A 57,671-nucleotide genomic window follows, 5' to 3' on the forward strand; every position below is an offset into this window, starting at 1 on the left:
TTTTCTGCCCCCATTTTTCTGTCAGCCAGCTTGGGAGTCAGTTACTCCTTGCCCCACACCCCGCCCCCCGGCGTTCGGGTGCTACTGTCTTGAGAGATCCGTAGCATGAGCATGAGGCTGAGGGGCGTTTGATGGAATCCATTCTTCGCGCTCACCATGCCCCGCCCCCTCGTCCTCGCCGCTGTCGCCTTTCTCGTCTCCACCGCCGGAGCCGCGCCGCCGCTGCCGGAGGTGGAGACCATCACGGCACCGGCGGACTGGCGGGAGTGGCCGTTGGACCCTTCCGACCGGCCTGATCGGGCCGATCCGCGCAATCGCATCGACCCGGCGACGGTGCCGGCAAATCCCGCCTTCCCCGGAGCGGAGGGGCATGGCGCACTGGCCACCGGTGGACGCGGCGGACGTGTGATCAAGGTGACCACCCTCGCGGCGAAAGGGCCGGGCAGTCTCGACGAGGCCTTGAATGCGAAAGGGCCGCGCATCGTGGTCTTTGACGTGAGCGGGGTCATTCGTGGGAACTTCGTCATCAACGAGCCGGACCTCACCGTCGCCGGACAGACCGCGCCGGGCGCGGGCATCACGATCGAGGGCACGCTCTACACGCGCTTTGCGAAGACGGCGAACGTCGGCAATGTCATCCTGCGTTTTCTCCGCGTGCGCGTGCCGCCCATCCCGGCGATGAGCAGCGAGACGCTCGACGGCGTGCGCATTCTCGGCGCGAACCGCGCCATCGTGGACCACGTGTCCGCCTCGTGGGCTGCGGATGAAGTCACCGGCAGTCCGGAATCCGTGAACGTCACCTATCAGTGGTGCTCCGTCGAGGAATCCGCCATCCAGGGGCATCGTGAGGGCCTGCACAATTATGGCATGAAGGGCGCGGGCTATCCGTGGGGCTTCATCCATCACAACCTCATGGCGCATCACTCGAACCGCACGCCGAGCGCCACCGCGCACGTGATCAACAACGTGGCCTATGACATCCGTCGCGGTTTTGTCATGGACCAGCCACCACCGCCGCCGGATCTCTTTTATGCGAGCAACCTCATCGGCAACTACTACAAGGCCGGCCCGAGCGAGCCGAACATGATGCCGATCCTGCTGAAAAAGAACACGGCCTACTTCGCCGCCGACAACTTCATCCACGGCGTCGGCATCATCGGTGACCTGTGGCGCGATGCGCACCTTTATCCCGGTCTCAGGCTCAATGTCGGCATCGGCAAGCGCCTCACCCAGCCGCGCCCCTATCCGTACTTCCCCATCACCATTCATTCCTCGCAGCGCGCCTACGAACTCGTGCTCGCCCACGCCGGCTGCCTGCCGCGCGATCGCGTGAGCCGGCGCACCATCGAGGAAGTGAAAACCGGCACCGGCAAGTGGGGCCGCAACGCCCCAGACACGCTGACTGACGAATGGTTCCTCGAAGGCCTCCAGCCCGGCTCCCCGCCCCCCGACGCCGATGCCGACGGCATGCCCGATGCCTGGGAGACCTCCCACAGCCTCAATCCACAAGACGCCACCGATGCGAGCAAGGTCGTCCCTCGCGGCGCCTCCACCAACGACCGCCACGCCGGCTACACTTTCCTCGAATACCACATCAACGACCTCGCCGACCGCCTCGTGTGGAAGGCGATGCAGGACGCAAAGGTGAAGCCCGAGCTGCCAGGTCAGATGCCATGAGGCACGGACGCCCCTGGGAAACGGGGACAGTGGGGGCGCAGTGTGCAAAAATCTGACCGACCCTTCACCTCAATCGTCCCTGCCTCCGAGGCTGCGGAGCCTGAATCGAACCGCGAAAGCCTTTCTCTCGCTCGGGCATGCCTTTTCATTCAATCGGCCTGTTGGCAGGCTGGTACTGGAGCATGGCCAAGCCGGTTTGGCCGTGAGCTGGAGGTTCCCGCGTAGTGACGGTTCCCCGTGGACCCAGGCCGGATCTGCCCACGAGCGTTGCGCGGAGATGACCGCCAGCGACCAGTGAAACGGGGGGGATGAGCCCCCTCTCTTACTACGCCAAACGGCGAAGGACGAAACGCCTCCCTGCCGTCCCGCCGGTAATCACCTCGCGCGTTTGGCGCGGAGAACCTCCCCCACCTCCTCGAGGGGCAGGCAGTTGAGGATGTCTTTGCGGGTGAGCCAGCCTTTGCGGGCGGATTTGATGCCGAAGATGACGTCCTGGAGTCCCCGGGTGCTGTGGGCGTCGGGATTGATGCTGCATTTGACGCCTTTCTCCTTCGCGAGCTTCCACCAGCGCCAGTCCATGTCGAGACGCCAGGCGCTGGCGTTGAGCTCGATGATGGTGCCGGTTTCCGCGGCGGCATCGATCACGGCGGCGACGTTGACCTGGTAGGCGGGACGCTGGAGCAGCAGGCGGCCGGTGAGATGACCGAGCATGGTGACGTGCGGGTTTTCAATGGCGCGGATGATGCGCTTCGTCATCTCGGCCTCGGGCAGATTGAAGACGTTGTGCACGGAGGCGACGACGTAGTCGAGCTGGGCGAGGATTTCGTCGCTGAAGTCGAGGCTGCCGTCTTTGAGGATGTCCACCTCGCTGCCGGTGAAGAGGCGGAAGCCTTCTTCGGCGTATTCCTCGTTCAGCTTTTTAATTTCCTCGATCTGGGCCAGGAGGCGCTTCTCATCGAGGCCGTTGGCCTGGAAGGAGGATTTGCTGTGATCGGCGATGCCGAGGTATTGCAGGCCGAGATCGTGCGCGGCCTCGGCCATCTGGCGCAAGGTGGCGCCGCCGTCGCTGGCAGTGGTGTGGTTGTGGAAGACGCCACGGAGGTTTTCGAGCTGCACGAGGCGTGGCAGCCGGCCGTCTTCCGCAGCGTCGATCTCGCCAGTGTTCTCACGCAGTTCAGGATCGATGAAATCGAGGCCCAAGGCGCGATACAGATCCGCCTCGTCGTGAACCGGCGGGATGACGGGCACGTCCGCATGATCCGGCACGGGTGTGAAGGCATACTCGTTCAGCGACCAGCCACGGGCGAGCGCACGCTGGCGGATGGCAACGTTGTGCTCCTTGCTGCCGGTGAAGTACATGAGCGCGAAGGGGAACTCCTTGCCCGAAACGGCCCGCAAATCGCACTGGATGCCGTGTGTGGCATGGATGCTGGCCTTGGTGGGGCCTTTGGCGATCACATCGACGACGACGGGCAGTTTGACGAAGTCCTCGATGACCTGCGCAGGCTGCTTGGTGGAGACGAGGAAGTCGAGATCGTGCACGGTTTCCTTCCCGCGACGGAAACTGCCGCAAATCTCCGCCTGGGAGACGTCAGGATGGCCGCGCAGGGCCTCCAGGATCTCCTGCACGAGGCCATGGACCTGGTCCTGGCGGAACTCGGAGGCGTGTTCCTCGCGGAAGGCGATGCTGTCGAGGATCTTCTGCACCACCTTGGCGCCGAAGCCGGAGAGTTTCGCCGCCTCGCCGCATTCACAGGCACGTTTGAGGTCAGCGATGGAAGAAACGCCGAGCTCCGCATGCAACGCGGCGATTTTCTTCGGTCCGAGGCCCTGGACATTGAACAGCTCGAAGATCGTGTCGGGAAACTGGGCCTTGAGCTTCTCATAGAACTCCAGGCGGCCAGTGGTGGCCATCTCGTGCAGCTTGTCACGCAGCGCCTCGCCGAGGCCTTTGATGCCGGCGAGCTGATTGTCGGCGGCCAGTTTCATGATGTCGCCGCTGAAGCTTTCGACCAGCTCGGCCCCGGTGCGATAAGCCCGCACCTTGAAGGGGTTTTCTCCCTGCATTTCGAGCAGGATGGCGATGCGTTCAAAGATGGTGGCGGCGTCCTCGCGGGTCATGCGCGCATCATGGCGCGGGAAGGCGGGCGATCAAATCCAGCCGCGCAGCTTGTAGCCCCACCAGCCGATGACCTCGTGCATCCACATCTCAAACAGCAGCAGATGGGTGGCGTTCGGCAGGCTGAACCAGGTGATCTTGCGGCCGCGCATGGGCGCGCTTTCATAATCGCACGGCACGGCGATGACGGGAGCTCCTGCCTTGCTGAAAACCGCGTGCGTGCGGCGCATGTGGGCGGCAGAGGTGACCAGAGCGATGTTCTTCCAGCCATTTTGCTTCGCGAGAGCCGCCACTTTGACGGCCTCGTCGTGCGTGTCGGCACAGCCGCCGAGGCTCTGCACCGGCACGGTGGTCAGCGACCATTGCGTGAACCAATCGCGGACGCTGTCGGCCTCGTAGAGCTCGCGTCCGTCGTCGGTTTTGACACGACCGCCGCCGACGATGATCTGCCTGCCCTTCCCCGTGCGGGCGAGGGTCAGGGCGGTGAAGAGGCGGTCCGATCCGCCGAAGAAATGAATGCCGGCGGGTTCCTTTGACGAAGGTTCCGAGACGCCACCGAGCACCATGATGGCATCGCATTCCGGCAGCGTGGCCAGATCGACCGGCGGCCATTCCTTTTCGAGCGATGCCATGAGGTAATGCGGCACGGGAAGGGCTGCGGTGAGCGTGAGCAGCAGCCAGGCGGAGCCGGTGACCCAGAGCGGACGCCAGCGCCGACGGCGGATGTGCCAGGCGCTTTGGAGCAGCAGCACCAGCCAGATGAACGCGGGCGGCTCAAGGAGATCGACACAGGATTTGAGGAGCGAGATCATGCGCGGCGTTGGAGTCGGAAGCTGAGGGCGGCCAGGAGAAAGGTGCTGGCGATGAGCAGGGTGCTCAGCGCATTGATCACGGGCAGGCTGCGGCTGGTTTTCATCATGCTGGCGACCCGCAGCGGCAGCGTGGTCGTCCCCGGACCCGAAACGAAGAAGGTGATGACATAGTCATCGATGGAGAGCGTGAAGGCGAGCAACCCGCCGGCCAGCACGCCCGGGAGCAGCAGCGGCAGCAGCACCTTGATCACTGCCTGCTTCCGCGTGGCCCCCAGATCGCGGGCGGCATCGATCAAGGTGAAATCGAAGTCCTGCAGGCGGCCGAGCACGACCATGGTCACAAAGCTCAAGCAGAAGGTGACGTGGGCGATCCAGATGGTCAGCAGGCCGGTTTCGATGCCGCTGAGAATGAACAAGGCCAGCAGCGACATGCCCATCAGGATGTCCGGCATCACCAGCGGCAGCGTGATGAGCACGGAATGCACGCTTTGCAGCCAGGAGCGGAAGCGATGCAGCGCATACGCGGCCAGAGTGCCCAGAGCCATCGAGGCGAGCGAGGCGGACAACGCGATCTTCAGCGTGACCCAGACCGATTCCCAGACTTCGTCAGCGGCCCAGAGCTTCTCATACCAGTTCCAGGTGAATCCCTCCCACTCACCGCCGAAACGCGAGGCATTGAACGAATTCGTGACGAGAACGACCAGCGGCGCGAACAGGAAGGCGATCACGACCGCCGTGAGCAGCGCTGGAAACCACGAGCGCCTCATGACGCGGCCTCCTTCCGGCCAAATCGCTGCCACATGGTGACGATGAGCATCGGCACCAGCACGGCGAGCATCAGGGCGGCCGCCAAGGCGCTGGCGTGGGGCAGATTGCGGTCGGAAAAGACGCGCTGCGCGATCTTGCTGCCGAGCATCTCATCCGAAGCACCGCCGATCATCTGCGGGATCACATACTGGCCGAGCGAACTGACGAAAACCATCACCGCCGCTGAAATGAGGCCGCGACGAACGCCCGGGACGAAGACCTTGGAGAAGGAGCGCCATGGACCAGCGCCGAGATCACGCGCCGCATCGAGCAGGCTGAAGTCGAACTTCTCCGCGGCGGCGTAAAGCGGGAGAATCGCAAACGGAAGCTGCGTGTAGATCAGCACCAGCAGCACCGCGCCGAGGTTGTTCAGCAGCATGGCGTCCTCCGAAACGAGATGCAGGGCGATGAGCAGCTTTGTGAGCGGGCCTTCGGGGTGCAGCAGCGATTTCCAGGCGAAGACGCGGATCAAAAAGTTCGAGAGAAACGGAATGACGACGAGCAGCAGCAGAAACTGCCGCATGCGTGTGCCCACGCGTGCGATCTGGAAGGAAACGGGCAGTGCGAGCGCCAGACACACCAGCGTGGTGAGACCGCTGAGCCATGCAGTGCGCCAGACGATCGGCAGGTAGGCCGGATCACGCAGCACCTGGAGCGTTTCGGTGGTCCAGCCGCTGCCGACGCCGCCTTGCAAATCTGGCGGCCGGAAGGCGGTGACGACGATCAAGACGGCCGGAATGACGAAAAACACGCCCAGCCAGGCCAGCGACGGCAATGTGATCAGCCATTGCTTCGAAACGCCGCGTGGGGAGGTCATGCGGCGTCCTCCAGGCGCACGACCCGGGCCTCGTCGGGATGAAAACTCATCCACACATCGGCTCCTCGCGGAGGTTCGATCCCGCCGCCGCTGAAACGGCTGCGCTGGAGCTGGGCGATCACGCGATGTTCGCCGATGCGGACCCGATAGCGCGTGTGGGAGCCGAAGTAGGCGATGTCTTCGACCGTGCCGGGAAAAGCGTTCACGCGCTCGCCGCTGGGCGGCCGGTTCAACGTCAGGCTGATCTTCTCCGGCCGCACCATGAGCTTCAGTGTCTGGTTTGAACCGACGGCGCCATTGCTGAGCACCAGCGGGCTGCCGAGTCCGTCCACCATCACGCGCACATAGCCCTCGTGCTGATGCTCCACGGCGGTGCCGGTGAAGAAGTTCGCATCGCCGATGAAAGTCGCCACGAAGCTGCTGCGCGGCGTTTCATACAAGGCCTCCGGCCCGTCCACCTGCTCCACCTTGCCCGCGTTCATGACGGCGATGCGGTCGCTCAGGCTCATGGCCTCGCCCTGGTCATGCGTGACGTAGATGAAGGTGGTGCCGACTTGCTCATGGAGGGTGTTCAGTTCCATGAGCATGTGCTGGCGCAGCTTCAAATCGAGCGCCGCCAGCGGCTCATCGAGCAGCAGCACCTGGGGCCGGTTCACCAGCGCACGGGCGATGGCGACACGCTGTTTTTGACCGCCGCTGAGCTGCGCGGGGCGCTTTTTCGCATGTTCGGAAAGACGAACGAGCTCCAGCATGCGGTCCACGCCGCCACGGATCTCGTCACGCGGCCGGCCGCTCATGCGCAGACCGAAGGCGATGTTCTCCCACACGCTGAGATGCGGGAAGAGCGCGTAGTTTTGAAACACGGTGTTCACCGGGCGCTGCTCCGGCGGCAGATGGCTGATGTCCTGCCCGGCGACGAGGATGCGGCCGCTGTCAGGCCGCTCAAAGCCGGCGATCATGCGCAGCAGCGTGGTTTTTCCGCAGCCGCTCGGCCCCAGCAGCGAGAAGGCCTCCCCCGGCCCCACCTCCAGGCAGACATCGTCCACGGCACGCAGGGAGCCGAAGGATTTCGAGACATGATCGATGACGAGGAAACCGCCCATGAAGGTTGGAAAGGAACTCTAGTCCGCAAACACGGACCGTGGCAAGAAGCTTGCAGGATTTGGCATCACGGACGAGCTTTTCTGAATGGCATCGAATTTTGAGATCCTGCGCACCCTGGATGAGGACACCTCCAGCACGCTGCATCTCGTCCGCGACAAGAAACGCGGACGGGAGTCGTGCATGCGCCGCTTCAAGGCAACGAAGCCGGAGGACGTGGCCGGGTTGAAGGAGCTCCACATGCAGATCTCGCAGATCGACACGCCGAACCTCCAGCCCCTGGTCGAGTTCGGCACGGACAGGGAAGGCTTCTTTTACATCACCGAAGGTCCGCCACCGGGCGAGTCGCTGAGCGAGGTGCTGGAGCGCGGTCCGCTGACGGAGAAGGAGTTCGAAACGGTGGCCGTGCAGCTCCTCACGGTGCTGGATGTGCTGCATGAGCAGGCCATCGTGCATGGCAGCCTGCGGCCGGACTTTGTGCGGGTCGAAGGCAAGTCCGCAGACACCTGGCGTGTGACGCTGCATGGCTTCGGCCAGGGCTTCTCCGCCCGTGGCGAAAGCAAGGAGGAGCAGATCCGCGCCTACCGTTGCACAGCCCCCGAGCAATGGCAGGACGGCACCACCCGGCGGCGCACGGATGTGTATGCGCTGGGTTGCGTATTGTATGAGGCGCTGGCCGCACGCCCGCCCTTCGATGCCAAGGCGCTGAAGGAACTGCGCCTGAAGCATGTCAGTCATGACCTGGCCCCGCTGCAAAAGCTGGCCTCCCACGTGCCGGCCTGGATGTGCGCCTGGGTCATGCATCTGCTGGCGGCCGATCCGGAGCAGCGCCCGCGCAAGGCCGCCGTGGCCCGCGACTTGTTCCTGCGCCGCGAGGCCCCGCCGCTGCCCGAGCTGCCGCCACGATCGGAGACGCCGGCGCAGATGGCCCCTCTGACGCCGCCGGTCAGCCTGAATCCGCAACCGCCTTCATCCCCCGTGGTCCTGCCGGTGGCGCAGCAAAACATGCGCTACCAGGCCACTTCGAGCACGATCCCCATCGCCGCCGGGCCGCATGTGGCCGCCGCTGCCGCGGCAAAGAAGCGCCCCACCACCGTGGTGCAGCAGCAGCCTGCACGCCGCACCTACACGGCGCCGCGCAAGCCGCCGCAGGGCGGGCAGAAGAATTTGAAGCTCATGATCATCGCGGGCGCCTCCGTGCTGCTGCTGGTGCTGGTCTTCGCGCTGACACGCTGCGGCCAGACACCGCCGCCTCCGGCGGCCAAAGCGCAGCAGAAGAAGCCGGTGAAAAAGTGAAGCAGGCATCGCTGCCTGCCTCACCCATTCCCACACGCGCGACGCTCCTCAGATCGTCGCCAGAAAATCGAGCAGTTGCTGCATCTGCTGCTGGTTCAGCTTCAGGTAGCGCTCCTTCGCGGCCTTCGCCTCGCCATCGTGCGCACGGATCGCCTCGTCCACCGTCTGCGCACGGCCATCATGCAGATACGGGGCGCTGGCTCGCAGGCCCCAGAGAGGAGCGGTCTTCATCTCCCGCACATCCGCCGGTCCCTGGGCGATGCCGTCTCCCAGGGAGCCCATGTCATGCAGCAGCAGGTCGGAGAACAGCCACACCTCCTTGTTCCGCAACGCGGGCGAACGATGCGGCCCCGTGATCATCACCGGCACATGGCAGATCGCGCAGCCGGTGTTTTGAAACACATTGCGTCCTGCCGCCGCGGAAGGTGTCGGCGTCAGCCTCGGCGGCGGTGCCAGCCAGCGCATGTAGGCCTCCACGCGGTCGATGTCCGCCACGCCGTTCGCATCGGGCACGTCCTCGGGATCAGCCACAGTGTCATACTGGCTGAGAAGCTGCGCATCGCCATTGGGAGCGTTTTCCACCGGGAAAAGCCGGTTGGTGATGCCCATCTCATTGAGATAGGCGTCTCCGGCAAAGGACAGCAGCGTGGCCTGCTGAGCCTTCCAGCCAAAACGGCCGATCAGCGTCCTGCCCGTGGCCGCATCCGCCACGCGCGCCACTTTTCCCATCACACCATCGACAGGACGCCGCCGCTCGTTGCGCAGGATCTGCGCATCCGGGATCGCCTCGATCAATCCCAGGCCGAACAACGGCGTGGAGTTGCGCTGCGCCACGACATTGGCCTCCGGCGGCACCACCTCATGCAGCACGGCGTTGATCTCATGATCCTGCTGCAATGAACCGCCGAGTGAGGCGAGCGGATTGAAAACACCGTTCTCGATGCGGCCGAAACGCGTCACATTGATCTCGCTGCCACCACCCGTGACGGGCGCTGAGTGGCAGGTGGCGCAGGATTCGCGGTTGAAGATCGGGCCGAGGCCGGCTTCCTCCGTCTCGCTGTCCTCGAAGTCCTCCTTGCCGTCGAGGAACTCCTCAAGCTCACGCCGGTTCAGTCCGGGCAGCGGATCGCCTAGCTTCGGCCGCATCGCATTGGGCGGATGCTTCATGGGAGGCGGCGCATGCTGGGGACGATGCGCCGGATGCTTGTTCGGAGCCTGCGCCGCCGCCTGCGGCCCGAAGGCCGCTGCGAGCGCAAGTGTGATGACGGGTGCCAGGTGTGTCGCTTTCATATCATGTTGGATCTGGTTTGCGACCACGCCCGTGCGCATGATCGGATTACGCCGGGAAAGGCTTTCCGCCGCGATTCGTTACCCAGTTTCTGCAATCCTCCGCCACTCATGACCTTCAAAATCATCATCAAATACCTTCTCAGCGCCGGCATCATCACGCTGGTGAGCGAAACCGTGAAGCGCAGCGACAAGGCGGGCGCGCTGCTGGCCGCGCTGCCGTTTGTCAGCATCATCACGCTGTTCTGGGTGCACTTTGAGAGCGCTCCGGACGTGCGGGCGCAGAAGACCGCCGACCACATGTGGTACATCTTCTGGTATGTGCTGCCCACGCTGCCGATGTTCCTGCTCTTCCCCGCCTTCCAGCGCTGGTGGGGCTTCTACGGCGCCCTCGGCGCCAGCGCCGTGCTCACGATCGGCCTCTTCGCCATGCTGAGGGCGGTGAGCGCCCGCTTTGGGTTGATGCTGTGAACGAACCGCTCTATCCACAAGCCACCATGACCACCACTCACTGCCGCTGGGGCATCCTCGGCGCCGCCTTCATCGCACGCAAAAACTGGCAGGCCATCCGCGACGCTGGAAACGCCACGCTCGTCGCCGTCGCCAGCCGTGATCTCGCCCGTGCGCACAGCTTCATCGCCGAATGCCAGGCCAGCGCACCGCATGCGACCGTGCCCGAAGCGATGGACAACTACGATGCCCTGCTCGCCCGCACGGACATCGACGCCGTTTACATCCCGCTGCCGACCGGACTGCGCAAAGAGTGGGTCATCCGTGCCGCAGAAGCTGGAAAGCATGTCCTGGTCGAAAAACCCGTCGGGGTGAACGCCGAGGACGTGTCGGAGATCATCGCCGCCTGTGAGAAACATCGCGTGCAGTTCATGGACGGCGTCATGTTCATGCACGGCAGCCGGTTGAAACGCCTGCGTGAGGTGGTGGACCGCGATGTGGGCAAAATCCGCCACATTGCGACGCAGTTCAGCTTTCTGAGCGATGAAGAATTCCAGCGCACCAACATCCGCGCGCATGGCACGCTCGAACCGCTCGGCTGCCTCGGCGATCTCGGCTGGTATTGCCTGCGCTTCACGCTTTGGGCCATGAACTACGCCGTTCCCGCTCAAGTCACGGGCCGCATCCTCGCCGAAACCCGGCAGACAGCCGATTCGCCGCCCGTTCCGCTCGAATTCACCGGCACGCTCACGTATGCCGATGGAGCCAGCGCCTCATTCTACTGCTCCTTCACCACCACAAACGCCCAGTGGGCTGTGGTCAGCGGTTCCAAGGGCCTGCTTCAGCTTTCCGACTTCGTCCTGCCCTTCTCCGGCCCTCAAACGCGCTTCAGCCTCACGCGCCCGAATTTCGTCGTCGATGGCTGCCGGGCGGACATGCATGAAGGCTGTGCGGTCGAAACGCTCGACGAACCCAGCAACAACGCCCCTGGCTCGCAGGAGTGCGGTCTCTTCCGCACCTTCTCAGAACTCGTGCTCTCCGGCAAAATCGACCCCCATTGGCCGCGGATCAGCCTGCTGACGCAACGCGTGCTGGACGCCTGCCTGCAATCCGCAAATCAGGGCTCGAAAGTCATCGACCTGGGGGCCTGATCAAAGATCCAGCACCTTGTCCATGCGCTTCGCGACATCGGCCAGGTAGTCCCAGTCCCCCGCCTTCACCTCTGCGGCAGCCCAGCCGGAGAAATTGATCTTCGCGAGTTCCGCACGCACGCCGGGCCAGTTGATGCTGCCTTCGCCGAGCGGCTTGTCGAAGCCCTTGCGCATGCCTTCCTGCATCGCCTTGTCGAGGTCGTACTCCTTCACTTCCAGCTTCATGCTGCGTTTGCCCAGGATCTCCACCCAGTGCTCCGCCACACCCCAGCGCATCTGGTTGCCGATGTCGAGATGCACGCCCACCCACGGGCTGCCCACCTCGTCAATGAACCGTGCCATGTCATAGGCGCTGATGAGAAAGGTGTTCCAGACGTTCTCGATCAGCATCTTGATCTGCTGCTTCTCCGCATGCGCCGCCGCCGCTTTCATGCGTGCGACGGATTCACTCCAGGTCTTTTGCAGCGACTGCTCCTGCGGATAGGCCAGCACCACGAGCATGGAGTCACCACCGAGCTTCTTCGTGAGGTCCACACCTGTTTCGAGCCCTTCCGCACGCCCGCCCACGGTGCCGTCGATGATCAAGCCGCTCTCCTTGCTCGCCGCGATCCATTCGTCCGCGTTTTTGTCGCTCACCTGGCCGATCAGGCTCGGTTCGATGCCGTCAAAGCCGCAGGCCCGCAGTTTCTTGAAGGCCTCGACCAGCGTCATGTCCTTCGCCGCCTTCTGTGCCATGCCCCACTTGAGTGATTTGCGAATTTTGCCCGTGAACTGGCCAGCGCGGGCTTGCGCAGCAGGAATGGCGGCCAGAGCGGCGGCGGAACGAAGAAAAGAGCGTCGGTTCATGAAGGGCAGCTTGGCAAAGACCACACAGCAGTGTCGAGCTTAAACGCGATTCGCTGCCAACCTTGAACACACCTCCCCTGTGCGGCATGTTTTCATGATGAACCGCCGCCGCCTCCTGCAATCCGCCGCCGTCGCCCTCTGTCCAGCGGCCTGCCATGAGAAAACCGCCACGCCACCGGCCGCAGCCACGCCTCCGCCACCCGCCGATCCCGCAGCCTTTGCGTCTCTGACCGAACTCACCGCCCGGATGCAGTCCGGCAAGGCCACGCCAACGACGATTCTTCAGCATTACCTGGATCGCATTCAGCGGATCGACCGCACCGGACCGAAGGTGAACGCGATCCTCGAACTGAATCCCGACGCCAAGACAATCGCCACCGCTGCCAAATCCGGCCTGCTGCAAGGGCTGCCCGTTTTGATCAAGGACAACATCGAAACTGCCGACGCGATGCAGACCACGGCCGGTTCGCTCGCCCTGCGTGACCACAAGCCAAAACAGGATGCGGCTCTGGTGACGCGGCTGCGTGAGGCAGGCGCGGTCATCCTTGGCAAAACGAACCTCAGCGAGTGGGCGAACATCCGCTCTCCCCGCTCCACCAGCGGCTGGAGCGCCCGTGGCGGCCTCACACGCAATCCGCACAAGCTCACGCACACCGCCAGCGGCTCCAGTTCCGGATCGGCCGCCGCCGTCGCGGCCGGACTGGCCCCGGCCGCGATCGGCACGGAGACAAACGGCTCCATCATCAGTCCCGCCAGCGCCTGTGGCATCGTCGGCTTCAAACCAACCGTCGGACGCATCAGCGGGGCTGGAATCATCCCGATCACGCACCATCAGGACACCGCCGGGCCGATGACGCTGACTGTTCGCGATGCCGCCTTGCTCATGCAGGTGCTCTCCGGGGATTTCAAAGGCGATCTGCCTGCCGATGCGCTGAAAGGCGCCCGACTCGGCATCCTCCGTGGCCAAAGCGGCAGGCATCCACAAGTCCTCGGCCTTTTTGAGGCCATGCTGCAAAAGCTCCGCGATGCCGGAGCCGTCATCATCGACTCCGTGGCCCTCCCGAACGCACGACAGATCGGCGGTCTGGCCTGGAAGTCGCTGCTGGTCGAATTGCGGACCGATTTGAACGCCTACCTCGAACAACGCGGCGGCGACGTGCGCTCGCTCTCCGACCTGATCAACTTCAATCAAAAGCATCGCGACACCGAGATGCCGCATTTCGGCCAGGAAACCTTCGAGCAGGCCGAGGCTCTCGGCGCACCGGAGGTCATCGCCGCCGCTCAGGAGGTGCGCAAAGAGGCCACACGGCTGGCCGGGCCGGAGGGCATCGACGCCGCTTTAAAGGAGCACAAGCTCGACGCCCTCATCTGCCCCACCAACGATCCCGCCGGGGTGATCGACCTCGCCAAGGGCGATGTGGATGTGCGCGTCCTCACCACGCCCGCCGCAGTGGCCGGTTATCCGCACCTCACCGTGCCCATGGGCTTCGTGGACGGCCTGCCCGTCGGTTTCTCCTTCATCGGAACCGCCCGTGACGACGAACGCATCCTCGCGCTCGGTCACGCCTTCGAGCAGATCACGCGCGCCCGGATTTCACCGGCGCTTTGATCGATTCGACATTGCAGAAGCATTCATGTTTTTGGCATATTGCGTGTGTCAAAGGAGAAGGTTTGATAAAAGCATTTCAATCCAGTCATGAATGACGATCTGCGAACGCTCATTGATACCTCCCGGTGGTGCCAGGCATCGGTAAACGCGTTCAAACCCCTTCTACCGCCGGACGACGGGGAACTCGATGCCTTGGTGGAGGAAATCGTGGCAGATGGAGACGGGATGGGCTTTCACTTTGTCGTCATCGCAGCCATCTCCGCCGGCCGGGTGGTGCAGGCGCGTCATCTGGAGAAGGGGGCGGTCTTTTTCTCTCATGACTGCTTTTTGGGCAACTGCGCCTGGCATATGCAGGGGGAGGTGGCAGCGCATCTCGTGCGTGCTTCTGGCAGCACCTCCATGATGCACCAACACCGGGCGATGGCGCTCATGATCGCCGCCGCCTGGAGCCGGGAAATGAAACCAGAGTCTCCCCTGCCGGAGGATCTGGTGCCGCAGGCCCGATTGCTGGCGCGCACGAAGAACCTGACGTCCGATCAGTGGTCCTACATTCTCGCCATGACGGCGGTGATCGCGGATGGGCATCTCACCGACCTCGTGGTCAGCCAGTGCGGCATCAAGACTTCACGCGACGAAGTCCTCCTGCGCGGGCTGAAGCTGGCGGAGACCCTTCTGGCCATGTATCGAAAGCCGCCGTCTGAGCATGTGCCGGAGGAGCCGCCACGACACATCTCATCGGGCGGCCCCACCCGCCGGGCGGTGGCCCGCGTTGGCCGGAATGACCCCTGCCCGTGCGGCAGCGGAAAGAAGTACAAAAAGTGCTGTCACGACAAAGACCAGGAGCGGCTGCATTTTTCCACCTCCGTGGCCGGAAAGACGCACGCGGAGCTGCGCCATGAAATGGAGGCGCATGTGACCCTGGAGCGGTTGGAAAAAATGCGCCCCTACGAGCTGGCGCACATGGATCCGTGCAAGCTGCCACGAAAGCTGCTGCCCCCCTTTTTGCTGCTGCTGGGCGCGGTCTATGAGTTTGAAGCGCTCGCCTCGGCCTTTGAGCGTGTGGAACTGGGGAATGACCTGGAAAAATCATGGGACGCAGGCACCCTCTATGCCGGGATGAAGGGCCGCGCGGACATCGTGCGCCGTCTTGTGCGGGCCCGTTACCGCGAAGACGAACCACCACCAGCACCAGAGGAGCTGTCGATGCGTGTGCGACTCGCGCTGGCCCAGGATGACCCGGCGGAATTTCTGCGCACATTGGAGGCCGTGGCAAAGGAGGCGGCAACCTCGACTGACCACACGCTGCTGATGGACACGGGCTATGCAGCCCTTTTCTCGCCCTACAAAGCGCTGGGCATCCTCATCGCTCGCGGACTGCTGCCGCTGGTGCGCAAACGGGACACAGTGGCCCTCTTTGATGAGATCCTGCGCGCGCGAGACCTGCTGAACATCAGCGCCGACGACCCCTACGGCGACATCATCGAAAAACGCTTCACTGAGGAGGTGGTGGACACCGGAAAAGACGCCGAGGAACTGCGCAAAGCGCGGACTTTGCTCGAAAGCAAAGCACGCGAGGTGCGGGAACTCAAAGAGGCCCGCGAGGTGGCGATGCGGCGGCTGCGATTGATGGAGAAGAACCACCTGCGCGAAGAGAAATCCGAGCAAGCTCGTCAACAAGCACCTCAGGAGAGCGAGGAACTACGAAACCTGCGTCAGAAAGTTCAGGCGATGAAGTCCGACCTGCACGCCCGCAACAACGAGCGTGCCGAACTGCGTCGCAAACTCGGCGAGACCTATTCGGAACTCCATGCTCTGCGCGGGCAGGCCGCGCCATCTCCTGCTGCTTTGGACACAGAGGACGCGCTGCTCGGGGAGGAAGTTTCACACACCCAGCCGCTGCGTTTGCTGGAGTTCCCGAAGAAGTTTCATGACACGCTCTCCAGCCTTCCACGGCAGGTCGCACGCGGTGCGCTGGAACTGCTGGGCCGCCTTGCTGGCGGAGAGCCTGCCGCCTTCTCCGGCGTGGTCCGTCTCAAAGCTTTGCCAGATACCCTGCGGGCACGCATCGGCATTGATCACCGCCTGCTTTTCCGCCTGCTGCCGGACTGCGTTCAGGTCGTCGATCTCATCAACCGGCGTGATTTGGAGAAGCGCATCAAGTCCCTCGGCGGGTGATTTTCGGCATCCGGCTCTGCCTTCTGTAGGCGGCGGGCGTCATTCCCATGATGCGGCGGAAGCACCGCGTGAAATGCGCGTGGTCGAAAAAGCCCAGCTCCACCGCCAGCGCCGCCACCGTGTCCTCGGTTTCCGCCAGACGACGGCATGCGGCCTCGACACGCACGCGCAGCAGGTATTGCCGCGCGGAGGTGCCAAAGACACGACGAAAACTGCGGTCGAACTGGCTTTGCGACAGGCCGCACTCGCGCGCCATCGCGGCGCTCGTCAGCGACGCCTCCGGCCGCTGATGCATCTGCTCGATCACCCGCGCGAATCGTGCCTCGCCGCTGCTCCGGCTGCGCACCCGCTCCAGCGGACGGCTGAAACCGGCCACGCCGATGATCTCGCCCGCCGCGTTGCGCAGCGGCAGTTTGCTCGTCATCACCAGACGCGGTGACCCCTCGGCCTCCGGGGCGCTTTCGACGCAGTTCACCGCCGGTCTGCCACTGCGCATGACCGCCTCGTCGGCCTTCTGATATTCGCTGGCACGCCGGCGCGGAAAGAAATCGTGGTCTGTCTTGCCGATCGCATCCTTTTCACGCTTCACACCGCAGTATTCGCAGCCGCGATGATTCAGGGCCATGAACCTGCCCTGCCGGTCCTTGATGAAGAAGGACATGTCCGGAAGCAGATCAAACAGCCGCACCAGCTCGGAGCCGCGCAACTGACGTAGAAAGGCCTGGGGTGAAATCGCCGCCATGAGGGGCCGAATTTACACAAGGAAGGCACCCGCATGCAAGACAGCATGAGCCACGCAGGCGTATCCTCAGGCATGCAAACCTTCGTCCCTTCCCTCATCCAACGGCGTGCCAGCCTCCGGCGAATCGCCGGCAGCCTGCAGCGCGGTCACACCCGCGATCTGCACCGGCTGGACGCCCTGCTCGGCGATCCGGAGCTGGTTGCCTCGATGGATGATGTCGAATTGAAGGCCCTGTTCCTCGTCGTGAAGCATCATCGCCCGGAACTGGCGCTCATGCTGCTCACTCATGTGCGGACGGTGGAAGAGCGACGCAGCCTGGGCAGTTGCCTGGCCGCCATCTGGAGCCGGATCGATATCAATGCGGCCTGGCGGGCCATTTCTGCCAGCAGCCTGCCCAAAGCCGAGCGCCTCGCCCTCCACAGCGCGATGGTTTGATGACAACATCCGCACCAACGAGCGCCAATTCGGTCGCAACATTCTCTGTCCAAAGCCCGTAGGCACAAACATACCGGCCCCCGGCACTTTCATACCATGAGCCAGAATCCGCTTCTCTCTCTCACCGCCGTCCTGCTCGGCCTCTCCACGGCTGCTCAGGCCGCCAGCGGCATTGAGTTCAACCGCGACATCCGCCCCATCCTCGCAGATGCCTGCTTTCACTGTCATGGACCGGACCCGGGAACGCGCAAGGCGGGTCTGCGGCTCGACACGGAAGCCGGATTCTTCACCGCGAAGAAGGGAGAGCAGCCGACGATCATCAAAGGCAAGCCAGATGCGAGTTCGCTCTTCCAACGGCTCATCACCAAGGATGAAGACGATGTGATGCCGCCGCCGGATTCTCACAAGGAGATCAAACCGGCGCAGGTTGCTCTCATTAAACAATGGATCGAGCAGGGCGCTCCCTGGCAGCCGCATTGGAGCCTCATCCCGCCGCAGAAGCCGGCCGTGCCCGCCGTGAAGGACGAATCGTGGGTGAAAACGCCCATCGACCGCTTCGTGCTGGCCTCGCTGGACAAAGCGGGCCTCAAACCGGCTCCCGAGGCCGATGCGCACACGCTGGTGCGGCGTATTGCTTTGGATCTCACGGGGCTGCCGCCTTCTTCGGAATTGCTGGCGCGGTATTGTCCGACGAGTCAGACCAGTCCGACTCGTCTGACGGATGCGCAGATTTCGCAGCTCATCGACGAGCTCATGAAATCCCCCGCGTATGGCGAGCACCGTGCGCGTTACTGGCTCGATGCGGCGCGTTATGGAGACACGCATGGCCTGCACTTCGACAACTACCGTGAGATGTGGCCTTACCGCGATTGGGTGGTGAAGGCCTTCAATCGCAATCAGCCCTTCGATCAATTCACCGTCGAGCAGATCGCGGGTGATTTGCTGCCGAATCACACCGACGACCAGCTCGTCGCGACCGGTTTCCAGCGTTGCAACATCACCACGAATGAAGGCGGCACGATCGACGAGGAAAACCTCGCGAACTACGCGGTGGATCGCGTGCAGACGATGGGCTGGGTCTATTTTGGCCTCACCACGAACTGCGGCCAGTGCCACGATCATAAGTTCGATCCCTTCACGCAGCGCGACTTCTATTCGATGGCCGCGTTCTTCCGCAACACGACGCAGCAGGCCAAGGACGGCAACATCAAGGACGGTCGCGGACCCGTGCTCGTGATCCCGAGCGAGCAGGACAAGCCGCGCTGGGAAAAATTGCCCGCCGAGATCGCCGAGGCCACGAAACAGCGCGACGAGCGCAAAAAGGCCGCGGGCAAAGATTTCAATGCCTGGCTCGCTTCCGCGAAACCGGAGCATCTCGACCAGGATGTGCCCACGAAGGGCCTGCAAGTGCATTTGCCGCTCAATGAGGGCGTCGGCAACGATGTCGCGAATGTGTGCGGCACTCCGGCGAAGGCCAAAGCGCTCGGCCAGATCTCGTGGACGCCCGGTGGCAAGCTCGGCCCCGCGCCGGTGATCAAGCCAGGCAGCACGTTTGAAGTGAGCGACGCGGGTGATTTCGAGTTGAATCAGAAGTTCAGCTACGGCGCTTGGATCAAAGCCGGCCGCAACGGCGTCTTCGGTGCCATCATGGCCCGCATGGACGAAAAGAACGCGTATCGCGGCTGGGACCTGTGGCAGAATGATCGCGGCATCTCCGTCCACATCATCGACAAATGGGAAGGCAACGCCATCAAGGTCAGCACGCGTGATGCGGTGCTGAAACCGGGCGAGTGGCAGCATGTGTTCGTCACTTACAATGGCAGCGGCAAGGCGGCGGGCGTGCAGATTTACATCAATGGCGTGCCGCAGAAGCGCCTCGTCACGAATACGAACACCATCAAGCCGAAGGCCAGCATCCGCACCACCGTGCCGCTGAAAATCGGCCAGCGCAGTGATGGCCAGCACTTCACCGATGGCAGCGTGCAGGATGCGCGGGTGTATGATCGAATGCTGAGCGAGGCGGAGATCAAGACGCTCGCCGATGTCGGCCCGCTGCGTGCCGTGCTCGCCGCTGCGACGGACAAACGCACGCCGCAGCAGCGCAACGCGCTCTTTGCCCACTACCTCGCCACGCGTGATGCCGAGTGGATGAAGCACGAGGGCACCGCAAAGCAGCTCGAAGCCGAAAAAGAAGCCATCAAGGCCCGCAGCCCCATCACGCACGTGCAGCAGGAAGTCATGAACGTGATGCCGATGGCGAACATCCTTGCCCGCGGTGCCTACGACAAGCCCGGCGAACGCGTCGAGGCCGCGGTGCCCGCCGCTTTGGGCAAGCTGCCCGCCAATGCGCCGAAGAACCGCCTCGGCCTCGCGCAGTGGGTCGTGAGCCAGGACAATCCGCTGACCGCACGCGTCACCGTGAACCGTTTCTGGCAGGAAGTCTTCGGCCAGGGCATCGTGAAGACGCCGGAGGACTTTGGCATCATGGGCGCGGCTCCGAGCCATCCCGAGTTGCTCGAATGGCTCGCCGTCGAGTTCCGCGATGGCGGCTGGGACGTGAAGAAGCTCTTCAAGCTCATGCTCACCAGCGCCACCTACCGTCAGATGGCCGCCACCACGCCGGAGAAGCTCGACAAGGACCGCGACAACACGCTCCTCAGCCGCGGCCCGCGCTTCCGCATGGATGCCGAGATGCTGCGCGACTACGCGCTCGCCGCCAGCGGACTGCTTTCCGCGAAAATGGGCGGCCCCAGCGTGCGTCCGTATCAACCCGAAGGCATCTGGGACGTCGTCGGCCTGCCCGGCGGCGACACCCGCAACTACGTGCAGGACAAAGGCGAAAATCTCTACCGCCGCACCTTTTACACCTTCTGGAAGCGCATGGCCCCGCCGCCAAACATGGAAGTCTTCAACGCCCCCAGCCGCGAAGTCTGCACCGTCCGCCGCGAGCGCACCAACACGCCACTCCAAGCCCTCGTCACGATGAACGACCCCCAATTCGTCGAAGCCGCCCGCAAACTCGCCGAACAAGCCCTCATCACGAAAGCGCCGCTCGAATTCATCGCCGAACGCATCCTCTGCCGCCCGCTCACCGCCAAAGAAAAGCCGCTCGTCGATGCAAGCCTCGCCGATCTGCGCAAGCACTACACGGCCAACGCCGCCGATGCCGAAGCGCTCCTCAAGGTCGGCGAATCACCGGTGGATGCGAAGCTCGCGAAGCCCGAGCTCGCCGCGTGGACCATGCTCACGAACCAGCTCTTTAATTTGGACGAAGTCTTGAACAAGTGACGTTTTACATGCCGAAAAGACACTCCAGACCTGAGAAAGACTTCACTATTACCTCCCTTGCTTGGGAGAGTGACATTGAAGATCAGCATCACCGAGCAGGCTTCCCGCCAGTTCCAAAGTCTGTCTTAAAGCGTCGATTCTGGCAGTTTATCGACTTTCTTCAAAGCCACGGAATGACGACACGCCCAATAGCTAAGAGCATCGAAGAACTTTCCAACGATGCGCAAATGCGGAACAGCGATCTGAATGACGATGGCTTCTACTTCGTTCAGCGATTTCATGGCCGTTGGCTCAACCGAACGCACAAGGATCTGGGCCCTGAGAAGGAAGAAGCATTTCTATCAAAGTGGTGGGCGCAATTCCACGATGGACCACATGCTGTTTAGCTGCCTTATCTCGAATCCCTCAAACGTTACCCCCTTCGATTCTCAAAACCTTAAGTCTGTAACCTGAAACCTCTTCCTTGCCCGCCAACGCCACATATCCCTTTCCGGGACTGAATACCTACTTCGAGAAGGAGTGGTTTCAGGTGCATCCTGCCATGATTGTCCATGCGTTGGTGCAGATTCAGCGGCAACTGCCCGCCGATCTGCGTGCCGTGATTGAGCAAGGCATGACGATCTCAGCGCTTCCGCCCGTCGATCATCAAAGCATGAAACCCGATGTCTCGGTGTGGCGAATGCGGGAGGACACGTTGCTGGCGGCCGCCCCGCCGAATTTCGTGCCACCACTAACCCGAACCATCACCTCTCCCAAACCGAGGCATCTCGCCATTCGTCAGAGTAGTGGCGAACTGGTCACCGCCATCGAACTCCTGAGTCCCAGCAACAAGCACTCTGGCGGGGCGGTCAGTTATGTTCAGAAACGGATGAGCATCATGGCTCTGGGAGTGAATCTCGTAGAGATCGATCTCGTCAGGAAGTGGGGGCTGGCCCTTCTCCAATTTGAAGGCGAGGAGATGACCGAATCCCTGCGCCAGCCTGATGGCAGGCTGCCTGCGCACTCCGTGAATGTCTTTCGCGCCGAGAACCCTCAGGAGCGGGAAATCTATCCGATCAGCTATCAGCAGCCACTTCCCGCGTGCCGCGTGCCTCTGCGACCCGATGACTCGGATGTCTGGCTTGATCTGCAAAAAGCCGCCGAGCAGTGCCACGAAGAATGTGCCTTCGAAAAGGCAACAAACTATACCCGCGATCCCGAGCCACCGCTCTCCCCCGAGGACGCTGCGTGGCTCGACGGGCATCTCAAGTCCCTCAAACTTCGCTGAAGAGACCATGAATCCCCTCACTGCCAATTCACCCACTGACTGCCCCGGTGCTTCAAACACCGCGACAGCGTCGTGGAGTGCGGTGGCAGAGATGCGAGGGCGAAGCCTCGCATCGGCGACACCGCTTTCGAACGTCCATCGGCTCCCGCAAACTCTTCTCGCCCTCGCAAAGCGGTGTCGCGCTTCGCTTCCCACCGCACTCCACGACGCTGTCGCGCTTCATCGCCCCAATTGGCTGCTCTTCGCGATCTTGGCTTCGATGACCTGCCTGAGCAGTTGCGACAAAAAAGCAGAGGAAGCGCCCAAAGCATCAAAGCCCGCCGCAGAAACCTCTCAGGTGTCTTGGCGCGACTGGATTGCCAAAAGCACCGATCCGACTTGGTGGAAGGAGCATTGGTCCCAAGCATCTGAAGCTGCCAAAGCCGCGAAACGGTCGCTGGATGCCCTGAAGGCTGAGGAACTCAAAAAACAGGCTTCTGACCTTCTCAAAGCCATCGAAGACATGAAACTGACCGAGGTCGAAAGCCTCGGAGCTGAACTGAGCAAGCATCTGACCATCGAAAAACTCGGGGACGGCCTGAACTTCATCATTCTTCAACGCCAACAAGGCGGCGAAGCAGCAGCCAAGGCGATTGAAGCTTACGCCGCTCGCACCGATTTGAATGACCACGAACGAGCCGCCGCTCAAAACCTCAAGAAGGGCCTGGAAACGCTGCAACGTGATGACGTGCGCGGCGGCATTGTTTGGGCCGTGCTCTTTGCTTGCGAATGCAAGTTTGGCTCCCACGAAGGAGCCCTGATCGGCGGATTGATTGCTTCCATTCTTTTTCCCGACTTCAAAGCCCCAGCCAGCAATCCCTGAAAAGCCATCGCCATCTGCCGCACGACCATTCGTCACAGACACATGACTCCACGCTTATAAGCAGTAACCAAGAAATGTACATCCAGCTTCCCATCTCGAACGTTCAACCTGCCAAAGAGGGCTCATCCATTTGGAAATGGATCGTGCGCGGCCTGCTGGCTAGTGTTGCGCTCGTGATTTTGGTTGTCGTAGCGGGGCTGCTTTACTTCCGGAGTCAGGCGCTCGTTGAATCTGTCTATCCGGATGTCACCTTGGAACAAATCGCCGAAGTGGAGAGGCTCACAGGCATCACGTTCCCGAAAGGATCTGTATGGCTTGGATACGAGTATGATCATTGGACCTGCATTGATCCGTCCATGATCGCCAAAGTCCAAATTCCTTCGCACCTACTCAACGAGTTCAGAGCGAACAAACTGCTCTTTACCCCGGCAGAGCGAGTCAACGTTACCGACTACAAGAACTACCCTTCATGGTGGAAGCCTAACCAAGTCAGCAAGACAGCCGACGGTGAATACTACAAGGACGAAGCTTTTGTGCGATGGACACTGGGGACCGCAAATGATGACAACCTCTTCTACATCCACTGGTCTGTTCTTTGACCACTCAACCATTTCTCCATAACTCCACCACTCCACTTTTATGAACCCCTTCACCCGCCGCCAATTCTTCACCAACGGCTCTCACCTCCTCGGCGGAGCCGCGTTGTCGTCGCTCTTCGGGCAGTCGTTGCAGGCTGCGATGTCGCACAAGGCGGGAGGGCCACATTTCACGCCAAAGGCCAAGCGCGTCATTTACCTCCACATGGTCGGTGGCCCGTCGCAGATCGATCTGTTCGATTACAAGCCGGAGATGATGAAGTGGTATGACAAGGACCTGCCGGACAGCATCCGCAACGGCCAGCGACTCACCACGATGACCAGCGGACAGGCGCGATTCCCCATCGCGCCGTCGAAGTTTGAATTCAGCGCGGCGGGCCAGTGCGGCATGATGATGAACACCGAGCTGCTGCCGAATTTGGCGAAGAAAGCCGATGAAATCTGCTGGATGCGCTCGCTGCACACGGAGGCCATCAATCACGAGCCTGCCATCGCGGCGATGCAGACGGGCAACCAGATCGGCGGGCGTCCCTGCCTCGGCTCCTGGGCCTCGTATGGCCTCGGTTCGATGAATGAGAATCTGCCCACCTTTGTCGTCCTCGTCGCCACGCCGACGAATCGTGAGCAGGAGCAGGCCATCTCCGCGCGCTTGTGGAGCAGCGGTTACCTGCCCGGCGAGCATGCGGGCGTGTCCTTCCGCAGCAAAGGCGATCCCATTCTCTACATCAACAACCCGCCCGGCGTGCCCGACAGCGTGCGCCGCCGCACCATCGAAGGCCTCAACGCGCTCAACGAGCTCGAATTCCAGCAGCTCGGCGATCCCGAAACGCAGACGCGCATCTCGCAGTATGAAATGGCCTTCCGCATGCAGGCCAGCGTGCCGGAGCTCACCGATCTCTCGAAGGAACCCGAGCACATTTTCGAGCTTTACGGCCCCGACGCGAAAAAGCCCGGCTCCTTTGCCAACAGCGTGCTCATGGCCCGCCGGCTCGCGGAGCGCGGCGTGCGCTTCATCCAGCTCTACCACAACAACTGGGACCACCACAGCAACGTCGGCGGTCGCATGCCCAGCCAGTGCAAAGACGTCGATCAGCCCTGCTTTGCCCTGCTCGAAGATTTGAAGCAGCGCGGCATGCTCGATGAGACGCTCATCATCTGGGGCGGCGAATTCGGCCGCACCATCTACTCCCAAGGCGGCCTCTCGAAGGAAAACTACGGCCGCGACCACCACCCGCGCTGCTTCAGCATGTGGATGGCCGGCGGCGGAGCCAAAGGCGGCACCATCTACGGCGAAACCGACGACTTCAGCTACAACATCGTCAAAGACCCGCTCCACATCAGCGACTTCCACGCCACCGTCCTCCACCTCCTCGGCTTCCACGCCGATCGCTTCAGCTACAAGTTCCAAGGTCTCGACGCGAAGCTCATCGGCGTGAACCCGGCCAAGCCGGTCAAGGCGCTGCTGGCTTGATCATTTCTCAGCGATCTTTTGCATCGCCCGAAACTTCCCCGGTGCCATGCCCGCGTAGCGGCTGAAGTGCCGGGTGAAGGCACTTTGGTCGCACCAACCCGTTTGCAGGGCGATCTCGCCCAGCGGGAGATCGGTCTCACGCAGCAGCCGCGTGGCTTCGTCGAGGCGGAGCTTGTGCAGGAGTTGCAGCGGGCTCATTTGAAAGAGCTTCTGCACGCGCTGCTCGAACTGATAAACGCTGAGGCCTGCCTTCGTGGCGATGTCCTCGATGCGCAGGCTCTCGGTGAAGCGTGAGCGCATCAGCTTCAACGCCGAGGCAAGCTGCGCGTAGCCGCTGTCCTTCCCGCTGGGCGCGTTCAGGTCGCGCGAGATGCCCGTCACGCCGAGGATGCGGCCCTGCGCGTCGCGCAGCGGATGCTTCGTGGTGAGACACCAGCCCGCCTTGCCACCAGGATAAATGTGCAGCTCCAATTGATGCTCCACGGGCTTTCCCGTTCGCAGGACGCTCTCATCCTGCCGCGCATAACTTGCCGCCAGTGGTGCCGGGAAGACCTCCTCGGGCCGCTTGCCGATGAGCTTCGTCTTGTCCCCCCCCGCGCAACGGGCCGCAAGTGTCTGGTTCACCCGCACGTAGCGTCCGGTGCGATCCTTGATGAAGAACACAACATCCGGCAGCGCATCAAAGAGCGCCTCCGCATAGGCATGTGCGCCGAAGAGGTCATCCGTGGCCGTCATTTTGGCAGAAATGGCAGCTCCCCAACGCCAAAGCAAGCAAGACCCTCTTGCCCCACCTCTTACCATACCCTCTCGCAACGCCACATTTCGTCATTCGTCATTCCCATGTCCCTCTCCACCCCTTCCCTCAACTGGTCCGGTGTCTTCCCGGCCGTCGTCACGCAGATGAATGAGGACCAGTCGATCGACTTCGACGCGTCCGCGCGCTTTTGGGAGGCGCAGATTGAGGCGGGTGTGCACGGTTTGATCGTCTGCGGCTCGCTGGGCGAGAATCAGTGCCTGCAAGCCGATGAAAAGCGCGCTGTCGTGAAGCACGCCGTCGAAGTGGCCGCCGGACGCGTGCCTGTGATCAGCGGTGTGGCGGAAATGAGCACGCGCGCCGCCATCAGCTACCTGCACGATTGCGAAAAGATCGGCGCATCTGGTTTCATGATCATGCCACCGATGGTTTACAAAAGCGATCCGCGCGAGACGCAGCACTGGTTCCGCACGCTCGCCAAAGCCACGCCGCTGAGCTGGATGCTCTACAACAACCCCGTCGGCTACCACACCGATGTCACGCCAGAGATGTTCGTGGAGCTGACGGACATCCCGAACCTGCTCGCCATCAAGGAAAGCAGCGCCAACACCCGCCGCATCACCGAGCTGCGCAATCAAACCGGCAACCGCTACCGCATCTTCACCGGCGTGGACGATCTCTTCCTCGAATCTGCCATCCTCGGCATCGACGGCTGGGTTTGCGGCAGCGGCATCGCTTTCCCGAAGGAGAATCAAAAACTCTGGGACCTCGCCCAGGCAGGCAAATGGGGCGAATGCCGCGCGCTCTATCGCTGGAGCCAGCCGCTCATGAAGCTCGATACGCACCTCCACTTCGTGCAATACATCAAGCTCCTCGTCCAGGAGACCGGCCTCGGCAAAGAATGGGTGCGCGAACCGCGCCTTACACTCGCCGGAGCCGAGCGCGAGCAGGTGCTGAAGATCATCCGCGATGCGCTGGCGAAGAGGCCGGGGTGACTGTCCTGCTCAAAACGGGGACAACCTTGAACCTTGAACCCCGAACCATGAACCTCTAAAAGAGCGCATGGTCCGCCCGCGAAAAAAATACACCGTCCACGATCTCCGTAAGCTCAAAGGCAAACGCGTGCTCACGCACATCCACGTGAAGTCACCGCAGGAGGCCATGGCCGCCGAAGCTGCGGGCGTGGATCTCATGAGCTGCAGCTTTGACTCGCCGGAGGCGCAGGCGCGTCTGCCGCTGCTCGTCGCCGCCGCGCCCACGGCCTTCCTTTCCGGCAGCACGCCGCACGGCATGGCGACTCAGGAGGAGGCCATCCGCACCGGCTTCCGCGCGCTCGAAATGGGCGCCAGCAGCGTCTATTGCTCCGGCAGCCCTTTTTTGATCGAGGCCATGGCTCGCGAGGGCATTCCAGTCGTCGGCCACATCGGCATGGTGCCGCGTCATGTCACCTGGACTGGCTATCGCAGCATCGGAAAGACCGTCGATGAGGCGAAGGCGCTCTATCGCAAGATGAAGGACCTCGAAAACGCCGGCGCGTATGCCGCCGAGATCGAAATCGTGCCACACAACCTCGCCTCGTGGCTTTCGAAGCAGACGAGCATGCTCCTCATGTCCCTCGGCTCCGGCACCGGCTGCGACACGCAGTTCCTTTTCTCCTGCGACATCCTCGGCGACTACGACGAGCGCATCCCGCGCCACGCGAAGTCCTACCGCAACTTTGCCGAGGAACACCGCCGCCTGCAAAACGAGCGCATCGCCGCCTTCAGCGAATACGTCGCCGATGTGAAGGAAGGCCGCTTCCCCGAGCTCTGCCATCTCACCGAGATGGATGCGCAGTTGCTCGATGAAGTGGTGAAATCGATCGCGTGAATGGTCATGCGCCCCGTTGCCTGCGTCTTTTAAAGAGCTGTGATTGACTGTTTTCGACGCCGATGGCCGGCTGCTTCGCCTCATTTCGGGCGTGCTGACGAAGTGAGCACCCACAGCCTCATTTCGATGCTCCGATTCCTCTGCCTGATCGCTGTTTTCGTCACGCAAGGTGGTCACGCCGAGTCCGTGCTGGCACGCTACGATTTCGAAGCAGGTCTCGCCGACACCACCGGCCAGCAAGCGGCGGTCACGCTCGCAGGTGGAGCGGCTTGGGAGCCGGGACGTTTGTCGTTCGCTTCAATGGCGGATAAAGCGGAGGTGACGATCCCGAACAACCAGTTTTACATCGCTGGCCAGACGCAGGCGATCGAGCTGGATGCGTGGATACGCACGGAGGCATTTCTCGGCAACAGCGTGGGTTCGGCGTATGTGATGACGCTGCTTCAGGCCTACAATGCCCAGCTGTCCTTCCTGCAGGACAAGTGGCAGTGGACTCCGCGCAGCATTTTGGGCAATGGCCATGAAGTCGTGTCGGCTGCTGAACTGGCTCCATATTGGCAGCATGGCATCTCGCATCATCTTCAACTGGTCATTGATGCCGAAAAGGCCTCCGTGTGGGTGGACGGGCGATTGCTCGGGGAGACGCCTGCGCCGGGAGAGCTGGGCCTGTGGGGCCGCTCCACTGGGGTGAGCACGCTGAGCATGGGCATGTTCCATGGCGTGGTGGAGGAAGTCACCATCAAGCGTCATGACACCATCCCGGCCTATGTGAGCAAGGAGACGCCCTTCGAGATCACGGAGGTCGAACGTGGCATGGATGGACGGCTGAATCTGCGCTGGAACAGCCGCCCGGGGACGCAATACACGGTCGAAACTTCCACCGACCTCATCCACTGGGCTCCGCAGCCGCTCAGCGTGCTGACGGCCACGGCGCTGAGCACTTTGCAAGACGTGGCTGTCGATGCGGCAAGTCCAGATTTGTGTTTTGCGCGTGTGCGTGTGGGAAATGCCTTTGACGGCCAGGGGCCGCTGCTGCTCTCCCACCAGGATGGACAGACGCTGATCGGCAGCAGTGCTTTGATCCAATGGCTGCCCAACACCACGGGGGTGGATGAGTGGGTGGTGAAGGCAGGCAGCGTGGCGGGCGGTGCAGATTATTTTCAGAGCATCTCACTGCCGGCCAGCAGCACTCAGTTCACCCTGAAGAACCTGCCCACCCGGGGAGAGGTGACGCATGTCACCCTCTCGTATCGCAAAGGGGTCTCGTGGTATGAGAAGCGCTTCACCTTCACCGCCCAGCAGACGGATGATCTGCCGGACGAGCGTGAAGGTCTCTTCCCCATCGCCAGGCCGAGCTACAACGGCATCGACCAGATCCTCGGGCTGAGTAACCGCTGGCTGATCGCTGCGGTGGTGGACACCGAGGAGGTGGCGGCACGCATCAACACGCTTTCCGGCGGCCAGCTTTTCACGCATGCAGACAACTGGGACCGCGGCACACCTGCTGGCAATCCAGCACGCTGGGATGCCTGGACCGGACTGCCGCAGATACGTGACACTTACATCGCCCAGGCGCGCATTGACTTGGATGAGTCCCGATACACACGGCCCGACTACTACGCCATCACATCGACCGACGATCCGGCCTATGCCACCGCCCGCGAACCGCTGCGGGCCACCCAGTATTACGTGGGCCTGGATGGCGGCCAGACGCGTGGCATGCACAACCTGCACTACGCTCATTACTGCTACATCGAAATGCCTGACGCCATGGTCAGCGGGCGCACTTACACCCTCACGCTCGACAACGGCAAAGCGGCGACTTTTCTCTACGACGAGAGCCGCACGGTCTCACGGGCCATCAAGGTGAATCAAAACGGCTACCTCTCAGACAGCACCAAGAAGTACGCCTACATCGGCGGCTGCGTGCATGGCTACGGTCCCCTGTCGCTGAGCCACGCGACGACCTTTGAAGTCATCAATGCCCAGACCGGCGCCGTGGCTCACAGTGGCAATGTCACCCTGCGGGAGGCGAATCCGCGGTTCTCCGTGAAACCGGGCAATACCGATGATCCTGCCACGCGTCCGCTCATGCTCGGCGAAAACTTGTATCAGATCGATCTCAATGGCCTGACGCAACACGGTTGGTTCTTCATCCGTGTGCCTGGTGTGGGCCGTTCATGGACATTCCGCCATGCGCCGGATGCGTATGGCGAGGCCTTCTACACCAGCGCACGCGGTCTTTACCATCAGCGGGCCAATAGCGCCTACCAGATGCCGTTCACGCCGTGGAGCCGCATCAAAGCCCACAGCGAGCCCATTTATGAAAGCGCCCTCGTCTGCTTTGGCTTCGGTGACTTTGATGAACCCGCCAATTATCAGCGCTTCGACATCGTGGGAGCGACGCTCGATCTCACCAGGGCTACTCCCAATGTGGAAGGTGGTTGGTATGATGCAGCGGACTGGGATCGCAATCTGCGCCACTACACGAACATCTTTGACATGCTCTACGCCTATGAGGTCGCCCCGGCGAAGTTTGTCGATGGCCAGCTCAACATCCCTGAGAGCGGCAACGGCGTTCCCGACATTCTCGATGAGGTCGAATACGGCCTCGAAGTCTGGACGCGCAGCATGACCGCCACAGGAGGAGTCTCCGGGATGGTGGAGACATCCACGCATCCCACCATGACGGATCCGGCCTACAAATACGGCTACAGTCAGCGCACACGCTGGTCATCGCTCCTTTACGCTGCCGCCGCTGCACAGCTCGCTGAATTGCTCGCGCCCATCGATGCCGCACGCTCCACCAAGTATCGGCAGCTCGCTCTAAAGGCCTATGGCTTCGGCGCTGATCCCGCCAACAGCCTCGGCACCATCACCATCCCGGCCGCCTCCAATCGCGGCCTCGGCACGCCTTACAGCTACAACTGGACTGAGCTCGCAAGCATGAATGATCCCTATCTGTTTCATGCCAAGCTGCGGCTCTACTACCTCACGGGTGACACAGCGTACCTTGGCGGCATCGAGAGCCATCTGGTCGGCGCCGCCCCATGGGCATGGCCGAACACACTGCGGGACTGCGTGCCATGGTTTTACTTCAGCATCGCCAAACGTGGCGCAGGCATCTTCAACCAGGGCCTCATCGACACCTGGCGGAACAAATACATCAATGGAGCCGATGGCCTCGTCGCCATGCTCGACGCCATGCCTTACCGTCACACCTGGCCACGCTATCAGGATTACTTCGCCGCCTGGGGAGAGATGGACTTTGCCAATCGCAGCCGCCTTCTGCTGCAAGCCTATGCATTGACCAACAACACCACCTATCGTGACACCGCCGCCTGCAACATGGACTACATGTTTGGCAGCAACGCTATGGGCATGAGCTGGACGACCGGCATCGGCTACACTTACCCCGCCGTGCTCCAGCATGAAGTCAGCGCCAATGATGCCATCGATGACCCGGTGCCCGGCATCAGCATCTATGGTCTCGACGGCGGCCCGATGCACTACACCCTGCGCAACGACGTCTGGAGCAGTCCGACTGATCCTACTGCCACCACGCGTCATTCGTTCTACCCCGACCCTGGCACGCCCTTTTATCGTCGCTGGGTGCCTCATCCAACGGCGAACACGGGCCAGTGTGAATTCACCATCCATGAGACCATGAGCGCCACCCTATTCACCTGCGCCATGCTGCTGCCAGACGGCTGGACGCCACCCCTGAGCCTAAAGCAGCGCAAGCCACGCCATCGCGGCAGCCTCTTTGGCTATTGGTATCTGCCTTGATGTGCGGCCCGGCTGCTTGGGTTGTTTTTTCAGCCGCGTCTCTCAAAGCATCCAAGACGACACCCAACACGCGGTTTTTTTCACCGGATGCAGCGCATCCCCATCATCGACTCCCACACCGGCGGCGAGCCCACACGCGTCGTTTTGAGCGGCATCAGCGCCGCGGAGCTCGAAACGTATCGTCGTGCGATCATTTGCGAGCCACGAGGGCATGAGGTGATCGTCGGTGCCTTGCTCGTGGAGCCGAAAGACGCGACTTGTGCTGCGGGCGTGATTTTCTTCAACAACGTCGGCCTGCTCGGCATGTGCGGGCATGGCATGATCGGCCTCATCGCGACGCTGAAGCATCTCGAACGCATTTCAGCCGGCGAGCATCGCGTGGAGACGCCGGTGGGCGTGGTGACCGCCGTTTTGGATGACAGCGGCAGCGTGAGCATGCGCAATGTGCCGTCGTATCGACAGGCGAAGGGCGTGAAGGCCAGTGGAGTGACCGGAGACGTCGCGTGGGGCGGAAACTGGTTCTTTCTCGTGTCGGATCACGGACTCGATCTCACGCTGAAAAATGTGCCGCAGCTCACGCAGGCCAGTTTGGCGATGCGCGAGGCCGTGCGGGCCGCAGGCTACCCGGAAGTCGATCACGTCGAGCTTTTTGGCCCGGCGCACGATCCCGCAAATCACAGTCGAAACTTCGTTTTGTGCCCTGGCGGTGAGTATGATCGCTCCCCCTGCGGCACGGGCACGAGCGCGAAGCTCGCGTGCCTCGCCGCAGATGGAAAACTGGCCGCAGGCGAGATCTGGCGGCAGGAAAGCATCCTCGGCAGCGTGTTTGAAGGCAGCTACGAAGCCACAGAGAAAGGCATTCTGCCCACGATCACCGGCGAGGCCTTCATCACGGCGGAATCGACGCTGGTGCTCGATCCGGCGGACCCGTTTCGTCTTGGCATCGCGTGAGGCTTGAAAGCAAGGTGGAACGGATTCAGTAGGGCTTGGATGCCCCCCATGGATTTCGATGCCAAGCTCAATGAATCGACGCCCGGAGTCTTTCTGACGACCCGTTGGTCGCTGGTGGCGCGTGCGGCGGATGAAGATGACTCGACGGCAGCCCAGGCCCTGGCTGATCTGTGCCGGGATTACTGGCGGCCCTTGTATCATTTCGCCCGGAGGAAGGGGCAGACGCCGCAGGATGCGCAGGATCTGACGCAGGGCTTCATCGCGAAACTGCTGGAGAGCGGATCGTTTTCGCGGGCGGACCGGGAACTGGGGCGCTTCCGGACGTTTTTGATCAGCTCGTTCGTGAAATACATGTCGAACCAGCACCGCGACCAGACCGCGCAGAAACGCGGCGGTGCCATGAGTCCGGTTTCACTGAACGATGCCAGTGTCGAGCTGGAGTATGCCACGCACGACACCATGACACCGGAGCGGCTTTACGAACGGAGCTGGGCACTGGCGCTGCTGGAGAGGGTGATGCAACGACTGCGCGAAGAATACGTGAAGGCAGGACGCCTGCGGCTTTGGGAGGCGATCGAGCCGCATCTGGCTGGTGGTGGCGGGCGGCCGGGCTATGCGCGGATGGCGGCGGAGCTGGGCATGAGCGAGTCGGCGCTGACGGTGTCGGTGCATCGCATGCGGAAACGCTACGGCACGCTGCTGCGGGAGGAGATCGCCTCCACAGTGGCGGATGCGGCGGAGGTGGATGATGAACTGCGTCATCTCATGACGGTGGTGTCAGGCAGCGCAGATGCTGTGTAAGGATCGACTGAATTCTGGTAACACAGATTTGAATCCCCCGATGCCTGAGCCCGACGCCACACCCGAAAAGCCACTGCCATGCGCCGTTTGCGGCACGCCGTTGATGGCGGGAAGGCTGGGAAACCGGTGTCCGCGCTGCTTGCTGAGCCTGGCGTCGTTCACCATCGAGACAGCGGACGATCTGGGGGCGGAGCCGGCAGGTCTGCGGCAGTTTGGCGACTATGAGTTGCTGGAGGAGATCGCGAGAGGCGGCATGGGCGTGGTGTACCGCGCACGGCAGCTGAGCCTGGGCCGCGAGGTGGCGGTGAAGATGATCCTGGCCGGCGAGCTGGCGACTTCCGAGTCGGTGCAGCGTTTCCGCAATGAGGCGTCCACCGCAGCGCGGCTGGAGCACCCGAACATCGTGTCCGTGTATGAGATCGGGGAGCTGGACATGCAGCATTTTTTCTCGATGCGGCTGGTGCTGGGGCGGCGAAACATCGCGACCTGGGCCAAGCGACTGACCGGGCGGGCCGACGAACGCGACAGGCTGGTCGCGGCGATGATGGCGAAGGTGGCACATGCGGTGGAGTTCGCCCACGAGCGCGGCGTGCTGCATCGCGACCTGAAGCCGTCGAACATCCTGGTGGATGACCAAAACGAACCGCAGGTGACGGACTTCGGCCTGGCGAAGCTGCTCAATGAGCAGGACAGCAGCCTGACGCTCTCCGCCGTGATGCTTGGCAGCCCGAGCTACATGGCCCCGGAGCAGGCGGATGGACGACACGGCGATGTGACCACGCTGACGGATGTGTATGGCCTCGGCGCGGTGCTTTACGAGTTGCTGGCCGGACGTCCGCCCTTCGCGGCGGCGACACCACTGGCGACAGCGAAGCAGGTGGTGGAGCATATGCCCGCAGCGCTGACCGGCACGGCACGCGATCTGGCCACGATCTGCCTGAAGTGCCTGGCCAAGGAACCCACGCAAAGGTACATGAGCGCTCTCGCCGTGGCGGAGGATCTCGAAAGCTTCATGCGAGGCGAGCCGATTCGCGCACGGCCATTGACGCTTCCTGAGTCGGTCTGGCGCTGGACGCGGCGGCGTCCGAAGGTCGCCGCGTTGCTTGCCACGATAGCCCTGGTGTTTTTGCTCGGTTTTGCCGGAGTGACCTGGCAGTGGAGACGGGCTGAGGAGGCACGCGTGGAGCAACGGCGGGCGCTGGGCCATCTGGCGTGGAATGAAGTGGTGAGACAGGCGGGCACGGATGAAAAACAACCCGCGCTGGCCAGGCTCGCGGCGATGTTGCGCGAGGATCCCTCGCGCTGGCAGGCGGCCATGCTCGCGATGTCGATGGTCGATCAATCATCGTTTCCGATGCTGGTGGGACCGCCGATGAAACCGGAGGTGAAGCTGCTCACTCCGCCCCGCCTTGCACCGGATGGCACCTGGTTCGCTGCGGCTGGGGAAGATCAGATCCTTCGCACCTGGGATGCCGCCACGGGGCGTGAGACCAAGCGGATCACGCTGGTCTCGCCTGCCACAGCGTTGGCCGTGGCAGCAGGCCCGTGGACGCTGGCGCTGGCCACCCACGACGGCCACATCCACATCCATGCCACCTTGGAGACTGCGGCGGCTTCGCTGGCGCGTGATCGTTCGAAAGCCGTGCGTGAGCTTCAATTCTCCGCAGACGGCTCACGCCTTGCAGCGCGGTCCGCTGAACAGGTGGAGATTTGGGAGTGCGGATCATCCTGGGAGTCTCCGCCGCAGCTCTTCCTGCTGGAAGGTGGAGTGGCGGGAGCAAAGCTGTCCGCCGACGGCAAGCGTTTGCTGGTTTGGAATGCACGTCGGGCGGCAGTCTTTGAGACCGTGTCAAAACGGGCACTGCTGCAGATCGAGGCACGGGAAAAATTCCGCGGCGGGGCGCTTTCTGGGAATGGCGGACGGGTTTCCATGCTCGATGAGCGCTTCACCACGCGATCATGGGCCGTGGAATCCTCCGTGGTGCTGAGTGAAATCGACAGCCAGCCGTCACCCTGTCGTTTTCTCGTGCTGAATCATGACGGCACGCGTGTCACCCTCGGCACCGCCGCCAATAACCTCGCTGTGTTCGACACGGGGACCGGTTTGAGTGTCGCCACGGCCATGAACCATCTTTACAATCCGGCGGCGCTGATCGCTTCGGGGGACGGCAGTCGCACATTGAGCTACGGCAAGGATGGTCGCGTGCGCCTGTGGGACGCGGAGTCCGGCCGCGCGATGATCAGCCCGGTGTGGCTGAATACCGAGGCCTCGATGGCGATGGACGTGTCGCACGACGGCCGGAGGATGCTCATCGCGCCCGAATCCGTCCGCGATGGCGAGGCGACGATCAGCGTGTGGCAAGGTTCCGCGCCACTGCCGCCGCAACGGCATCGGCACCCACGACAGACGGAGGAAATGGCGGGCAACCGCATCAGTCCGGATGGACGTCTCGGCTGCTTGAGTGTGTCGGCGGAGCATCGCGCCCATCTATATGACCTCGCAGACGAGCATGTGGTTCTGGATGCTCCAACTCGTGGTGACATCTACGAGCATGTCTTTTCGCCGGACATGAGCCGCTATTACGCATTCACCGGCAACGGCTGGCTGCATGGCTGGTCGCTGGAGACGGGACAGGAGCTGTGGCCGCCCAGCCGTCAAAGCGGTGCGATCCGCCCGGCAGACATCTCCCCTGACGGCCGGCATCTGGCTGCCGCGCACAATGACGGCCGCATCCGCATCCATGACAGCGCCACCGGCAAGCTGGTGAGGACGCTGGACCATCCTGGCGAGATCAAGGTGCTGCGTTTCGCGCCCGATGGCAGCGGACGCTTTTTCACCAGCTCCACCGACCGTGTCACGCACGTCTGGGACATCAGGACGGGCGAAAAGTTGCGAACCTTCACCGGCCACTCCGACTCGATCATCGCCGGGGCGTGGAGCCCGGACAGCAGGCTCATCGCCACGGCTTCTTATGACCAGACGGCACGCGTCTGGGACGTCGCCACCGGAAAGGTGGTGGGAAAGCCGATGCCGCATCTGGCCTGGCTGTCGCACCTGGAGTTCAGCCCGGATGGTGAAATCCTGGCCACGGCATGCCGGGACGGCACCGTGCGGCTGTGGCACCCGCACACAGGCACGCCACGGTCTTCGCCACTGCCGCAGGCCAGCACGCCAGTGCTCGTGCGTTTCACCGCAGACGGGCGGTGCCTGCTGGTGCGCGACCACTTGGGCATCAGTTTTTGGGACACGTCACAGGGGGAGCAGGTGACCGCGCACTATCCCGCCCCGATCGCCAGCGGCCATGGCTACGACTCAGCGCCGGGCCGCGCTGTGCTCTCACCTGACGGCACGCGCGTTCATTTGGGCAGCTCCATGATGGAAGGCGTGCTGTGGACGGTCCCGCAGCCGCGTGAACCGGTGCCATCCTGGTTTCCTGAGCTGCTGGAAAGCCTCGCGTTGATGCGCACTGGAGACGCCGGTGTCACACGGGTGATTTCGGGCGAAGTTCTGCTGAAACTGCGCTCCCGGCTCGCCAGCACGACGGAGAAAGGCATCTACGCCGATTGGGCGAGACGCGTCCTGAGGCTGCCAACTGGCCAACCGTGAACCCGGAGGCACACTTTTTTCACGAAGCCGGTAAGGATTGAAAACAGACCGGTAAGACCGGGGATGAATGACTGTCTCATCCTCCTGTTTCACCGGGCTCCGGCGGCTCTTGCTGGGTTTGCTCGGCTGCGCCTCCCTGGCCCAGGCTTTTCCGCCCGCGCCGATGTTCACGATCCACGGAATTGCGCGTGATTCCTTCGGTTGGGCGCTGAAGGCCTCGGACCAGGCCACCGTGGTGGTGCGGCAGAACGGCGTGGTGATCGCTGAAGCCGCGGTCGATGAAAGACCGCGTGCGGGCGAAAATTTCCGGCTGCAACTGCCCATGGACACGAATCCGGCCGATCCCTACCGCACCGGAGCGCAGACCACGGGCACGCTGCTGTCCATCGAGGTGCGATTCCCGAACGCGACCCTGCCGGTTTCGAGTCTCACGGCCTCCAGCCGCACGGTGGGGCAGCCAGCAGGCAGCAGTTTCATTGATTTCACCATCGGAGCCGACACGGATGGCGATGGCATTCCAGACAGTTGGGAATGGTGGCAGCTCGGTGAAGCCGGCATCGGCCCCGGCGACCCACGCTGGTCGCTGGCGACGCTGGGCGGCGGCGACTTCGACCAAGACGGCACGTCGGACCACATCGAATACCTCGCGGGCACCTTTGCGTTTTTGAATTCGGAGACGCTGGCCCTGAAGATCACCGGCTGGCACGAGGACGGCTCGGCGCTGCTGAGCGCCTTCGTCGTGGTGGACAAAACCTACCGGGTGGAGTTTTCCGCCGACTTGAAGGACTGGACGCGCACGGATGTGCGCCAGGATTCACCCACGGCGCAGGCACAGACGACCTTCACCGCGGCGGACACGCGGGAGGTCAGCCTCTACTCCCCGGCCTCGATCGGAAGAACCAACCTTTTCTACCGGCTGGTGCTGGTGCGCTGAAAACGTCATGAAGATCTCACGAACCGTCCTTTGTCTCGTCGCGGCGATGCTGCCGATGGCAGCGCGCGCTGAATGGCGCACCGAATCCTTCGTCCTCAAAGCCGGCTGGAACGCCATCTACCCGCATGTGGATGCCAGCCATGCCACGCTGGACACGCTGCTGGCCGCCTATCCCGCAGTGGAGCAGGTCTGGCGCTGGCAGCCGGAGCGTGTCGATCCACGTGCGCCGGGGGGCGTCACCGCCGTGCCTGCCGGGACCGAATGGCAGATGTGGAAAGCCGGAGTGCCGGAGGAGACCACGTTTGACCGGCTGGATGCCAACTACGGCTATCTGGTGAAGGTGGCGGACGGAGCTCCGAATCAAACCTGGCATCTGAAAGGACGCGCCACTCTGCCGGAGGTGCGCTGGCGCGGAGACGGCCTGCATCTGGCGGGTTTTCCCGTGGTCGAGACAGGCACCACGCCGACTTTCGCGGCGTATCTGGCCCCCACGGGCTTCGCCCTGGCCCAGGCGGAGATTTTGCGCTACAACGGCGGCCCCATCAGCAGCGGGGCGAATCCCCTGCCGGTGAGTCCATCGGTCGGCCGCATCACACGCGGCCAGGCTTACTGGGTGCGAGTGGAGCAGTTCTCACGCTATTACGGGCCGCTGAGCGCAGCGGTGGACCACGGTGACGATGTGAGCTTCGGCACACGCTCCGACACGGCGCGGCTGGTGCTGAAAAATGAAACCAATGCCAGCCTGACCGTGGCGCTGGACAGCGTGGCCTCGGAAAGCGCCCCAAACGGCCAGCCAACGGTCTCCGGTGTGCTGCCACTCCTCGCACAGGTGGATGCGGAGACGGAATTCACCCCGCTCGGCGCACGAACGATCACGCTGGCGGCCGGTGCGGTGATTCAGGTGCGCCTTTTGCCAGACCGCACCGCGATGAGCGGCGCGGCCGGGACACGATTTGCCTCGCTGCTGCATTTGAGGACGACGGCAGGCGTCGTGGGTCAGGAGATGTACCTCCCGGCCACGGCGGAGGTTGCGACTCCAGCCGGACTGTGGATCGGCGAGGCCAAAATGACCCAGGTGGGCAGCATTCTGCGTCGGTATCAACGCGATGCCGCAGGCAACACGGTGAAGGACAGCAGCGGCAACCCGCTGCTCATCGAGGATCTCACCACGCCCGGCGGCGCCACTCAACTGCCCGCCGTTTCGAAGCCCTACACGCTGCGCCTGATCGTTCATGTCGATGCCGCCGGCCAGTCACGGCTGCTGTCCCACATTTATCAGGGAAAGCTGGCCGAATCCGCCGCAGATGCGCCCGTGGGCCTGACCTTGGTCGAGTCCAGGCTCGACAGCACCCTGCTGGACAAGGCCGTGCGCCTCTCCGTGGCGCATCTCCCGCTGGACACCAATCTGGCCTTCAACGGCTCCTTCACCCCCGGTGGCAGTCTGGCTGGCAACGGAGACCTCGTGACGCCGCACACCTCTCCGGTGAACCCCTTTCTGCACGTCTATCACCCGGATCATGACAACCTCGACGCGCGCTTTCAACAGAGCCTGCCCGCAGGACGTGAGTCCTTTGAAATCCGCCGTCAGATCAGCGTGACCTTCGATGTCAGCCGTCCGGAGGACGTCCCCACCAGCTGGGGAGCCACTCTGATGAGCGGGATCTACCAGGAGACCATCTCCGGCATCACCAAGCCCGGCTCATTCCTGCGCATCCGCGGCCCCTTCGTCCTGCACAAGGTCAGCGAGACCACCTCCATCTCCGGCCTCTGAATTTCACCCACCCAACGTCCCCTTCCCCGCCACCCGTCTCATGAAAACCGCGCTCCAATGCCTCCTGCTCACCGGTCTGCTCCTCCATGGCGCCGGATCACTCCACGCCCAGTCCATGGTGCCCTCCGCGATGAACTACCAGGGCGTTCTCACGGACAACAACGGCGATCCCGTGGCGAATGCCGCGCCGGAGAACCGCAACATCGAGTTCCGCATCTACAGCCAGGCCACCGGCGGCACACCGTTGTGGGGTGAGGCGCAGACGGTGACGGTTTTCAAAGGCCAGTTCAGCGTCGTGCTCGGAAACGGCACAGCCGTGGGTGGAGCGCCTTCCGGACCGGCCTCGTTTGCCGCCGTCTTCGCCAACGCGACCTCCGCGGATCTCTATTTTGGCATCACGCCGCAGGGTGGAGCCGAGTTTGCGCCGCGTCAGAAGCTGCTCGCCGGCGCCTATGCGCTGCGGGCCCGCGTGGCCGAACAAGTGAGCGCGACGACCGGCTCCTCCACCTTCAACGGGATCAATGCCAACGACCTGACCATGCAGGGGCCCGCGAGGATCGACGGCGGCAACGTGCTCGAATTCGGCACCAACGACGCGGAGCGGACACGTAACACGGCAGCAGGCCAGATCGGCTACAAAGTGTATTCCAACGGGCTCGACATCGTGGGTGCCGGGCCGGAGATCAACGAACGCCGTCTCACGCTGTGGGCGGAGGCGGGCACGGAGTTCAAGGGGCCGATCTCCTTCACCGGGCGCTACGGGCAGCACATCAGCCTGAACGACGCGTTCAACGGCTTCGGAGTGCAGACCGACGGGGTGTATGTGCGTGGCTTCAACCGCGTCTCCTTCTTCGCCAACGGCACGCACAACGACGGCGTGTCCAATCCCGGAACCGGAGGCACGCTCATGGCCACGCTGACCCCTGGCGGCTTCACGCTGAATTCCGGCGTTTTCACCGGGAATGGCAGCGGCCTGACCAACATCAGCCCCGCCGCCCTGCCAAACAACTACAACTACCTCGGCATCAACGGCAACAACGTGATCGAATTTGGCCGTGGCGTGGCCGGCAAACAGATCGATGCGGGCAAGATCGGCTACGGGACCTTCAGTGGCGGGGCGGCGCTGGAGATCGTTGGCGCGGGCACGGCGGCGAACAGCTCCGACCGGAAAATCAATCTGCATTCCCAAGGCGGCCTGCGCGTCCTCGGCCCGGCGACGGTGGAAAATAACGCGACCATCGGCGGCTTCCTCAGCGCCAATGCAGGCATGAATGTTTCGGGCGCACTGGGCATGAGCAACAGCTCGATCAATTTTGGCAGCCGCACGGGCCAGCACATCAATCTTTGGAGCAACGAATACGGCATCGGCATCGCGAACAGCACCACCTACTTCCGCACCGCCAGCAACGCCGCGTTTCGCTGGTATCGCGGCGGTTCACATGCGGATGATCCGGTGTCGGGGACCAATGGGGTGCAGCAGATGTTGCTCGACAGCTTCGGACTGACGGTCAATGGCGGCGTCAGTGTGAGTGGCACCTTCACCGCAGGCGGCTTCCTGAGGGCTCCTGGCATCACTCTCGGCAGTGGCAACTGGAGCATTTCCTCCGGGTCGGACCTGGACATTAATCTCAACGGCACTCGTCGCGCATGGCTGCTGGCCAGTGGTGGTGGCTGGGGAACAAGCTCTGACCGCAATCTCAAGAAGAACATCGAAACCTTCCAGGATGGTCTCGGCAAAGTCATGAAACTGCGCCCCACACGCTATCACTTCAAGACCCAGAAGGATGAGGAGCCTCTGCAGCCGGGCTTCATCGCCCAAGAGGTGGAGGAGATCATGCCGGAGCTGGTTTCCCAGCGGGACGGAGTCCGCGGCATCGACTACCAGGGCCTGATCCCGGTCACCGTGGCCGCTGTGCAGGAGCAGCAGAAGAAGATGGAGTCGCTGGCAGGCGAAAATGCGGAGCTGAAACAGCGGCTGGAAGCCCTGGAAAAGAAACTGGCACGTCTGGTGGATCAACTGCCGGAGTCACAGCCTGCGACGGACAGCGCCGCTGAGGCGCGCTGAGACATTCCCTGCCAAGGACACTTCAACCGACGCTGCATGTCATCATGAGAAGCCACAGCCCGCCTTTCCTCCTGGGCCTCCTCGTTCTAGCCGCTGCCAGTACTCTCGCGGCGCAGGACGTGGTGCCCGGGGTCAACAACATCCTGTGGCCGAACCCGCCGCTGGCTCCGGGTGACCCCGCCACCGCAGGACAATTCTCCAGCTTCAGCAGCATCAGCTCCAGCCCGTCCACAGCGGTGGACTCCCAGGTGCCGTCCAGCGGCAATCTGCGCCTGCGCACGTCGCTGCTCGGCGCGGCCATCGCCGGATCACCGCCGGAGTTTGCCATGGGGGACATCATCGGCACTCCGCTGGCCACGTTTCCGAATGCCAGCAACGTTCTCATCTCCCTCCGCCGCGAACCGGTCCGCAAGACGGAAACGGCCTTCAAATATCGCACGCTGACCGATCCGACGATCCGTGATTTCAATCCGGGCACCGACATCCTCGGTGAACGCTTCTTCTGGAGCCAGCACGCTCGTTTGGGCACGCAGCCGGATCTCTCGGGCAAGTTCGAGGAGCAGACGGAGATCGGCGCTCCGGGCAGCATCGCACGGGACGGCTTTGTCTATGCGTCCCAAGGTGGCAGCAGCCGCATTTACTGGCGCACCACGGCGTCCATCGGCGTGGATGGCGGCAACAATCCGGTTTACGGCCTCGTCGAACGCGTCGTGAACGTCTCCAGCGCCAGTCGGCAGGCCGTGAGGCGCATCTTTTGGACCGAGCACGGCTTCCAGGGCCAGCCCGTGCAGGTGCCGCAAGGTGAGATCCAGCAGGTACGCATCGCCTACAACGACTCAGTGCCCGAGGAGGTGCCTGAAGGGCAGCAGTTTGATGTCGGTGGCGATGTTCCCGTGACCCGCCGCACGCTCTGGCATGACAGCACGCTGAAAACGCTGAACGCATTCAATCGCGAGGGTCGTGTGCTGGTGGAATTCCTCGGCGAGGCACGCGCTGGCGGCACCGGCCTGCGCCGTCAGGTCGGTGTCGAGGTGGTGGACATTGTACAGGAAGCTCTGCCCAGTCCGGTGGAACTGGCTGTGGGTGATCGCCTCTTCCCTCTGCCTCCGGATCAATCCGCCCAGCAGCCCTACCCTCTGCCAGCGGCCGGCGTCGCGCGTGATGCGGTGCAGGCACGCATCGACCATCTGCTCACCCAGTTCGGCCCGCAGCCGATCCTCAGCACGGCGAACCCGCCCTTCACCCGCAGCTTTGCCGTGGGTGACCAGACCGCCTACTACGCCACGCGTGCCACGACTTCCCCGAACGATGTGCAGTTCTGGACCGAACCCGGCGTCGCCGGAGTTCGCTGGCCCAAGTTCCTCAACCGTTACCGCCAGTTCTGGCCCGAAGACCTCGCGGACTATGCTCTGAACGTCCGCCCCTCCGACGCTGGGACATCCGCAGCGACGCCACCGGTGTTCGGCCAGGGAACCACCTTCGAGCTGGTGCATCAGGACAACGGCCGGGCGATCACCACGGATCCCACCGCCTTCGTGGTGGAGCTCGGTTCCGGCTACAACACCAACCGCAGCCTTCTTCTCGTCACCTCCGGGGACAACTTCTGGTTCCTGCGTGTCGAGTCCGTGCTGGACTCGCACATGGCGGTGAATCCGCGTTACAGCAGCTACTTCCGCGAGACGGAACTCGATGCCAGCAGTGCCACGCAGCCGCTGACCGCCTTCGTCGGTCAGCGCATCCATGCGCCTGCGGGCGCAGACAGCACTGCCGGCTATGTGGACCTGGCCTACGGTGACGCGATCGATCCCACCGCTTACCTGGACCCCTTTGCTGAAGGCATTCCTGAAGCGGAGCAAGGCAGCGCCATCATTCCGGTCAATGCCGCGCCGAAAAAGGGCGACAAAGACAATAATCGGCTCGGCATCTGGTGGTTCAAAAAGGTCAATCCGCCCGCGCAGCTCGCAGGACGCATCGCACCGATCTACTGGCCCTCATTTTACTCGCGCTACCAGCTCGCCTGGCCGGTGAATGCACCGCAGATCGTGCTCGCCTCGAACGCGGGCTCCGGTGATCTGCCTGCGGATGCCGCGGGAGGGACGATCTACTTTGAAAACGATCCTTCCCAAGCCGGTTACAACCCGAATGAGGAGCACGCACTCATGATCGCAGGTCGCGCCTACGCCTTGCGTGACGACCTGAACACCGCGCAGACCACTTCCAGCCCCTACGTGCTGGTGCGCTACAATAACGCCGTGGACAAGCGGCCGGACATGCGCGTCTTCCGTGTGCTGCGGGAAAACGAGACCCACACCTTCACCTACAACGCCCGCGCTGGCACGGTGCTGCAGCCGCCCATGCCGCTGGCTGTGATGCCGCCGCCGCTGGATGACGATGGCGACTCCTACAACACCGAAGTCACGCCGGAGAACCTCGACCCTGCGCTCAATGTTCCTGGCAATGCCGCTGCTGACTTCGAACACTACAACCGCTTCACTTATGAAGACCGCAAGGGGCTGAAATGGGTCTATCGCGGCCAGCACAATCCGGACGGCAGCCTGCCAGCCCTGGGCATGAAGTTCTACTACGCCACGCTGGAAGGCTTCGCCTACCCGGACGCCGTCACAGGCGTGGATGAAGCGCCCGAAGCGGGCACCATCACCCCGTTCCTGCATGACGGCGTGAATGGCAGCAAAGTCACCGGCACCGCCATCACCGTCAGTTACCGGCCTTACTGGCCTGATCTCGGCACCCGCCACGGTCTGAAGGGCGAGTATTACAACAACATGAACCTCGAAGGCACGCCGGCGCTCACACGCGTGGACACGACGGTGAACTTCACCTGGGATGGCGTCTCCAGCCCTGATCCACGGGTGAACGCCACGCAGTTCTCCGCACGCTGGACCGGCTACATCCTGGCCCCTCAGACCGGCGACTACACCTTCCACATCTCCACGGACGACGGCACACGGCTGTGGCTCGGCAACACCGACGCCGACCCTCTGACTGACACCTGGAGCAATCCGGCGCCGGCGAGCCATGACACCGACTCCATCCATCTCGAAGCCGGCCAGCGGCTGCCCATCAAGTTTGATGTCTTCAACAACGCCGCAGGCGCTCTCGCACGCCTCGAATGGACCGGCCCGGGCATCGCCAGGCCCGTCATTCCCGCCACCGCGCTGCTGCCTGCGGACGGTGATTTCACCGAGGTGCCGTCCCTCCAGTTCGCCGAGACGCTGGTGAAGCCAAAGGCGGGCCTGCCCGGGCTCGACGGAGCCACCAGCGCCCGCATTTTGTATCAGCAGTCCGTCGCCAAAGACGTCACGGCCGGGAAGGAAAGCGCCGTGCTGCATGATCCCACCCGCAGCAAGATCTATCCGCTCGGCGGAGCTCTGGCCGCGATCCCATCAAGCATTCCCGTGGATGCCTCCGGCAGCCGTGTCTATTTCCAAGGCCTGCCTGCGCATCTGCAGGAGCGTTTCTTCATGGATCCCGCCCTGGGACCTGGCAACCCGCCCGTCGGGGCGCTCGTCCTGCAAGGCCAGTTTGTGGATGAAACCGTCGGCGAGGACTACCTCCTGCTCAATGTGCTCACGTCTGCGGAGATCGCGCTGATCAAGGACCTCGTCTCCAACACCGATCCTGACGCCTCCCGATGGCGCGCTGCGGTGGATGCGCTCACCACCACGCTGGAAACCTACGTGGACGATGGATCGGGCAGCTACAGCCCCGACGAGAACAAGAACAAGGTCTTCGGTCCCGGCCAGCTCGTGCGCGTGACACATTCAAACCAGGCCGTGGACTCCTACGCGCTCACCGCCGTCGGCGGTGGTGATGGCTATGTCACGCTCATCCTTGGAGACGGCGATGCCTTCACCGATGTCAGCGAACCCGTGCAGATGCACATCCTGAAGGTCGGCCCCAGCCTCTATCGCGGCCAGGTGAAGCCGATCGCCTCTGAGAATCCGCTCGCGGAGGATCTGACACTCCAGCACACGGGTGATTTCGCCGCGCAGGAGAACCTGTTCGAGTTCGAGTGGTATTATGCGCCGCCGGTGAACGGCCAGCCGCCAGCGAACCGCCCCGGCGAACCCGGCCCCACCTGGCTCTCGCAGGACGAATACGACGGCCCGCGTGTGATGCTCGGTGCCAGCCAGCCGCTGCTCGCGCTCACGGACAACTATTTCGTGATGCGTCACCGCCCTGTCGAAGGCCACGCACTGCGTCCTGTCGGCTCGAATTGGGCGGACGACGAAGGCTGGAGCCAGTGGACTGAACCCGCCCTGGCGGAAGGCTGGATCAAACGCGTCCTCGCGGGCATCAATCCTTTCAACCAGCGCATCACCGACTTCCTCAACAACACCGTCAACACCGACGTCAGCCTGCTCACCCAGGCCGGTGGACGCTGGGAGGGCGATGTGCCGCTCACGCTGGATGCCGCGCAGAACGAGGGCCTCATCGCCATCTATGAGACCGTGCTCCGCCGCGGCATGTCCTTCACCATCGAAGGCACGCCGGGCTTCAACTATGGCCCCGCCAATGACGCGCTGCTGCTCGCCGCAGGCTACTTGAACGATCTCTACATGGCCCTCGGCAATGAAGCCTACGCTGACGCTGCCAATCCGCTCATCTCGCTCGATGTGGACCCGCAGCGCCTCGTCCAGGAACAGTCGCTGCCCGCCTCCATCGGCACCAGCATTCAGACCACCGCCACCGCACGCTTCGCCTTCGAAGGCCAGACGCCGACGCTGCTGGATGAGGAGCTGACCCTCCTGCGTGGCCGTGATGACTTCCTCGTCCCGAGCGTGCGCACCGCCCCCTTCTACAACCGCTTCATCTGGAACTACACCCGTGGCATCAATGCCGGAGAGGTCATCTACGCGGTGAACTACAACATCCAGGAGAAGGCCGGCCTCGGCGCTGATGGCAAGATCGATGCCTCCGACGCCGCCCGCCAGTATCCCCAGGGTCATGGCGACGCCTACGGGCACTACCTCACCGCCTTGAAAAACTACTACCGCCTGCTGGCGAATGAGAACTTCACCTGGACGCCCCGGGTCGAGGCTGTGAACATCCTCGGCGTCCCGGTGACAGTGGATTACCAGGATGAGCGGAAGCTCGCCATCGCGGCCGTTTCTCTCGGACGCACCGCCAGCCGTCTGCTCGATCTCGAGCGCCGCAAGCTGCCGCTGGGTGCCGGTTCCGGCTGGAGCGCGATGCGTGAGTCCCAAACCAATGTCACCACCGGCGTCAGTCGTGCCTGGGGCATGGAGCAGTGGGCCTCCCGCGCCGGCCAGGGCAATCTGCTGCACTGGGCTGCCGCCAACGCCGTCCTGCCTGAGACGGACGACGCCAACACCGGTCTGCAAAAGATTGATCGAACGACGGTCACCGAACTCGAGGAACTCGCCACGCTCGGCGAGGAGATCCAGACGCAGCTCGATGGCGCGAACCGCAAGACCAACGCGCTGAATCTCAGCGATGGCAGCCTGCTCTTTGACCTCTCGCCCTCCAGCCTCACCTCCGGCCAGAGCCACTTTGATCAGATCCTCGCCCGAGCCAAAGCCGCGCTCGCAAACGCCGCCACCGCCCATGAGCGAACGGTGCATCAGAACGCCCTGCTGCGCTCCGTGGAAAACCAGGCCGCCGACTACAGCTACACCGTGGACCGCCAGGAATGGGCCTTCATCAACAAGCTCTACGACATCTACGGCATGCCCTACCCCGGCGACGTCGGCCCCGGCAAGACCTACCCGCAGGGCTACGCCGACCCCGACTACTTCCGCTACATGTTCATCAACCGTCCCTACGTTTACAACCAGCAGCAGCTCTTCGGTGTGAACCAGGAGAACAACTTCACCCGCACCTTCAAGCTGCCGGTGCGTTGGAGTACGTTTGAATCCCTGGTGGCAGGATTTGACGGCTCCACCGGTTCCGCCAACAAGATCATGGAGGCTGATGCTGCGACCTACAGTGTCTCCAACAATGTGGCTGAACTGAGCTACACGATGAATCTCAACGATGGCCCCTATCAGGTAGCGACCGCCAGCATGGGCGTGCGTCCCTTCATCGGAAGCATCCAACGTGCCCTCGCAGAGACCATGCAGGCGCGTGAGAACCTGGCCTGGCAGTTGAGGCAATTGGAACAGCAACGCACACTCTTCAGCAGAAAGCTGGACCGCTTCGCTGAAGGCATTGATGCCATTAACAAGATCACGGAAAACAATCGTTCACTCGCCAAGTCACGTCTGGCTTTGGACAAGGCCATTGGTGCCTGGAACCTGTTTGAAACGATCACGGACAGTCTCAAAAAGACCTTCGAGGATACCTACCGGACCGCCAAAGAAGCACTGCCTACCCATGTCGGCCTGTCTTTTGACGCCTCGTCACCAGCTCGTGCCATTCTATCCACCACAGCCATGCTCGCCACCCGCGCCACCGACGTGAAACGCATCGCCTCGCAGTCCATCATCTATGGGGCCGAACTCGCTCAAAGCGTCGCTGAACTCAAGGTCCGAATCATCAATGAAGACCTCGACTACGACGGTGCTGTGCGAAACGCGGTGGCGGATCTTGAAGCCAGCTACCTGGAGCTGTTTTCCACCATGCGGGACGTGGATCTCACCGTGCAGGCGCTCGATGCCGGCCTGGCCTCCTACCAGAACGAGCTCGTCAATGGTGCCACCATCCTGGCGGAGCGTGAAACCTTCCGCAAACGCGCCGCCGCCGTCATCCAGGGCGCACGCACGCGTGATGTCGCCTTCCGCGCCTTCCGCACCGAGTCGCTGGAACAATACAAGATCCTCTTCGACCAGGCGGCACGCTACGTCTTCCTCGCCGCCAAAGCCTACGACTATGAAACCGGCCAGCTCGACACCACCTCCGGCAGCGACTTCCTGAAGGGCATCCTTGCCACACGGGCGCTCGGTCTGGTCGGGACCGGTGGCGAGCCCCAGTTCGGCGGCTCCGGCAGCGGTGACCCCGGACTCTCCAGCTACCTCGCCAAGCTCCAGGCGGACTGGAATGTCGCCAAAGGTCGTCTCGGCATCAACAACCCGGACACCTACGGCACGGTCTTCAGCCTGCGTCGTGAGCTCTTCAATCTGCCCTACCTCGAAGACGGCAGCGCCGAGGATCACACCGCCTGGCAGGACCGTCTGCGCTCCTGCCTGGTCAAAGATTTGCGCACGGATCCCGTCATCGCCGCGCATGCTCTCCCCACCTCCAATCCCACCGGCCTCGCCCAGCCAGGCTTTGTCATTGATTTCTCCTCCGCCATCGAGAGCGGCCTGAACTTCTTCGGCAATCCGCTCGCCGCAGGTGACAGCGCCTACTCCAGCGCCAGCTTCAGCACCAAGATCAACAGCGTCGGCATCGTGTTCCAGGGCTATCTCGGCATGAATCCAAGTGTGAGCGGCAACACCGGCATCCCGGCAGCACCCACACACAGCTCGCCGGACGCCCTCTCTGCCACGCCGTATGTCTATCTGATCCCCGGTGGTGCAGACAGCTTCCGCACACCGCCGCTCAATGGCATCCCCGCACGCACCCGCGAATGGAACGTGCTCGATCATGCCATGCCCCTGCCCTACGACATCGGCAGCAGCGGCTTCGGCCAGAACACCCAGTGGACCGCCGCCACCTCGCTGTCCGAGACCTACTTCCTGCCGCGCAAGCACCAGCCCTTCCGCGCCAGCGACAATGCAGGCCTCTTCTTCACTCCAGGCCTCCAGGACTACACCAACCGCCGTCTCATCGGCCGCAGCGTCTGGAACACCCGCTGGAAGCTCGTCATCCCCGCCCAGACCCTCCTCGCCAATCCACAGGACGGCATCGAGCGCTTCATCCGCAGCGTCAAAGACATCAAGCTCTTCCTCAAGACCTACTCCCACGCAGGAAACTGACCCCCTTTGACCGAAATCCCCGGCTGCAGGCCGAAACCTGCCAAGAAACAGTGCCCGCACGGAGTTCGATCATGGATCGACTCCATGAATGTCCCCGTCATCCACGCGCTTCTGGCCGCGCAACTCCTGATCGGCACCGCCTGGAGCGCCGATGACCTGCCGAAGCGCACCGAAAACAAAGTCTTCCGGGACCGTGTGAAGCCCAACTGGCTCCCGGATGGGAGTTCCTTTTGGTATCGCGTGCAAACCGGGCCGGGCAGCCACGAGTTCGTCTCCATCGATGCCGCCACCGGCAAGCGCAAGGTCGCCCCAACGCTCAAGGACCTCGGTCTTCCCGAACAGGAGGCCGTGACGACCTCCAAGTCCAAGATCCAGCTCCGCAAAACCACCCGCACCGGCGGGGAATCAGGCTTCAAATTCATCAATCAGTTCGATGAAGACGTCGATCTCTTCTGGATCAACCAGCAAGGCGAGCACGTGAGCTACGGGCGCATCCGTGCTGGCAGCGAGCGTGAACAGCACACCTTTGAAGGCCACATCTGGCTCATCACCAGCCGCACGGGCGAACACCTCGCCGTCATCGAGGCAGCGGCGGCCATTCAGACCCTCATCATCGACGGCAAGGGCCTGTCGCCAGCACCAGCACAGCCAAAGAAGACGGATCGCGGCGTGAAATCCCCCGACGGCACATGGTCCGTCATGTATGAGAAGGAGTTCATTCTCCTGCACCACGAGAAGACCCACAAACTCGTGCGGATGAAGGTCGAGCCTGCGGCCCGGATGCCCTTCCGCGACAAAGCCATCTGGTCGCCGGACTCCAGCACCTTTGTCCTCAACTGCGCTCCGCCCCTTCCCGTCCGCAAAGTGGGCTTCATCGAATCCACGCCCAAAGACCAGCTCCAGCCCCGGCTGCGCGAGTTTCAATACCCCAAACCCGGAGATCCGCTGCCCAAACCCTTCCCGGTGATCTTTCGCATCAGCGAAACTGGCTGCGAATGGACCCGCGTGAAGTCGGACCTCTACCCCACGCCGTTTCTCAACGCCGAATTCTTCCAGCTCACCTGGTCGCCGGACAGCAGCGAATTCTACTTCGACTACAACCAGCGCGGCCACCAGCTCTACCGCGTCCTCGCCGTGAACGCGAAGACCGGCTCCGTGCGCGTGATCGTCGAGGAAACGTCGGAGACCTTCATCGACTACACCAAGAAGACCTGGCGCCACTGGCTGCACGACACCCACGAACTCCTCTGGATGAGCGAACGTGACGGCTGGTGCCATCTTTGGCTCTACGATGGGAAAAAAGGCGTGATGAAGCATCAAATCACCCAAGGCGCGTGGCCGGTGCGCGAGGTTCTGCATGTCGATGAGACCGGCAAGCAAATCTGGTTCCTCGCAAGCGGCCTGCGGGAGAAGGAAGACCCGTATCACACGCATCTCTGCCGCGTGAACTTCGATGGCAGCGGCTTTCAGCGGCTGACCGAAGGCGATGGCAATCACCAGGTCGACTTCTCCCCGAAGCGTGACTTCTTCATCGACACCTGGTCGCGGGCCGATCATCCGCCCGTCACCGAGCTCCACCGCAGCCACGATGGCAGTCTCGTCTGCGAGTTGGAGAAAGCGGATGCCTCCGCCCTGCTCGCCACAGGCTGGACCATGCCCGAACGCTTCATCGCCAAGGGTCGCGATGGCAAAACGGACATCCACGGAGTGATCGTGAAGCCTTCAAACTTCGATCCGGCGAAAAAGTATCCCGTCGTCGAAAACATCTATGCCGGTCCGCATGGTTCATTTGCGCCGAAGGAGTTCAGTCGCCTGCTCGGACATCACACAATCGCGGAACTCGGCTTCATCGTCGTGCAAATGGACGGAATGGGCACGAATCATCGCGGCAAGGCTTTCCATGATGTGTGCTGGAAGAACCTCAAAGACGCCGGATTCCCAGATCGGAAACTGTGGATCAAAGAAGCAGCCAAAACACGCCCGTGGATGGATCTCAGCCGCGTGGGCATCTACGGCGGCAGCGCCGGCGGTCAAAACGCGATGCGCGCCCTGCTCGACCATCACGACTTCTACAAAGTCGCCGTCGCTGACTGCGGCTGTCATGACAACCGCATGGACAAGATCTGGTGGAACGAGCAGTGGATGGGCTGGCCGGTGGATGAGTCGTATGTGAAAAGCTCGAACAAAGAGGACGCGCACAAGCTGCAAGGTCACCTGCTCCTTATCGTCGGCGAACTCGACACCAACGTCGATCCCGCGAGCACGACGCAAGTCGTCGCGGCCCTGCAAAAGGCCGGGAAGAGCTTCGACTTCATGCCCATCGCCGGCACAGGCCATGGCGCGGCGGAAACGCCTTACGGCTCACGTTTGCGCATGGAGTTTCTGGTGCGGCATTTGAAGCCGTGACTTTTCGGGAGGCCTCTCCGCAAAGATGAGTCCGGCACGCGTCAGCTTGCTTGCCTTCACGGCGCTGAGCTTGCCCAGGCGATGAAGATTGCGCTGTGTTTGCTCCCACTTGGCCAGATCATCGTCTGCTTCGCCGATAGCAGTCAGATGACGTGTGCGACGGCGCTGCGTGGCGGCTTCCCAGCGCCTGAACTGCCGCTCCCACCAGCCTTCTTTGCCATTCCAACTGAAGCCGATGGATTCAAGCCGCTTGATTTGGTCCGCGCTGAGCTTGCCTTGATGGTAATACATCCGCTGAGTTTTTGCCCAGATGTCGAGACTATGATGGCTTTTGTCCGCCTTCGAGACATGTGGATGCCCGTGCTGGCGGCGGAAGGCCACGAGTTCGTCAAAACGCTGGTCCCAGGATCGCAACAAACCAGCCTGATACTCTGCTTTCCCCCACTTGAGGCCGATGGATTCGAGCTTCTGCACTCTATCTGCCTGGAGTGTTCCCCGGCGGTGCTTCATCCTCTGGGAAGCTACCCAGGCAGCAAGAGCGTGGTGGTCTGGGTCCGTGGAGCGCACATTGGCATGACCATGGGCTCGATGAAACTCCAGCAACTTCGCGAAATTTTCTCCCCAGGTAATGGCCAGTATGGGGGCGTTGTTTCGTTCCCCTCTCCAGAGGAAGCCGAGGGACTCCAGCTCCCGGATGCGACTTTCGCTGAGCTGGCCTTTTCTGATGCGTGTGTTGGAGACCCAGTTGCCCAGCAATCGATTGGGTGGATACTTGGTGGGCACATTGGCGTGGCCGTGCCGGGCATGAAACTCACGCAGCTCAGCCATGCGCTCGTCAGAACTGCGGCTGGTTGATTGATGCCGCGCTCTGGTCCCATTGGCGGGATTCCAGTCCACGCCGATCTCATCCATCTTCTGAAAGCGATCCTGCGGCAGGCGGCCCTCGCGATGTAACGCCCGCTGGCGAACGAGCCAGCCCCCCAGCTTCATGTCTGGACCCCGGTGATGTAGCACGCGGGTGTGACCGTGCTGCTCCTTGAAGACGGCAAGGTTTCGCAGGTGATCTTCCCAGTTTAGGGAGCAGCCGCCTTGAGCTCCGGAGCGGCCAGATTGCCCAGGCTCCCACGGAAAGCCGAGCTTATCCAATTTCTCTCGATGTGCTGAGGACAGGCTGCCCTGGCGGTGATAAACTCGCTGCGCCACAACCCAGTGTCGGAGCTTCTTGAACTCCTCCTTGTTCTTTGGCACGCGGAAGTGTCCGTGAGCGCTCACAAAGCCCGCAAGTTCCTCGAATCGCAGCTCCCAGATGCTCGGCGACCGCTCTCTTGGAACCAGAGGTGAAACAGGTCGCAGATTCGGCGTCTGCCAGGAGAATCCCAGCGCCTCCAAACGGGCGATTTGGTCTGCTTCCAAGCTAGCTTCGGCATGCTTCGCACGCTGCTCCAAAACCCACTTGCGTAGGAGACGGTCTGGGTGCCCGGGGACATTTGCATGACCGTTAAGACGATGAAACTCCACCAGTCGGGCATAGCGTTGCTCCCATTGGGGCCGGGGGTCTTGAGGGACAGCCGGCCTCGCCTGAAACGGTGACAGCGATTGGTACTCACGCCATTCCGTGCCTAGCGCATCCAGGCGGGAAAGCCGTTCAGGGAGGAGGCCACCCACGCCAGAACCCTTGCGAAACTTGCTCCGCTGTTTTTGCAGCCACTGTCCCAGAGCAGGATTTCCCCGCCAGTTTTTCGACACTCGGGTGTGTCCCTGAGCTTCTTTGAAGGCCGCCAACTGCGCAAACTTGCTCTCCCACTGAGACTCTTGATGCTCAACCAGCGCAACTGTGTGCAATCCCGGCGGATCCCACTCAAAGCCGAGGGCATCGAGTTTCGCCTTCTGCTCCGGCTTCATGGCCCCGTTCCGCAGGCGGATACGCTGATTGTCACGCCAATGGGAGAGGCCAGGAGACAACTCGTTGGTCTTGGTGACGCGCAGGTGGCTGTGTTTTTGCTGGAAGGCCACCAGCTCCGCGAAGCGTCCTTCCCAGCCGTCGGCAAAGTGCAGTTTGTCCGACTGCCAGACAAAGCCAATCTCCTCCAGCCGCTGCCGACGCTCCGGCAGCAACGTGTTCTTTCGATGATGATAGCGCTGACGCTGCACCCATTTCCCCAACAGGGCATCGGATTTCTTGCTCTGCGGCACCTGGCAGTGGCCGTGTGCCTCACGAAAAGCCAGCAGCTTCGTGAACATGCTCTCCCACAGCGCCACATTGTGTTCCTCCATGGAGGGGCTGAGTCGTTCAGGGTTTTCCCACTCAAAACCGAGGGCATCGAGCCTCGCCTTCTGCTCCGGTGGCATCACACCACTGCGAAAGCGGATGCGCTGATTGTCCCGCCAGTGCATCAAACCTGCGGATAGCTGGTTCTTCTTGGTGATACGCAGATGCCCGTGTTTCTCCTTGAAAGCCACCAGCTCTGAAAATCTCGTCCCCCAGCCGCCAACGAAGTGCAGCTTGTCCGACTTCCACGCGAAGCCGATCTCCTCCAGACGACGCTGCCGCTCAGGCAAGAGTTTGTTTTTGCTGTGGTGGTTTCGCTGTGCCCGCACCCATGCAGCCAGTGTCGCATCGTATTTTCGAGACTTGGGCACCTGGCAGTGACCATGCTCCTCACGAAAAACCAGCAGCTTTGCAAACATGCTCTCCCATAGCTCCACGTTATGCTTCTCCATTGCCGGGCTGATTCGCTTCGGCGGTTCCCATTCAAAGCCGATCGAGTCGAGTTTCGTCTTCTGCTCCGTTGTCAGGACTCCTGACTCGAACCGGATGCGCTGATTGTCCCGCCAGTGCACGAGGCCGGGAGACAATTGATTCTTCAGCGTGATCCGGAGGTGCCCGTGCTTCCTCTGGAAAGCCACGATCTCGACGAATCTCGCCTCCCAGCGGTCTTCATTGTGGTTCTTGCGGGCAGGTTGGTCATCTATGGCGTCCCACTTCATGCCGAGCGCCTCCAGCTCCTTCTGCTTTCCCTGTGGAAGCCGCCCTTTTCGAAAAAGCTCCACTTGTTGCTCAAGCCAGCCACTCAGCTTGGGATGCCTGCGATCACGACTGGGAACATGGCAATGCCCATGCTGAATGCTGTAGCAGACCAGTTGGTGAAGCATGGCCTCCCATTCAGCATCGCACGCCACCTCCGCCAGTGCGCTGTCGGGCAAAGATCCAGTTTCCGGGACAGATTCATGAACTGAGAATCCACTGCTCATGAGAATGGATGCTGGCAAACTTTCTTTTGGCAGACAAGCAAAAGGTTATGCTGTGAGACGATGACCGTGATGCAGGAATCCTACCAGCGCATAGCACTGGCCGTCTTGTCGCGAACTCCACCGCGCCCGCCTCCACTAACTGGCAGACCCGCCTGAAGGTTTGGGCCGTGATGAAGCTTGTCACCCCAACTGCTTCGCTCTTCGATACTCGCTCGGCGAGTAGCTCGTCACTGCACGAAAGGCTCGCGTGAAGGCGCTGTGATCCGCAAAACCGCAGTTCAAGGCGATCTCGGCAATGGAAGCATCGCTTTCCAGCAGCAACCGCGAGCCGGCGGTGATGCGTGTTTTGGTGATGAGCTGCATCGGGCTGATGCCGTGGATGCGTTTGATGACGCGGGCGAAGCGGGCGGCGCTCATGCCAGCTTTTCTGGCGAGTGAGGATGGGCTCACGGCTTCATCAAACGAGCGCTCGAGATGCCGCAGGGCCAGCGCGACGGCAGGAGGCACTTCTTCGCGGTTCACGAGGGCGGTGAGGTCTTTCGAGATGCCGATGAGGCCGGTCACGCGACCGGTTTCATCGCGGATGGGTAGTTTGCTCGTGAGTCCCCACACGGGGACATGCGGGCGACGCCAGAACAGTTCTAGACGCTCGATGATCGGCTTGCCGGTGCGCAGGACATGCGCGTCTTGCTCGGTCGGAATGCGGCCGAAGTCGCCGGGACACACGTCGCAGGGCCGTTTGCCGATCATCTGCGATTTGTCGGACAAACCATGCCGTTCCACGAGTGACTGATTCACGACCAAATAACGCCCCGAGGCGTCTTTGATGAAAAAAGCCGTGTCGTGCATCAAATCGGCCACCTGCTCGACGAATCGAGCATCCATCATCAAAGCCCCTTTCGGCGAAAGGAGGCCCGGAAGCGCTGAGAAGGCCGGTTTCATGAAAAAGTCGGGGCGCATCATTGAGCAACAAGGTCCGGCCTTCCAGTGCGTTTCGCGTTTGTGCGGCTTTTCACGTCGCGGCGGGCTGTCGCGGTCAAGACAGCGCGTGTTTCCATCCTCACATTTGGCTTATGTCCCGTCTTCTCCTTGTTTGCCTGTTTCTTCTGACGCCGCTGCACGCCGCGCTGGACCGGCCGAAGCTCCAGATCATCAACGGCAGCTCGCAGGTCGTGGACGTGTTTTGGATCAATGACAAAGGAGAGCGCGTGCCGAATGGCAGCGTGCAGCCGGGCAAGGACACAATAATAAGCACCTCGCTCGGGCATCGCTTTGCCATGGTGGGTCGCGACGACAAAAAAGAGAGCCTCGTGACGGCCGAGGTGCGCGTGCAGGCCTTTCGCGTGGGCGGTGTGCCGTCGTTTTACACGCAGCAGGCCAGCGCGGGTGGCTTTCCGGTCGTTGCGTCGGGCAAAGTGAGTCCGTATGCGCTCAAGGAGGCCGTTTACATCATCGACATGATGCTGTCGAAGCGACCCGACGTGCGCGAGGCGATGGTGAAAAGCGGCGCGCGACTCAGCATCCTCGCGCACAACGAGTTCACCTGCGATCAACCGGAGTGGGCCTGGCTCGCGGAGGAAAAGGAGGAAGGCTTTGAGAATCTCAGCGCCCGTGATTTTCGCGATGCACGAGCCCGCGGCATGGGCGGCAGCCTCACCGATCCCTACTGTTCCTGCGCGGAGGAAAACCTGCTCGCCTACGAAGGCGATCCCTACAGCACGGAAAACATCCTCATCCACGAGCTGGCGCACAACATCCACCTGCGCGGCATGATCAATGTGGACGCCACTTTTGATTCACGCGTGAAGGCCAGCTACGACGCCGCGATGAAGGCGGGCCTGTGGAAAGGCAAATACGCCAGTGTGAACCATCACGAATACTTCGCCGAGGGCGTGCAGAGCTGGTTCGACAACAACCGCGAGCCCGATCACGACCACAACCACGTCAACACCCGCGCCGAGCTGCTCGACTACGATCCCGGTCTCGCCGCGCTGTGTCGCGAGGTCTTCGGCGACACCGTTCTCAAATACACCAAGCCTCAAACCCGCCTCACCGGCCACCTCGAAGGCTACGATCCGAAGACAGCGCCGAAGTTCGTCTGGCCGGAACGCCTCGCGAAAGTCAAAGAACTCATCCGCGCCAAAGCCCGCGCGAGATCCGATGCCGCCAACAAAGCTCATGAAACAAAAAACCTCGTCGGCTGGACACTGCACATCAGCCCGAAGATCGACGCCGCCGCGCTGAACAAAGCCCTGCCACTGCTTCAGGCCCAGTTGGAAGAGATCGTGCGCGTCGTGCCTGCCAAAGCCGTCGTCGAGCTGCAAAAAGTGCCGCTGTGGATCAATCCCGAGTATCCAAAGGCCCCGCCACGCGCCGAATACCATCCCGGTGCCGGCTGGTTGAAGGACAACGGCCGCGATCCCGCGATGGCGAAAGGCATCGAGTTCACCAACGTGCGCATTTTCGAGGCCGAAACCCGCCGCATGCCCAACTTTGCCCTCCACGAGCTGGCGCACGCGTTTCACGATCGCGTCCTCGGCTTCGAGCATCCGCAAATCGAGGCCGCGTATCAAAAAGCGAAGGCTGCGGGCCTCTACGACCGCGTGCAGCGTCAAGACAGCGAAGGCCGCAAGCGCCTTGACCGCGCCTACGCGATGACCAACGCCAAAGAATACTTCGCCGAATGCTCCGAGGCCTTCTTCACGAAAAACGACTTCTTTCCCTTCACGAAAGAAGAGCTCCAAAAACACGACCCCGAGATGT

General features: G+C 62.4%; 35 protein-coding genes and 1 pseudogene (1 of these 36 running past the window's edge). 24 read left to right on the forward strand and 12 right to left on the reverse strand.

From position 1 onward, the window contains the following. Nucleotides 1–156: 156 nt before the first annotated feature. Nucleotides 157–1,677, forward strand: a complete 1,521-nt coding sequence (locus IAE77_RS10010; protein ID WP_294225547.1) for a hypothetical protein — start codon at nucleotides 157–159, stop codon at nucleotides 1,675–1,677. 375 nt (nucleotides 1,678–2,052) lie between these two features. On the opposite strand, the gene polX is transcribed toward IAE77_RS10010, so the two are convergent. The 5 genes from polX to IAE77_RS10035 are packed head-to-tail and all read right to left on the reverse strand — an operon-like array spanning nucleotide 2,053 to nucleotide 7,335. After that, nucleotides 2,053–3,798 (reverse strand): DNA polymerase/3'-5' exonuclease PolX, encoded by a 1,746-nt coding sequence (polX, locus tag IAE77_RS10015; protein ID WP_294225550.1) that lies wholly within the window; start codon nucleotides 3,796–3,798, stop codon nucleotides 2,053–2,055. Nucleotides 3,799–3,828: 30 nt separating this feature from the next. Further along, the gene (locus IAE77_RS10020) at nucleotides 3,829–4,608 is read right to left on the reverse strand and encodes a YdcF family protein (RefSeq protein ID WP_294225553.1); all 780 of its coding nucleotides are present in this window, start codon (nucleotides 4,606–4,608) and stop codon (nucleotides 3,829–3,831) included. Then, nucleotides 4,605–5,375 carry an ABC transporter permease subunit gene (locus tag IAE77_RS10025; protein ID WP_294225556.1) on the reverse strand — a complete coding sequence of 257 codons (771 nt, stop codon included), beginning with the start codon at nucleotides 5,373–5,375 and terminating at the stop codon, nucleotides 4,605–4,607. Before IAE77_RS10025 ends, IAE77_RS10020 begins: the two co-directional genes overlap by 4 nt. Next, nucleotides 5,372–6,232: an ABC transporter permease gene (locus IAE77_RS10030; RefSeq protein WP_294225559.1), complete on the reverse strand. Its 861-nt coding sequence runs from the start codon at nucleotides 6,230–6,232 to the stop codon at nucleotides 5,372–5,374. Before IAE77_RS10030 ends, IAE77_RS10025 begins: the two co-directional genes overlap by 4 nt. Continuing rightward, nucleotides 6,229–7,335, reverse strand: a complete 1,107-nt coding sequence (locus IAE77_RS10035) for an ABC transporter ATP-binding protein (RefSeq protein ID WP_294225563.1) — start codon at nucleotides 7,333–7,335, stop codon at nucleotides 6,229–6,231. The genes IAE77_RS10030 and IAE77_RS10035 overlap by 4 nt, the downstream gene beginning before the upstream one ends. An 85-nt stretch (nucleotides 7,336–7,420) precedes the next feature. Between IAE77_RS10035 and IAE77_RS10040 the strand changes: the two genes are divergently transcribed. Then, the gene (locus IAE77_RS10040) at nucleotides 7,421–8,629 is read left to right on the forward strand and encodes a protein kinase (protein WP_294225566.1); all 1,209 of its coding nucleotides are present in this window, start codon (nucleotides 7,421–7,423) and stop codon (nucleotides 8,627–8,629) included. Between the two features lie 48 nt (nucleotides 8,630–8,677). On the opposite strand, the gene IAE77_RS10045 is transcribed toward IAE77_RS10040, so the two are convergent. After that, the gene (locus tag IAE77_RS10045) at nucleotides 8,678–9,919 is read right to left on the reverse strand and encodes a di-heme oxidoredictase family protein (protein WP_294225568.1); all 1,242 of its coding nucleotides are present in this window, start codon (nucleotides 9,917–9,919) and stop codon (nucleotides 8,678–8,680) included. 108 nt (nucleotides 9,920–10,027) lie between these two features. Here IAE77_RS10045 and IAE77_RS10050 point away from each other — a divergent pair, with 108 nt between their 5' ends. Both IAE77_RS10050 and IAE77_RS10055 read left to right on the forward strand, forming a co-directional pair. Further along, complete coding sequence (locus IAE77_RS10050; RefSeq protein ID WP_294225570.1) at nucleotides 10,028–10,387, forward strand: DUF3147 family protein; 360 nt, start codon at nucleotides 10,028–10,030, stop codon at nucleotides 10,385–10,387. 26 nt (nucleotides 10,388–10,413) lie between these two features. Beyond that, nucleotides 10,414–11,517 (forward strand): Gfo/Idh/MocA family oxidoreductase, encoded by a 1,104-nt coding sequence (locus IAE77_RS10055; RefSeq protein ID WP_294225573.1) that lies wholly within the window; start codon nucleotides 10,414–10,416, stop codon nucleotides 11,515–11,517. Here the strand turns inward: IAE77_RS10055 and IAE77_RS10060 are convergent, their stop codons facing one another. Next, the gene (locus IAE77_RS10060; RefSeq protein ID WP_294225575.1) at nucleotides 11,518–12,363 is read right to left on the reverse strand and encodes a sugar phosphate isomerase/epimerase family protein; all 846 of its coding nucleotides are present in this window, start codon (nucleotides 12,361–12,363) and stop codon (nucleotides 11,518–11,520) included. Between the two features lie 94 nt (nucleotides 12,364–12,457). Here IAE77_RS10060 and IAE77_RS10065 point away from each other — a divergent pair, with 94 nt between their 5' ends. After that, a complete protein-coding gene (locus tag IAE77_RS10065; protein ID WP_294225578.1) occupies nucleotides 12,458–13,972 on the forward strand; it encodes an amidase in 1,515 nt (504 codons plus the stop codon). A gap of 762 nt (nucleotides 13,973–14,734) precedes the next feature. Continuing rightward, a pseudogene (locus IAE77_RS30915) lies at nucleotides 14,735–14,806 on the forward strand (SEC-C metal-binding domain-containing protein); the annotation flags it as partial. A 1,321-nt stretch (nucleotides 14,807–16,127) separates the two neighbouring features. Here IAE77_RS30915 and IAE77_RS10075 read toward each other — a convergent pair. Next, complete coding sequence (locus IAE77_RS10075; protein WP_294225583.1) at nucleotides 16,128–16,889, reverse strand: AraC family transcriptional regulator; 762 nt, start codon at nucleotides 16,887–16,889, stop codon at nucleotides 16,128–16,130. A 72-nt stretch (nucleotides 16,890–16,961) separates the two neighbouring features. Between IAE77_RS10075 and IAE77_RS10080 the strand changes: the two genes are divergently transcribed. Continuing rightward, a complete protein-coding gene (locus IAE77_RS10080) occupies nucleotides 16,962–17,324 on the forward strand; it encodes a hypothetical protein (RefSeq protein WP_294225588.1) in 363 nt (120 codons plus the stop codon). A 96-nt stretch (nucleotides 17,325–17,420) separates the two neighbouring features. Beyond that, the gene (locus IAE77_RS10085; RefSeq protein ID WP_294225592.1) at nucleotides 17,421–20,612 is read left to right on the forward strand and encodes a DUF1553 domain-containing protein; all 3,192 of its coding nucleotides are present in this window, start codon (nucleotides 17,421–17,423) and stop codon (nucleotides 20,610–20,612) included. A gap of 125 nt (nucleotides 20,613–20,737) precedes the next feature. Here the strand turns inward: IAE77_RS10085 and IAE77_RS10090 are convergent, their stop codons facing one another. After that, nucleotides 20,738–20,893: a hypothetical protein gene (locus IAE77_RS10090; protein WP_294225595.1), complete on the reverse strand. Its 156-nt coding sequence runs from the start codon at nucleotides 20,891–20,893 to the stop codon at nucleotides 20,738–20,740. A gap of 182 nt (nucleotides 20,894–21,075) precedes the next feature. Here IAE77_RS10090 and IAE77_RS10095 point away from each other — a divergent pair, with 182 nt between their 5' ends. The 4 genes from IAE77_RS10095 (at nucleotide 21,076) to IAE77_RS10110 (ending at nucleotide 24,808) form a co-directional block, all read left to right on the forward strand. Continuing rightward, nucleotides 21,076–21,879: a DUF4058 family protein gene (locus tag IAE77_RS10095; protein WP_294225598.1), complete on the forward strand. Its 804-nt coding sequence runs from the start codon at nucleotides 21,076–21,078 to the stop codon at nucleotides 21,877–21,879. Between the two features lie 250 nt (nucleotides 21,880–22,129). Next, the gene (locus tag IAE77_RS10100) at nucleotides 22,130–22,741 is read left to right on the forward strand and encodes a hypothetical protein (protein WP_294225601.1); all 612 of its coding nucleotides are present in this window, start codon (nucleotides 22,130–22,132) and stop codon (nucleotides 22,739–22,741) included. A gap of 74 nt (nucleotides 22,742–22,815) precedes the next feature. Beyond that, nucleotides 22,816–23,340 (forward strand): hypothetical protein, encoded by a 525-nt coding sequence (locus IAE77_RS10105; protein WP_294225603.1) that lies wholly within the window; start codon nucleotides 22,816–22,818, stop codon nucleotides 23,338–23,340. A 40-nt stretch (nucleotides 23,341–23,380) separates the two neighbouring features. Continuing rightward, nucleotides 23,381–24,808 carry a DUF1501 domain-containing protein gene (locus IAE77_RS10110; protein ID WP_294225606.1) on the forward strand — a complete coding sequence of 476 codons (1,428 nt, stop codon included), beginning with the start codon at nucleotides 23,381–23,383 and terminating at the stop codon, nucleotides 24,806–24,808. Here the strand turns inward: IAE77_RS10110 and IAE77_RS10115 are convergent, their stop codons facing one another. After that, complete coding sequence (locus tag IAE77_RS10115; RefSeq protein ID WP_294225608.1) at nucleotides 24,809–25,543, reverse strand: AraC family transcriptional regulator; 735 nt, start codon at nucleotides 25,541–25,543, stop codon at nucleotides 24,809–24,811. 105 nt (nucleotides 25,544–25,648) lie between these two features. On the opposite strand from IAE77_RS10115, the gene IAE77_RS10120 reads away from it, so the two are divergent. The 11 genes from IAE77_RS10120 (at nucleotide 25,649) to IAE77_RS10170 (ending at nucleotide 51,656) form a co-directional block, all read left to right on the forward strand. Further along, nucleotides 25,649–26,557 (forward strand): dihydrodipicolinate synthase family protein, encoded by a 909-nt coding sequence (locus tag IAE77_RS10120; protein WP_294225611.1) that lies wholly within the window; start codon nucleotides 25,649–25,651, stop codon nucleotides 26,555–26,557. Between the two features lie 67 nt (nucleotides 26,558–26,624). After that, a complete protein-coding gene (locus IAE77_RS10125; RefSeq protein WP_294225613.1) occupies nucleotides 26,625–27,431 on the forward strand; it encodes a 3-methyl-2-oxobutanoate hydroxymethyltransferase in 807 nt (268 codons plus the stop codon). 126 nt (nucleotides 27,432–27,557) lie between these two features. Next, on the forward strand, nucleotides 27,558–31,220 hold the full coding sequence (locus IAE77_RS10130) for a glycoside hydrolase family 9 protein (RefSeq protein ID WP_294225616.1): 3,663 nt from the start codon (nucleotides 27,558–27,560) through the stop codon (nucleotides 31,218–31,220). Nucleotides 31,221–31,307: 87 nt separating this feature from the next. Beyond that, nucleotides 31,308–32,171 carry a proline racemase family protein gene (locus tag IAE77_RS10135; protein ID WP_294225619.1) on the forward strand — a complete coding sequence of 288 codons (864 nt, stop codon included), beginning with the start codon at nucleotides 31,308–31,310 and terminating at the stop codon, nucleotides 32,169–32,171. Nucleotides 32,172–32,219: 48 nt separating this feature from the next. Beyond that, on the forward strand, nucleotides 32,220–32,972 hold the full coding sequence (locus tag IAE77_RS10140) for a sigma-70 family RNA polymerase sigma factor (protein WP_294225621.1): 753 nt from the start codon (nucleotides 32,220–32,222) through the stop codon (nucleotides 32,970–32,972). Nucleotides 32,973–33,012: 40 nt separating this feature from the next. Beyond that, nucleotides 33,013–36,579: a protein kinase gene (locus IAE77_RS10145; RefSeq protein ID WP_294225624.1), complete on the forward strand. Its 3,567-nt coding sequence runs from the start codon at nucleotides 33,013–33,015 to the stop codon at nucleotides 36,577–36,579. 163 nt (nucleotides 36,580–36,742) lie between these two features. After that, on the forward strand, nucleotides 36,743–37,513 hold the full coding sequence (locus IAE77_RS10150) for a hypothetical protein (protein WP_294225626.1): 771 nt from the start codon (nucleotides 36,743–36,745) through the stop codon (nucleotides 37,511–37,513). 7 nt (nucleotides 37,514–37,520) lie between these two features. Continuing rightward, nucleotides 37,521–39,284 (forward strand): hypothetical protein, encoded by a 1,764-nt coding sequence (locus IAE77_RS10155; protein ID WP_294225629.1) that lies wholly within the window; start codon nucleotides 37,521–37,523, stop codon nucleotides 39,282–39,284. Between the two features lie 40 nt (nucleotides 39,285–39,324). Beyond that, nucleotides 39,325–41,349: a tail fiber domain-containing protein gene (locus tag IAE77_RS10160; RefSeq protein WP_294225632.1), complete on the forward strand. Its 2,025-nt coding sequence runs from the start codon at nucleotides 39,325–39,327 to the stop codon at nucleotides 41,347–41,349. A 44-nt stretch (nucleotides 41,350–41,393) separates the two neighbouring features. Continuing rightward, on the forward strand, nucleotides 41,394–49,250 hold the full coding sequence (locus IAE77_RS10165; RefSeq protein ID WP_294225636.1) for a PA14 domain-containing protein: 7,857 nt from the start codon (nucleotides 41,394–41,396) through the stop codon (nucleotides 49,248–49,250). Nucleotides 49,251–49,334: 84 nt separating this feature from the next. Beyond that, nucleotides 49,335–51,656 (forward strand): prolyl oligopeptidase family serine peptidase, encoded by a 2,322-nt coding sequence (locus IAE77_RS10170; RefSeq protein WP_294225637.1) that lies wholly within the window; start codon nucleotides 49,335–49,337, stop codon nucleotides 51,654–51,656. Here the strand turns inward: IAE77_RS10170 and IAE77_RS10175 are convergent. Both IAE77_RS10175 and IAE77_RS10180 read right to left on the reverse strand, forming a co-directional pair. Further along, entirely contained in the window at nucleotides 51,612–54,908 is a 3,297-nt protein-coding gene (locus IAE77_RS10175) for a helicase associated domain-containing protein (protein ID WP_294225639.1), read from the reverse strand. The two genes, IAE77_RS10170 and IAE77_RS10175, sit on opposite strands and share 45 nt — an antisense overlap. Before the next feature lie 180 nt (nucleotides 54,909–55,088). Next, entirely contained in the window at nucleotides 55,089–55,850 is a 762-nt protein-coding gene (locus IAE77_RS10180) for an AraC family transcriptional regulator (protein ID WP_294225641.1), read from the reverse strand. Nucleotides 55,851–55,981: 131 nt separating this feature from the next. Here IAE77_RS10180 and IAE77_RS10185 point away from each other — a divergent pair, with 131 nt between their 5' ends. Then, a protein-coding gene (locus IAE77_RS10185) for a zinc-dependent peptidase (protein WP_294225644.1) crosses the window boundary here: on the forward strand, nucleotides 55,982–57,671 show its 5' portion. The gene runs 38 nt beyond the window's last position; only the first 1,690 of its 1,728 coding nucleotides appear in the window; the start codon lies at nucleotides 55,982–55,984; its stop codon lies beyond the right edge, outside the window.

It is taken from the genome of Prosthecobacter sp. (assembly GCF_014879935.1).
Taxonomy (GTDB): Bacteria; Verrucomicrobiota; Verrucomicrobiia; order Verrucomicrobiales; family Verrucomicrobiaceae; genus Prosthecobacter.

Bases quoted from the DNA above. Each gene is read 5' to 3' on its own strand.
- IAE77_RS10010 (WP_294225547.1), top strand. From the start codon at position 157: ATGCCCCGCCCCCTCGTCCTCGCCGCTGTCGCCTTTCTCGTCTCCACC.
- polX (WP_294225550.1), bottom strand. From the start codon at position 3,798: ATGACCCGCGAGGACGCCGCCACCATCTTTGAACGCATCGCCATCCTG.
- IAE77_RS10020 (WP_294225553.1), bottom strand. From the start codon at position 4,608: ATGATCTCGCTCCTCAAATCCTGTGTCGATCTCCTTGAGCCGCCCGCG.
- IAE77_RS10025 (WP_294225556.1), bottom strand. From the start codon at position 5,375: ATGAGGCGCTCGTGGTTTCCAGCGCTGCTCACGGCGGTCGTGATCGCC.
- IAE77_RS10030 (WP_294225559.1), bottom strand. From the start codon at position 6,232: ATGACCTCCCCACGCGGCGTTTCGAAGCAATGGCTGATCACATTGCCG.
- IAE77_RS10035 (WP_294225563.1), bottom strand. From the start codon at position 7,335: ATGGGCGGTTTCCTCGTCATCGATCATGTCTCGAAATCCTTCGGCTCC.
- IAE77_RS10040 (WP_294225566.1), top strand. From the start codon at position 7,421: ATGGCATCGAATTTTGAGATCCTGCGCACCCTGGATGAGGACACCTCC.
- IAE77_RS10045 (WP_294225568.1), bottom strand. From the start codon at position 9,919: ATGAAAGCGACACACCTGGCACCCGTCATCACACTTGCGCTCGCAGCG.
- IAE77_RS10050 (WP_294225570.1), top strand. From the start codon at position 10,028: ATGACCTTCAAAATCATCATCAAATACCTTCTCAGCGCCGGCATCATC.
- IAE77_RS10055 (WP_294225573.1), top strand. From the start codon at position 10,414: ATGACCACCACTCACTGCCGCTGGGGCATCCTCGGCGCCGCCTTCATC.
- IAE77_RS10060 (WP_294225575.1), bottom strand. From the start codon at position 12,363: ATGAACCGACGCTCTTTTCTTCGTTCCGCCGCCGCTCTGGCCGCCATT.
- IAE77_RS10065 (WP_294225578.1), top strand. From the start codon at position 12,458: ATGATGAACCGCCGCCGCCTCCTGCAATCCGCCGCCGTCGCCCTCTGT.
- IAE77_RS10075 (WP_294225583.1), bottom strand. From the start codon at position 16,889: ATGGCGGCGATTTCACCCCAGGCCTTTCTACGTCAGTTGCGCGGCTCC.
- IAE77_RS10080 (WP_294225588.1), top strand. From the start codon at position 16,962: ATGCAAACCTTCGTCCCTTCCCTCATCCAACGGCGTGCCAGCCTCCGG.
- IAE77_RS10085 (WP_294225592.1), top strand. From the start codon at position 17,421: ATGAGCCAGAATCCGCTTCTCTCTCTCACCGCCGTCCTGCTCGGCCTC.
- IAE77_RS10090 (WP_294225595.1), bottom strand. From the start codon at position 20,893: ATGAAATCGCTGAACGAAGTAGAAGCCATCGTCATTCAGATCGCTGTT.
- IAE77_RS10105 (WP_294225603.1), top strand. From the start codon at position 22,816: ATGTACATCCAGCTTCCCATCTCGAACGTTCAACCTGCCAAAGAGGGC.
- IAE77_RS10110 (WP_294225606.1), top strand. From the start codon at position 23,381: ATGAACCCCTTCACCCGCCGCCAATTCTTCACCAACGGCTCTCACCTC.
- IAE77_RS10115 (WP_294225608.1), bottom strand. From the start codon at position 25,543: ATGACGGCCACGGATGACCTCTTCGGCGCACATGCCTATGCGGAGGCG.
- IAE77_RS10120 (WP_294225611.1), top strand. From the start codon at position 25,649: ATGTCCCTCTCCACCCCTTCCCTCAACTGGTCCGGTGTCTTCCCGGCC.
- IAE77_RS10125 (WP_294225613.1), top strand. From the start codon at position 26,625: ATGGTCCGCCCGCGAAAAAAATACACCGTCCACGATCTCCGTAAGCTC.
- IAE77_RS10130 (WP_294225616.1), top strand. From the start codon at position 27,558: ATGCTCCGATTCCTCTGCCTGATCGCTGTTTTCGTCACGCAAGGTGGT.
- IAE77_RS10135 (WP_294225619.1), top strand. From the start codon at position 31,308: ATGCAGCGCATCCCCATCATCGACTCCCACACCGGCGGCGAGCCCACA.
- IAE77_RS10140 (WP_294225621.1), top strand. From the start codon at position 32,220: ATGGATTTCGATGCCAAGCTCAATGAATCGACGCCCGGAGTCTTTCTG.
- IAE77_RS10145 (WP_294225624.1), top strand. From the start codon at position 33,013: ATGCCTGAGCCCGACGCCACACCCGAAAAGCCACTGCCATGCGCCGTT.
- IAE77_RS10150 (WP_294225626.1), top strand. From the start codon at position 36,743: ATGTTCACGATCCACGGAATTGCGCGTGATTCCTTCGGTTGGGCGCTG.
- IAE77_RS10155 (WP_294225629.1), top strand. From the start codon at position 37,521: ATGAAGATCTCACGAACCGTCCTTTGTCTCGTCGCGGCGATGCTGCCG.
- IAE77_RS10160 (WP_294225632.1), top strand. From the start codon at position 39,325: ATGAAAACCGCGCTCCAATGCCTCCTGCTCACCGGTCTGCTCCTCCAT.
- IAE77_RS10165 (WP_294225636.1), top strand. From the start codon at position 41,394: ATGAGAAGCCACAGCCCGCCTTTCCTCCTGGGCCTCCTCGTTCTAGCC.
- IAE77_RS10170 (WP_294225637.1), top strand. From the start codon at position 49,335: ATGAATGTCCCCGTCATCCACGCGCTTCTGGCCGCGCAACTCCTGATC.
- IAE77_RS10175 (WP_294225639.1), bottom strand. From the start codon at position 54,908: ATGAGCAGTGGATTCTCAGTTCATGAATCTGTCCCGGAAACTGGATCT.
- IAE77_RS10180 (WP_294225641.1), bottom strand. From the start codon at position 55,850: ATGAAACCGGCCTTCTCAGCGCTTCCGGGCCTCCTTTCGCCGAAAGGG.